The organism is Nostoc sp. NMS9, from assembly GCF_017114995.1.
GTDB lineage: Bacteria > Cyanobacteriota > Cyanobacteriia > Cyanobacteriales > Nostocaceae > Nostoc.
Genome location: NZ_JABXKL010000047.1, coordinates 1 through 49435, shown reverse-complemented (window position 1 = coordinate 49435; position 49435 = coordinate 1). Strand labels below are relative to the sequence as shown.

The window sequence follows — 49435 nt, the reverse complement described above, 5'->3', positions numbered from 1 at the left end:
GCTGCTGGTGATTCTGCTCCTGTAGCTCTTACCGCTCCTGCTATCAACGGTTAATTCTGAAGTTTAGCTAAATAAGAGAGCGCCCTCTGGTAATGGAGGGCGCTTTCTTATTTGTATAGATAAAAGATAGGCTATACGTCAAACATTCCGAGTGGCAAAGCATATAAATTAACTTTTGCACAAACTCTAGGTAAAATACATAAGCCTCATCCTTTTTCTTTAAGATCATGGGCAACACTTTTGGTCATCTATTTCGTATAACTACTTTTGGTGAATCTCACGGCGGCGGTGTGGGGGTTGTGATTGATGGTTGTCCTCCACAACTAGAAATTTCGGCAGAAGAAATTCAATTAGAATTAGATAGAAGGCGTCCGGGACAAAGTAAAATTACGACCCCTCGCAAAGAAGCGGATACCTGCGAGATTTTATCAGGTGTATTTGAAGGCAAAACCTTGGGAACGCCTATAGGGATTTTGGTACGGAACAAAGACACTCGGTCACAAGACTACGACGAAATGGCCGAGAAGTATCGCCCTTCTCATGCGGATGCAACTTATGATGCAAAATATGGCATTCGTAATTGGCAAGGCGGGGGTAGATCGTCAGCGCGTGAGACAATTGGCAGAGTAGCAGCAGGTGCGATCGCTAAAAAAATTCTCCGTCAAGTTGCCAATATTGAAGTTATCGGTTATGTCAAGCGCATCAAGGATTTGGAAGGTGTAGTCGATCCAAATACTGTCACCTTAGAACAAGTGGAAAGCAACATCGTCCGCTGTCCCGATGCCGAATGTAGCGATCGCATGATTGAATTAATTGAGCAAGTTGGTAGACAAGGTGATTCTATCGGCGGTGTCGTAGAATGTGTGGCGCGTAATGTCCCGAAAGGTTTGGGCGAACCAGTATTTGATAAATTGGAAGCTGATATCGCTAAGGGTGTAATGTCTCTCCCTGCTAGCAAAGGCTTTGAAATCGGTTCTGGTTTTGGCGGGACATTGTTAAGCGGAATTGAGCATAATGACGAATATTATATTGATGAAAATGGTGAAATTCGCACTGTAACTAACCGTTCTGGTGGTATTCAGGGGGGAATTTCCAACGGGGAAAATATCATTTTACGAGTTGCATTTAAGCCGACGGCGACAATTAGAAAAGAGCAAAAGACAGTAACTCGTGAAGGTGAAGAAACCCTATTAGCAGCAAAAGGACGACACGATCCTTGTGTGTTACCGCGTGCAGTTCCAATGGTTGAGGCGATGGTGGCGCTGGTGTTATGTGACCATTTATTACGCCATCATGGACAGTGTAAGGTCTTGTAATTAATAGAGCGATTGCTTTTAAAAGATAGTCTCACATTCCTGACTTATTAAATAAGTCGGGAATATTTTTGTTACTAGCTGTAGCGATCGCACAACGATCGCCGAACGGTGTAAGATGTTTAGTACAGCGTTGCATTAAGCAGAGAAGGGCGATCGTTGATGAGTAAGGCAACGAGCTACGACCAAGATTTTCTGTTGTGGACACAACAACAAGCCGAGTACTTGAAGAAAGGATATTGGGCTGAGTTGGACATTGAACACTTGGTAGAGGAACTAGAGGCTTTGGGTCGCAGTGAACACAAAGAACTAGGTAGCTATTTGCAGGTGCTGTTAATGCACTTACTCAAATGCCAGTATCAGCCTGAGCGAAGAACCAAAAGCTGGGATAATACACTGTCAAACTGCCGAGATCAAATTCAAGATTGTTTGGAAGATACTCCTAGTTTGCAGCGTTTTCTTCAAGACCCAGTATGGATACAAAAATATTATCGACGCACTTGTCGTGATGCAGCTAAAGAAAGTCAAAAATCTGTTGAAACTTTTCCTACTGAATGTCCATTTATAATTGATCAGATTCTTGATCCAAGCTTCTTAGCTTAAAATACATTTGAAAATTTGATTTTTCAGGCATCCTATTACAAATTTTTATGCTGTCCTAGTTGACGGCACCAATCTCTGAAAGAAATAAACACTCTTTGGAAATCAATCATCTTCAGATGGTAAAATTCCATGATGAGCGACAATATTTCGCAAATCCTCTAGTTGTGTAAATCTATTCTCAATAAAATTAATGTCTCCAATGTAAGGTAGGAATAATTCTTTATTATTTTTAATTAATCTCGCCAAATCACCCCAATCAATGCAATAAAGAGGTGAACTACCTGCTCTTGGGGAAACTTACTTGTTTTTTATTTCTTTATTTTTAACTCTTTCTACTTTCTCTAACATTTCTGAGTTTGCAACTTGTTCCCACCAATTATCTCCAAGTTCCTTTGAAAATATTTTTTCAATAAAGCAACGAACCGAATTTTCGTAACAGTGGAGAATTACATATAAACTAGACATTCTATCGGCACTTAATACATTCTCATGATTAAGATAGGGTGTATTAAATATTTCAGTAGTTTCTAGTTTATTAAGAATTCCTATAAGCGTAGCTTTTGCGATTTAGATGGCTACCCTTTTGGTGATTTGTTCATTTAAACAAGTAATTTTTAAAACTCAGTTAGAATTGCTATATATTATGGCATTGCAACTTAATATAAATAATTAAACATGGATTTTATAACAATTTTAGGATTAGCTGCCGCCACAATAACCACAATCTCTTTTTTGCCACAAATGTTTAAGACTTGGCAAACAAAATCAGCCAAAGATGTTTCTTTGGTTACGCTGATTACATTCATAAGTGGTGTTTTTTTGTGGCTAATCTATGGAATTTATTTACAATCCTTGCCAATTATTCTTGCTAACGCCGTAACATTGATTTTTAACTTAATTATTCTATGGCTTAAAATTAAATATAGATAAACTTGCTTCTAACAAACACCTGTGACATCATCTGTATTTGACTCTGAACGCCTTCTCTTTACACCCATCACCCCAGACACCAACGCTATCCCCATAATCTTCGCCTTTCCCAACGAGTACAGCGTGGGTATCACTAGCCTCGGCTATCAGGTAGTGTGGGCAACCTTGACAATGCGTGATGATGTGCAGGTGAGTCGCCTGTTTACCGATACTCACGAACAACTCCCTAGAACACCGGAAATTGTGGGATTTTCTATTTCGTGGGAACTGGATTATGTGAATATTCTAAATTTGCTGAAATCTTTAGAAATTCCTATTCGAGGAACCTCTCGTGATGATTCTCATCCGATAATTTTTGGTGGTGGCCCCGTTCTCACTGCTAACCCCGAACCTTTTGCAGATTTTTTTGATGTCATTTTGCTTGGGGATGGCGAAACCCTGTTAGGGAATTTTATTGAGGCTTACAAAGAAGTAAGAAATGCCTCAAGACAAACTCAACTGAAAAGACTTGCACAAATACCAGGAATTTATGTACCAAGTTTGTATGAGGTGGAATATCACACAAAAGATGGTGAAATAAAGTCTATTAAACCAATTTCTCCCGAAATTCCCGCAGTAGTGCAAAAGCAAACTTACAGAGGAAATACACTATCAGCATCGACTGTAGTCACCGAAAAAGCGGCATGGGAAAATATTTACATGGTGGAAGTGGTGAGAAGTTGTCCAGAAATGTGCCGCTTTTGTTTGGCGAGTTATCTCACACTACCTTTTAGAACAGCCAGTCTGGAAGATTCATTAATTCCAGCCATTGAAAGAGGTTTAGAAGTCACAAATCGGCTAGGATTATTAGGGGCTTCAGTAACTCAACATCCAGAATTTGAGGCGTTGCTAGATTATATTAGTCAGCCAAAGTATGATGATGTCCGTCTCAGTATTGCCTCAGTCCGAACTAATACTGTAACAGTCCAGTTAGCAGAAACTTTGACGAAACGAGACACGCGATCGCTTACTATTGCAGTAGAAAGTGGTTCCGAGAAAATTCGGCAAATCGTCAACAAAAAGCTGCATAACGATGAAATTATTCAAGCAGCCATAAATGCCAAAGCTGGCGGATTAAAAAGCTTGAAACTCTACGGAATGGCAGGAATTCCTGGTGAAGAAGCAGAAGATTTAGAGCAAACCGTGGCGATGATGCGTAATATCAAAAAAGCTGCACCAAGATTGCGTTTAACATACGGATGTAGCACCTTTGTACCCAAAGCACACACACCGTTTCAATGGTTTGGGGTAAATCGCCAAGCAGAAAAGCGGTTGCAGTTTTTGCAAAAACAGCTAAAACCGCAGGGGATAGAATTTCGCCCAGAAAGCTATAATTGGTCGATTATACAGGCTTTGTTATCGAGAGGCGATCGCAGACTCTCCCAACTTCTTGAACTTACTCGTGACTTTGGCGATTCCTTGGGTAGCTACAAACGTGCTTTCAAGCAACTCAAAGGACAAATCCCCGACTTAGATTTCTACGTCCACGCCGAATGGTCAACAGAACAAGTATTACCCTGGAGCCACTTGCAAGGGCCTCTGCCACAGTCTACACTACTAAAGCATTTGGCAGATGCTAAAAGTTATATCAATCCATCCCCCAAAGGACTACAGCCAGTACTGGGGACTAGGAACTAAGGAGTAGGGGAGTCGGGACAGATGAAGGAGTAAGGGAAAAATAAATAACCAATGCCCAATGCCCAATGCCCCATACCATTGAATTCATAGCTGAAAACTTGATGCAAAACACAGCTGAATATTACTGCGCCTATTGCGGCGAACCGAACTTAACTTTTATTGATTTGAGTGCTGGAGGACAGCAATCTTACGTTGAAGATTGTCAGGTTTGTTGTAACCCAAATATTTTGTATGTGCGGGTTGATGAAGATACCCTAGATATCGAGATTGATACCGAATCTGAAAGCTGAATTTTAGGTTTTTCTTTTCATGCTGCACTTTAAACATTCCTCAGTAATTAATGCCTCACCAGAAGTAGTTTGGAAATTTCACGAAAGGCCAGATATTTTGCAACTCTTGAATCCACCTTGGCAGCCAGTCCAAGTGGTTCGTCGTGAAGGAGGGCTAAACGTGGGTGCTATTACCGAATTTCGCTTGTTTCTCGGCCCATTACCCTTAACTTGGTTAGCGCGTCATACTGAATGTGAAAAATATCGTCTGTTTACTGACGAACAGATATCTGGTCCCTTTGAATCTTGGGTACATCGACATGAATTTGAACCGGAAAATGGCAAAACCAGATTAACTGACGCTATTTCCTTCTCTATGCCTGGTGGAGGAGCAGTTGAATTTGTCAGTGGTTGGCTAGTGCAAGCGCAATTAGAAGCAATGTTTCGCTACCGCCACTATGTGACTAAACGAGAATGCGAGTAATTATGAGCATTCTCTTGTAGTAAGTGGCTCCAGATTTTTAGCTTACTAGGAGCCATGTTTATTATTTTATCTTTATTAGTTTGGATAAGAAAAACCAATAAATTTTCTAATTTACATTAGATTTTTTTGACAATATAAATACTATTTCGCTAATTTCAAAGTGTTTCCTGAAAAGCTTGAAAATCTCATCCTTAGAGTTGAGGTTTAATCCTCAGTCTGAACTTTGGAGCGATCATTGCCAAGTGATCGCTTTCTAGCCTACATTAGTTTGGGATCTCAACAGCTACAGCATCATACACGAATTACTCCACTTCATTCCCTACTCTTGCAGCTAATTATGTTACCGCCTTTTTCCCAGACTTCGGCTGTTTAAAAAGCCCCATATTAAAAACACTAGTTTTTATAATTACTAAAGCTATCAGTACTATAACTTATATAATCCAACCGCTATACCAAAAACAGTTGTTGGTATGGCGGTTATATGTGTAATAATAGTTCAAGTATCTTAATAGTTCTAAACATCTTCCAGTGTTGGCACTATCCAATGCAAAACACTCACCACTAATAAAGTTTTCTGGCTGGTGGTTAGTGCTTTTTGTGGTGACTATATTTTAGGAATTTTCACCTGAATACTAGGCGGAGTAAAAGCGTGATTCAATTAGAACAACCACCCAGTTATCAAACAAAACTGACTCCAGTTGTGAAAAGTAAATCTCAGTTTCAAGGAATTTTCATTGCTATTGTCATTGTTAGTGCATGGGTCATTAGCTTAAGTTTATTACTTGCCGTTGACATCTCAAAATTACAATTTTGGATACTATTGCCTAGCATAGCTTGGCAAACATTTTTATATACGGGATTATTTATTACATCTCATGATGCTATGCATGGGGTAGTGTTTCCCCAAAACAGTAAAATTAATCATCTTGTTGGGACATTAACTCTATCTCTTTATGGTCTTTTACCATATAAAAAATTATTGAAAAAGCATTGGTTACACCACCAAAATCCAGCAACTCAAATAGACCCAGATTTTCATAATGGTAAACACAAAAACTTCTTTGCTTGGTATTTCCATTTTATGAAAGGTTACTGGAGTTGGGGACAAATTATTGCTCTAACTCTTATATATCAATTTGCTAATTGCATCCTTCATATACCCCATGCTAATCTAATAAGTTTTTGGGTATTTCCTTCGCTTTTAAGTTCATTCCAATTATTTTATTTTGGTACTTTCCTTCCACATAGCGAACCAATCGCAGGGTATATTCAGCCTCATTGTGCCCAAACGATTAGCCGTCCAATTTGGTGGTCATTTATCACGTGCTATCATTTCGGCTACCACGAGGAACATCACGAGTATCCCCATGTTTCTTGGTGGCAGTTACCAGAAATTTACAAAGCAAAATAGTTCTTGTTTATCTAATAAATAAGTGGGCGTGAATAATTAAAGGTTTGTAGTCAGCGTCTCCAGCCATTAGAGGATGTTTCAAAAGTCATAATTGATGTATCAAATATTTTTTACCCCACCCTAACCCTCCCCTTATAAAGGGGAGGAGACTAAATTTTCCAGTTTTCCCCCTTTACAAGGGGGGATTAAGGGGGGTAAAAATTCTATTCAAATCACAGCTAACTACTTTTCAAACAACCTCTTAACTCGACTTTATCCAAAATTAAGAACTCGGTTTTATTGATACCGCAAAAACCCTAGTCTTTTGGCAAATACTTTTTCGACATCACAGATTATAGATAAAGTTAAAAAGTAAAACTACCATCCTACAAAGGTTTCAGCTTAAGCATTCAGGTTGCGACAAAAATGGATAAAGTCGAGCTTAAAATAAGTCTGGGGCTGCTTACTAAGATCAAATTTATTCTGCTTATGCCAATTAATAATTCTCGTCTTGTAACTTATAGCCCTGCTTATACAATCGTTCCCACTTACGAGTGCTTTAATCGGTGTAGTTACTGCAACTTTCGCAGCGAACCGGGTAAAAGTCCCTGGATGAGTCTTTCAGATGCAGACAGTATTTTAAAACCACTTCAAAGCGAAAAAGTCTGTGAAATTCTCATACTTAGCGGTGAAGTACATCCTCATTCCCCAAAGCGTCAAGCGTGGTTTGAGCGGATTTATGATTTGTGTGAATTAGCGCTTTCAATGGGGTTTTTACCTCATACAAACGCGGGGCCACTGAGTTTTGAAGAAATGCAAAAGCTCAAGCGTGTGAATGTTTCGATGGGGCTGATGTTGGAACAGTTAACGCCAACATTGTTAAATAGTGTACATCGGCACGCACCGAGTAAATTACCAGAAGTTCGTTTACAACAATTGCAATGGGCGGGAGAGTTGCAGATTCCTTTTACAACTGGGTTACTGTTGGGAATTGGGGAAACAGTTGATGATTGGTGGGAAACATTAACAGCTATATCTCAACTGCATCAACGTTATCACCACATTCAAGAAGTTATCTTGCAACCTCATAGTCCAGGATATCAGCAAACCTTTGATGCACCACCTTTTAACCCTCATCAGTTACCAGAAGTAATTGCTAAAGCACGTCAGATTTTACCGCCAGATATTACTATTCAAATTCCGCCGAATTTAGTTAAAGATGACCGATGGTTACTCGCTTGTATCGAAGCTGGTGCGCGAGATTTGGGTGGAATAGGGCCAAAAGATGAGGTAAATCCCGATTATCCTCATATACAGGAACAGGCATTAAGAGAAATTTTACAGCCTGCGGGGTGGGAATTGGTAGCCCGTTTGCCAGTTTATCCGCAGTTTGATAGCTGGTTGTTGGGAGAATTACAAACAACAGTGAAACGCTGGCGCAAGACTTTAACCCCAGTTTATCTCTTGTAAGAATAGGAAAGTAGAGATTTATCCCATCTCGTAGTAGTTTTTTGCTAACGAGTATTTGAGGTGGGTTTATCCACCTTTGAACTCCGTTAACGAGTATTTGAACTGGATGAATCCACCTCTGAACTCCGTTGACGAGTATTTGAACTGGATGAATTCACCTCTGAACTCCGTTGACGAGTATTTGAACTGGATGAATCCACCTCTGAACTCCGTTGACGAGTGTTTGAACTGGATGAATCCACCTCTGAACTCCGTTGACGAGTATTTGAACTGGATGAATCCACCTCTGAACTTCGTTGACGAGTCTTTGAATTGGATTCATCTACCTCAATTCTGTATGATCTCGATTATTATGAGCATCATTGCTATATTTTTTACCTATGGTTAATAGTACTGACTTACTCGCAAACCTCTACAACGCATTTAACCCCTTTGAACCCTTATCCGCAGGCGATCCAAAATATGTAGATTGTCAGGATGTGCGGGGAGATGCCAATATTTTGCAAGAGTTGGGAAATCGGATGCAATTGGCAAATACAAATACTTGCCAATTGTATTCTGGTCATCGAGGTGCGGGGAAGTCTACAGAATTACTCAGGTTAAAGAACTATTTAGAAAATCGGAAATTTTATGTTGTCTATTTTGCGGCTGATGAAGAGGATATCGATTCTGAAGATGCCCAATATACAGATATTCTCCTCGCCTGTACCCGCCGTTTGCTCAAAGATTTAAAAGAAATTGCTAGTCCTCGGCCGATACTCGACTGGTTAAAAAGCCGTTGGGAAGATTTAAAAGATTTGGCGCAGACTCCCATAGAGTTTGAGAGTCTGGGAGTAGAAGCCAAACTTGCTCAATTTGCCAAGTTGACCGCGAATTTAAGGGCTGTTCCTGAATTACGCCACAAGATTCGCCAAAAAATTGATCCTTACACCGTCACTTTAATTCAGGTGTTAAATGAATTTCTGGTGGATGCAAAAAAGAACTTACCTACGGGTAAAACTCAACTGGCGGTAATTGTCGATAATTTAGACCGGATGGTGTTAGTCAAAGAAGGAGAACGCACCAACTATAAATTAAACCTGATTTCCACCTAGCTTGGTACGATCAGGGCAATGTGCTAGGCAATTTAGGACGCTTTAAAGAAGCGATCGCATCCTACGACCAAGCATTAAAAATTAAACCTGATTTCCACCTAGCTTGGAACAATCGGGGCTATACGCTAGGCAATTTAGGACGCTTTGAAGAAGCGATCACATCCTACGACCAAGCACTGAAAATTAAACCTGATTTCCACCTAGCTTGGAACAATCGGGGCTATACGCTAGGCAATTTAGGACGCTTTGAAGAAGCGATCGCATCCTACGACCAAGCACTGAAAATTAAACCTGATTTCCACCTAGCTTGGAACAATCGGGGCTATACGCTAGGCAATTTAGGACGCTTTGAAGAAGCGATCACATCCTACGACCAAGCACTGAAAATTAAACTAGATTATCACGAAGCTTGGAACAATCGGGGCTATGCACTACTCAATTTAGAACGCAATGAAGAAGCCATCGCATCCTGTGACCAAGCACTAAAATTTCAAGCAGATTACCACGAAGCTTGGTACAATCGGGGCGTTGCGCTAAATAATTTAGGACGAAATGAAGAAGCAATCACATCCTGCGACCAAGCACTGAAAATCAAACCTGATTATCACCTAGCTTGGTACATTCGGGGCTGTGCGCTAATGAATTTAGAACGCAATGAAGAAGCGATCGCATCCTACGACCAAGCACTAAAATTTAAACAAGATTATCACGAAGCTTGGAACAATCGGGGCTATGCACTGGATGAATTGGGACGCAATGAAGAAGCGATCGCATCCTACGACCAAGCACTGAAATTTAAACTAGATTATCACGAAGCTTGGAACAATCGGGGCTATACGCTAGGCAATTTAGGACGCTTTGAAGAAGCGATCGCATCCTACGATCAAGCACTGAAATTTAAACTAGATTATCACGAAGCTTGGTGCAACCGAGGCATTGCACTAGTAGGTTATTTAGGACGCAATGAAGAGGCAATATTATCCTTTGATCAAGCACTGAAATTTAAACCTGATGACCACCTAATTTGGAACAACCGAGGCATCGTTGCGCTATTTAATTTAGGACGCAATGAAGAGGCAATATTATCCTTCGACCAAGCACTGAAATTTAAACCTAATGACCACCTAGCTTGGAACAGTCGAGGCATTGCGCTATTTAATTTAGGACGCAATGAAGAAGCGATCACATCCTACAACCAAGCACTGAAATTTAAACTAGATTATCATGAAGCTTGGAATAATCGGGGCATTCTGCTAATGAATTTGGGACGCAATGAAGAAGCGATCACATCCTATGACCAAGCACTGAAAATTAACCCAGATTACCACGAAGCTTGGTACAACAAAGCTTGCTGTTATGCTCTCCAAGGTAATATTGAGCAGGCAATAAAAAACCTACAAAAAGCAATTAATCTAAGTCCTGATAAATGGCGTGAATGGGCAAAAACCGACTCTGATTTTGATGGTATCCGGGAAGATGAACGCTTTCAAGTATTGATTCAATAACCGCTATAAAGACTAAACTGATGTAGCGATGAATTTAGCGATCGCCTTCACACTTCAACTGAAAATTAAATGCGATCGTCCCTAAATAGAATTATACTAATATTATGAAAATCCTAACTAACACTTATGCAAAATGAATTGACTACTCTGACTTATGAAATTGAACTAAAACCAGGGGATAAATTGAATCTCCCAGAATCAATACTGGAAAATATAACTACAGGACGCTGGGTAATCACCATCCAACAAAAAGCGGAAGAACCCAAAAGTACCCGCAACCATGATGCTTTTTTGAACGGCTACGCACCAGAAGACGAAGGACTTTATGACGACTATCCAAGCAGGTGAGTTTTGGGTAGCAGATATTCCATTCACTAGCGGTGGCGGTTCCAAAAAGCGCCCCGTGCTTGTATTGTGGATAGATGGAAATGATGTTGTAGTAGCAGTAGTCACATCTGCAAAACCACGCACACAAACTGATGTACCTCTAAATGATTGGGCTGCAAGTGGCTTGCGTGTTGCTTCAACTGTGCGCCTGTCTCGATTAAATTGCCTAGAACAGTTTTTGTTGCTGGCTAAAATAGGGCAAATTTCTGAATCAGATGCAAAGCATTTAAAAGAAGTATGGGATTTGCATATCAAGCCTCAATTTTAAACAACTTAAATTAAAAGCGATCGCTACAAATTTATCTTTATTCGGAGACAGTGTGAATAGAAACCATTGCTCGACGGGGTACATAGCACTACCACCAAAATCGCTTCAAATAAATACCCACCGTGAACTAATTACTAACGCATCCCTCAAAGGAGAGAGATAGGAGCCGAAACCCTGTTGTAAAATAGATATATAAGGATTCGGGGGACCATTTAACTGGTCATAAACGCCTATAGAAACTATTTTTGGAAATCTCCAAGGTCTGAAGTCCAGCCAGTTGAAGCAACTACAGCGGCTGTATCACCAGCGCATACCAGGCGATCGCATCACCACGCCTGAGTTTTCCCAGCGTCTGGCAGCAATTAGCACAGAAGTCAATCAGCCTGTGTGTGCCTACATCAACCGTCGCGGACAAGTGATTCGCGTCGGGGTAGGCACACCACGTCAAACACAAATACCACCGATGGAATTGCCCCGTTACGGTGCAGAACGACTCAGTGGTATTCGTTGTATCGCCACCCATCTCAAGCCAGAACCGCCCAACGAAGCGGCGCTCACGGCTATGGCACTACAACGCTTAGATGCCCTAGTTGTCCTAAATATTACCGGAACCGGATTTACACGGCGGGGAGGCGGTGCGACTGGGTATGTCAAAGAAGCTTATCTAGCTCATCTGACACCCCAAGAGTCTCGCACCCTGATTACTAGTCCTGCGGCTCTCAAGGTAGGGGAAAGCCAAATCCAAACCCCAAGTTGGAATATATCGCCACCTCTGGACTTGGACGATCTGGCAGACCAGGATTTAGTAGACTTGGTGGAAAATCTGGAAGCGGAATTCCAGCGCGAATTTATCGCCCAGGAAGTAGATGCTGACCATGATCGCGTGCTGATTGTGGGGCTGATGACCAGTGAGATGACTCCCCTACAATTCCAAGATACCCTACTAGAATTGGCACGGTTAGTTGATACTGCTGGGGGAGATGTATTACAGACAATACAACAAAAGCGATCGCGCGTTCATCCCCAGACGGTAGTTGGCGAAGGTAAGGTGCAAGAAATTGCCCTAACTGCCCAAACACTAGGAGTTAATCTCGTCGTCTTCGACCGCGACCTCTCACCCTCCCAAGTCCGCAACTTAGAAATGCAGATTGGTATCCGGGTGGTTGACCGTACCGAAGTGATTTTGGATATCTTTGCCCAACGCGCTCAATCTCGTGCCGGTAAGTTGCAAGTAGAACTAGCACAGTTAGAATACATGCAGCCGCGACTGGCTGGTAGAGGTCGCACCATGTCCCGATTGGGTGGTGGTATTGGGACTCGTGGTCCTGGTGAAACCAAACTGGAAACTGAACGCCGTGCCATTGGGCAGCGGATTTCCCGACTGCAAAAAGAAGTAAACCAGTTGCAGGCCCATCGTTCGCGGTTACGGCAACGAAGACAGCATCGAGAAGTTCCTTCAGTGGCTTTAGTTGGATATACCAACGCTGGTAAGTCTACTTTGTTGAATGCTCTCACTAATGCAGAAGTTTATACAGCCGACCAGTTATTTGCCACTCTCGATCCGACTACCCGCCGCCTGGCGATTCCTTATGGCGAAACAAATGAACATCAGGAAATTCTGATTACAGATACGGTAGGGTTTATACACGAACTGCCTGCATCGTTAATGGATGCTTTCCGCGCCACTTTGGAGGAAGTCACAGAAGCCGATGCTCTACTACATTTAGTGGATTTGTCTCATCCGGCTTGGTTGCGTCATATTCGCTCAGTCAGAGAAATTTTGGCACAAATGCCAATAACTCCTGGCCCGGCGCTAGTTGTTTTTAACAAGATCGATCAAGCCAATAGTGAGACACTAGCTCTAGCTAGAGAAGAATTCCCCCTTGCGGTATTTATTTCTGCGAGTCAGCGCTTGGGATTAGAAACCCTACGTCAGCGCCTTGCCAAGCTGATTGAATATGCCGTTGATTCTCAGTAAATACTGAAATAAATTTTTAACTTCTAGTTGAAAATGCCGTAGTTAATAGTAACTATGGCATTTTTTATTGAAAATAATAGAGATTTCTACTTTACTAAAGCTTTATCGTGTTATATGGAATTTGCTGAATGACAATATTATAAAAGACGTGCTAGAACAATTGATTAATGGTATTTTTCTGTTTATAGCTGAGACATTAATTGAATTTATTCACAAAATAAATTCTAATGACGTATAAAGATTTAAACATTTAACTTGTTCTTAATTAATTTTATACAGCAGAATTCATAATTCAGGAGTAAAACACGCTTTATATCTGGGTAACAGACTTAGCTTGTGTACCTCACAACTTGAAATCTGCTGTAAGTACTGTATTAACCTTTCAGAATGACCTTTAGGAGAACTAACATACGTTTATTACTTTTATCAAGAACCAAAATCATTTTATGGTGGCAAGTTACTGATATACGACAGCAAAATTGAAAATAACGTATATGTAAATGCTGAGACATTCAAAACAGTCAAACCTCGCAACAACAGCATTGTATTCTTCCTCAGCCGTTATATGCACGAAGTAGCACCAGCACCTTCAGCACCGCCTTACTATCACCCCCCTGCACCTCAACCGAAAAAAGTACCTGAACCCAGTACAACCGCAGCGTTAGGATTATTTGCCTTGGGTGTTTTCGGACTCAAGAAGAAAAACGAAAAAATATTTCCCAAAATTAAACCACACTCCTGAGTTTTAGTAGGAGGGAGCTTAAATATGGGTTTAGAAAAGCATAAGTACTTCTAAACCCATTTTTGTTAGAGGTAAGAAACGCTAAACTAGAACTCACCCCAATAATTCCTGCTTTTTAACTAGCGCTTAGTAGCGAAAAAATTTGAGCGATAGAAACAATCTCAATATAATTACTGCTATTGCTAGCATTTAAACTGAAATATTATTAGCTTATTAGGTCGGATGCAAAATAAAAATAATCTACATATTTGGCTAGCTTAACTTTGGAGTCTAAATAAAGCTGCGTAAATAATTAAAAGTTTGTAGAGACGCTACGCGTAGCTTGCCTCCCCAAATGGGTACACTATAAACTAATATCGATATTTTTTACATTACTTAACACTACTTTTATTTATTTTTGCCTAATTACATCAACGGCTTCTGTAGATTAGGTTTATGAAGGGATAAAGCAGCCACAGTCAGTGGCAAAGCTCTAAAATTAAAAAGTATTAAATCAAGTTGAGGACATCATGGCTGCAAAAGTAGAAATTTACACTTGGAGGACTTGCCCGTTTTGCATTCGTGCCAAAAGTTTGCTGAAAAGCAAGGGTGTTGAATTTATCGAATACAGTATTGATGGAGATGAAGTAGCCAGAAATAAAATGGCTCAAAGAGCAAATGGACGCCGTTCTTTACCGCAAATTTTCATCAATGATAATCATGTAGGTGGTTGTGATGATATCCACGCTTTAGACAGTCAAGGCAAGCTGGATGAGCTACTAACTTCTAGCAATAGCCTGTAAGTTTAGAAGATATTGCGCTAGCGACAAGGCGCTGCAAATATACACGGCAGTCGTTACAACTTTAGAAAAACAACGCCCTGCCTTGTCTACGGGCTTTTCCTCACAAAACTGATATCTGTCCACAAGACTTTACCCTCTAGGTTCTACTCAGCAGTACACATGTACATCAATTGGTGAGAGCATCAAGAGATAATAATTGAATAACCATTTAATTTCTTGGTGATTGAGGTATAAAGGGTGAAACTGGCTTTTATCATTGATCCCATCCATCTACTTGACCCATGTCATGATACCAGTGTTGCCCTAATAGAAGCAGCCCAAATCCTGGGACATGAAGTTTGGGTGACTCAGGCAAATCTGCTGAGTGTGGTGGAGGGCAAAGCTTGGGCTGTCCTACAGCGAGTCGAACTTTTACCAGTACAGTTAGTCGAGGGACGCTGGGTAGCGGCGAATCTTTGGTATAAGTTGAGCGATTCCTCCTTAACTTCTTTAGAGACAATGGACGCCGTATTTATGCGGACAGATCCACCTGTCAATGATTCCTACCTCTATGCCACCTACATTCTGGATTATATTGACCAAAATAAAACCTTGGTGATTAACAGTCCCAGTGGCATCCGAGGGGCAAATGAAAAAATGTACGCCCTCCAGTTTACCAAAGCGATTCCAGAAACGATTGTCAGTGCTGATAAGCAGTTTATCCGGCAATTTGTGGAAGCAAAGGGAGCAGGGGTTCTCAAACCGCTGGGTAACAAAGCTGGCGAAGGAATTTTGTTTTTGCAATCAAGCGATCGCAATTTTAACTCCATTGTTGAACTCAGTACCCTCCAAGGTAAAGTGCCAGTAATGGTGCAAACCTATTTACCACAGGCAAAAGCGGGAGATAAGCGAATTATCCTGCTCAATGGCGAACCAATTGGTGCGCTCAATCGCCTCTCTAGCGGAACTGATTTCCGCAATAATATGGCAACTGGTGGTACAGTCGCTAAAACCAAAATTACCCCAAGAGAGTATGAAATTTGTACCCAAGTAGCCGAACGCTTACGCCAAGACGGCTTAATTTTTGTGGGTATTGACGTTATCGGTGGCTACCTAACTGAGGTTAACGTCACTAGTCCTACCGGCATTCGTGAGATTGACCGCCTAGATGGTACTCACCTTGGTCATCAGGTTATTCAATGGATTGAACAGACACTAAAAATCCAAAAATAATTTACATTTATTTATTTTTTGTTTGTTTGATGTTCTATTTCTCAGTAAACAGACCTCTTTCGGACACTTGCATGGGCTGGTTGCCTACGCTACTTGTTTTAAGTAAATATAATTTACTACTTATACGGAATATGAGTTTAGTGGATCGTGGGATCGCCAGAGGTAGATGTATTGATGACTATGACCAGCTATGACGCTCGTGAGGCTCGATGACTCGCTCTAAGCGAACGCGAGTGCGTCTCGCAGAGAAGCCATGCCGTTGGCGAACGTGAGTGCGTGTCGCAGACAAGCCTCTCGTTCGCGTTAGCGTCTCTGAAAGAGAAGAGAAAACTTTACGCTGCGCTATCGGTGATGCATCCATAGTTGGGCAGGTATTTCTATTGTTTTGTTCTGAAAGCATAGCTGGACATGCAAGCCAGTAGACTCCTGCCCAAATTCATTCTATAAAGTAGCGTTGACAAGTTTTTTTACCAATTAGCAAAATTGGGTATGGCAAAAGATTGCTTATCCCTGCCCTTGGTAAAACCCTGGTGGAAGTAGCAGATTTTATACAGCGTTCAGCCTGACCTGATACTGCTAATTTAATCTAAAATCTCAAATCCCAAATCTTTTAATTCCTTGGTGTACGTCGGTTTCTCAGAAAATCAGGTATATCTAATCCAGGTTTTTCTTTTGGTTCTGGAATTGGAGTTGGAGTTGAATTTGGAGTTGGAGTTGAGGTTGGGGGATTAACTGCGGGTTGCTGTGTTGTTGGACGCTTTGAGGTATTAGGTGCTACTCGAACGTTAGCCACGCTTTGTTGTGGCACAGCTTGCAGTTCACCTGTAAATCCGGTGGCAATTACAGTAATTCTTACCTCACCTTGGAGCCTGTCATCAATTACAGCCCCAAAAATAATATTGGCGTTGGGATCAACTACCTCATAGATTGCTTCTGCGGCTGCATTCACTTCATGCAAAGTCAGGTCAGTACCACCTGTGATATTAAATACAACTCCTCTAGCGCCTTCAATAGAACATTCTAGTAACGGTGAAGAAATAGCTGCGATCGCAGCTTCTCTGGCTCTAGATTTTCCAGAGCTAACGCCAATTCCCATCAATGCCGATCCCGCATCTGCCATCACAGCTCGCACATCTGCAAAGTCAACGTTTACCAAACCGGGGATTGTAATGATATCAGAAATACCTTGCACCCCTTGACGCAGCACATCATCTGCATAACGAAAAGCTTCTTGCACAGGCGTTTGTTCGGGGATCACTTCCAGCAGTTTGTTGTTGGGGATAATGATCAGTGTATCTACTCTACTTTTTAGCCCTTGAATACCTTCTTCTGCTTGGCTGGTGCGGCGGCGTCCCTCAAAAACAAATGGACGTGTGACTACACCAACAGTGAGAGCGCCCATTTCTTTGGCCACTTCTGCCACGATTGGTGCTGCACCCGTCCCAGTACCACCCCCCATACCGGCAGTGATAAATACTAAATCTGCACCCTCTAAAGCCGTAGCTATTTCGTCCCGCGATTCTTCAGCTGCCTTTTGACCGATGGCAGGATTACCACCTGCTCCTAAACCCCGTGTTAGCTTCTGCCCAATTTGCAATCGACTTGGAGCGCCAGCTAAGGTAAGAGCTTGGGCATCAGTGTTAATTGACCAAAACTCTACCCCAGAGACATCAGACTCGATCATGCGGTTAACAGCATTGCCACCACCACCACCGACACCAATCACTTTGATGTTGGCGACCCGACCAGGAACAATCTCGCCAATTCGGCTATTTTCTGGAGAAATTTTCTTATTATCGTGATTTTGCCCGAAGTTCAGCCCAGAGTTATTAAAGGGATTGGTCGAGTTAACTGCCAGAGAAAACCCCGGCTGTCCCGTAGATTGGGAATTCTTATAGTTAAGTCCTTGGTTATTATCAAGTGTCATTGGATTTGTGAAAGGGTAGATAAACGACTTTTTCAGGTGTTATTCACCTAAGAGTCAACTTTAGTTTGACAATGCCACAATACTATGGCGTTGTTCTTTATTGTTTTCACTACTGCCAAGCCTAACAGAATTGGCAGTGCGAAAATTTGCTATAGGATAAGCTTTTAACACAGCCGATCGCACAGCCAATTCTAGAGAAGTATACCTATATTTATCTAAAACTGACCTGTATAACTTCAACCAGATATTAATCTCTTCATTATTCTCAGCAGAGGGCATAACTTGTAAAGACACACTACAGCGTATCTTCTCTGCCTCAATAATAATATTGTTAATAGGTTTCACCATTGGGGATGATTGGAACTTTAGACACAAAATTTACCTTCTACTTACTTATTCTTAAGGTTAAACTAAGCAAGAATTTACTTGTCAGACTATACCTGATTAATTTGTTGTTTGGGTGGTCTCAATGGACACTTTGTTGGAGCAATAGTCTATCCTACAAGAACCCTGACTAGTGCGGCCAACAAATCAAGATTTCCTAAGAGATTTCGTCACCTAATAGGAATTACAGCACAGAGCAGTCCAAACTTATTGGCCAAAAGTAATGCTTACACAACTTTGGGTGGCATTTTTCGTTACAGATTGAAACTTCGGTAAACTGTCTTTGGAAGTGTCCTCAACAGACCAAAGTCAGAGCCTTTTTGCCTCTGCACTTGGATGGCGGCATAAACCGTTCTCATCAGTGCTCTCTGCTCACGAGTCTGAATCTGAATGAAAAGCTCAAGCAATTTTCTCTTTTTTGCACTGGGTTTAGTCAAAGAATGTATGGGCAGAAGGCGTTTTGTACGCTATAGACCATCATTAGACTGTTTGACATCTTGCACCCTACTATTAGATGTTAGGGTAACAATTGAGAGTCTGTTACTCGCAATAGAGATTTTATGATTGATCTTCTCATTTTAATTAGAAGTTAATGCCGATTTTCGGGCAATTTGCTGGAAAACTGAAAATAATAAATATATTTATCAGCATAAAGCTTCTTAATTTACTATGAGCTATCAAAATAATAAACACGCTAGATGTTTTTAGGGATTTGGGGAGTTAATTTTTGGTCTTTTTGGTTCATTTGTACTAATGGGAATTCGGGATTTTTCAGATCAATATACTCTATTTGACTAGAATTAAATTTTGTTGCTAAATGGCGCATTTGGGCGAGTAACTTAATTTGTTCAGATAATTGGGGGCCTGGAACACCAAGATGCACATTTCCTAATTCGGTTTTCAAAATTAAATTTGTTGGATTTCGGCAATCAATTTCCATCACTTTCACGGGACTTTGGCTCACAGCTTCATGGAGTTGAGTCCAGTAAAGGCAGTATTGATTTGGCGAACCAATTACTCTGAGATTGGGTAATTTTCTAGTAGGATTCAGTAATGTATATTTTTCTAAAGGCATCCAGGCCCCACTTGCATCTAGCAAGCCGATTGTTACTTTTTTGTTGCCACGTGTTTGAGTTACCGCTACAGGTACTCGTTCTTGGATTTCAATGATTAATCCAGGAGGAAATAGGCGGCGTCTGACGATCGCTTGGGCAATAGTTGGTTGTTTCTTCAAAGATTTAGCGATCGCTGACGGTTCAATCCGCCACAAAGACTGAGGGTAAGACAGCACCAACAATGACTGAGTTGTTTGATCTGACAGCAATTTATTGCCTGATTTCATCACTATTTGTTTGGGAGCCTTTAGCATCCACAGCGGTTGAACTGCCACCCACAACAATCCACTCGCCAAACCAGTAATGGCAAAGGTTCGCCAAATAGCTTGAATAATTTTCATCTGCCGCTGCCGACGCAATTTCTGACGACGCTGGGCTAGATGCGTGCGGGAAACTGATATTATGCCAGCCATTCACACCCCTTTTTGATTGCAATCTAAATTCATTATTAATTTCAGTAAACACTGTTGGCATCTTTTAGCCGCTCTCTTCAAAACTTTTTTTATTTTTAGTAATACTTTACAGTAACTACACAATGATTATGGTGCTAGTCATTATTCCTATTAAAGTTTCCGGTGTCCATTTTTAACTGACTGTAGTCTTTTTGACAAGTTATTTTTGAAGATTTTTCCTTAAAGATTACAAAATATTAATTGAGATGTGTGGGATTTTGCTTTCTTGACAAATAGAATGTTAAATGATATACAAGTATTCCTATATCTCTGTATACCTTGCTATAATTCATACCAGTCAGACCCATCAGCTATCCAAACTGAGAACCATGAAAATTTGTAGCTTTTTTTACTTACTCCCTAAGCCATATAATTTTGTGGCAGGTCAAACAGAAGGGAGAGATTGTCAAAACCTCAATAGCAGGTGTAAAAAGGACAGATATGCTTAAGACCTGACGGGTTGAATGGTACGAATAAAAGATGAAATCCTTGCCAGGTAAGGGTATAGGGGGTAGGGTGTAGATTCGGAAAAAATCAAGAAAAGTAAAAATAAGTGCGAACACAAATAAATTTCTTTGCTACGCAATGCTGGCACAAACGTCACTATACCCCACATCCTACACCCCACACCCAAAATCTTTGCAGATAATTGGTTTGCATTATCTTAGTGCCATTCGCTATTAGGGTCAATTAAATCTCTACCATACTACTGACAGTAATCTGGCAACAAGTGCTGTCTTTTGCAAGACACTACCACCTTGCAAGTAAATCCTGTGTCTACATCTAGATAGGGATTATTTGTATAAAAAATCCAAACTAAACTGCATCTACATAAACCTGTACATACATGAAAACGACATTAAATTTGTCACGTTTTTATAAAGCATGTAACCCTAGCTACACGCTAAATATAAGTAACGTACTAGATCGGCAGTATTACATAGATTTTGCTGATGTACGTGGTTGCAAGATTGTCGAAGAATTGCAACGAACTATCATTCGTATTTCTCCTGACGAGCCAACCTGTCAGTTATTTACGGGTCATATCGGCTGCGGTAAGTCAACGGAATTGCAGCGCCTCAAGACAGAACTAGAATTGGCAGGATTTCATGTGGTTTATTTTGAGTCCAGTCAAGACTTAGACATGGCAGATATTGATATCAGCGATATTTTGCTGAGTGTAGCCCGTCAAGTCAGTGCCAGTTTAGAAGGGATTAGCATCAAACTCAAACCTGGTTACTTTACCAATTTGTTTAAAGAAGTAGGCGATTTTTTGCAAAGCCCCATAGAGCTTTCTGGACAAGCAGAGTTGTCCTTGGGTATTGCCAAAATTACCGCGAAAACTAAAGATAGCACCCAGATGCGGAATCAACTGAGGCAATATCTGGAACCACGTACCAATAGTATTTTGCAGGCGATTAACGAAGAGATTTTAGAAAAGGCTGTTGAACAGCTAAAGCTAAGGGGTCAAAAAGGACTGGTAGTAATTGTAGATAATTTGGATCGAGTGGATATGCGTCCCTTAGCATCCGGGCGATCGCAACCAGAATATCTCTTCATTGACCGAGGCGAACAGTTACGCCGACTTAAATGCCACCTAGTTTACACAATTCCCCTAACGTTAATTTTCTCCAATGAGTATGAGACACTAAAAAATCGTCTGGGGGGAGGGATTGCACCAAAAGTACTACCGATGGTATTAGTGCGGCAAAGAGATGGCAGTGACTACGAACCAGGAATGTCACTAGTGCGCCAGTTAGTTCTAGCTAGAGCTTTTCCAGAAGTTCCTTTGAATAGCAGACTGTTATTAATTACAGAATTATTCGATCACTCCCAAACCTTGGATCGTCTATGTCGTGTTAGCGGTGGTCACATTCGTAACTTATTGGGCTTACTTTATAGCTGCCTGCAACGACAAGATCCGCCTTTTTCTAGGGATTGCTTGGAAGCAGTGATTAAGGATTATCGCGACGATCTGCTATTAGCTATTGATGAATCCCAGTGGGAATTACTGTTTGAAGTAGTACAGCAGCAGAGAGTTAAAGGTGAGTCTGACTATCAGAGCTTACTAAGAAGTATGTATTTGTTTGAATATCGTGATCCTGTGGGGCGCTGGTTTGGCATCAGTCCAGCCTTGGCAGAAACAGAAAAAGTTTTGGCTTGGCAACAAAACAAGTAACATTCAATTGTCATTTGTCATTGGTCATTTGTTAGTGAACTAATGACCAATGCCCCATATCCAATGCCTAATACCCCATATCCAATGCCTAATACCCCATATCCAATGACTAATGACAAACAGCTACGCGTCTACACCAAAGAAAATCAGCATACTTTACAAAGATTGATTAGAGCGATCGCACTTTCTGAAGGTCAATTTGCTCTGATTTTAGTTCGATGCAACTATGGGCGATTACGTGAGCAAATGTTAGAGAATATTCGCTCTAACACCAAAGAAATTAATATCAGAGAAATCGTTCTCAATCCATCAACTACTTCTTTACACAGCACAATAATCTCAGAACTATCTTTAGATAATCCTGCCGTCCTTACAGACTCTTTACCGTCTGCTGTAATGATTTTCGGTATTGAGTCAACTACCGACCTAGAAAACTTACTTACAGGTGTCAACCAAGCACGAGATATCTATGCTGCTACTTTTCCATTTCCAGTGGTGTTGTGGCTACAGGATGAAGTAGCATCATTGCTTTCAAGATTAGCGCCTGATTTCAAAAGCTGGGCTGCAACCACTATTAAATTTGAAATGGCCAAAGCAGATTTAATTGCTTTGATATCTCAAGAGGAAGAATCTCTATTTGCCAAAGTTTTAGAAGCAGGTGCTGAAACGTTCTTATCTAATGCCTTCCTAGATTTAGATCCTAAGTCGCAACACCGCCATGAAATAGAATCAGCCCGTAATGATTTGCTGCGCCTGTATGGCGTTAAATTAACACCAGGATTAGAAGCTAGTTTAGAATTTGTGTTGGGGCGAGATAAATACGCCAACGATCAAATTAATGGTGCTTTAGCCAATTATCAAAGAAGCCTAGCATTATGGCAGCAGGAAGCGAGGAGAGTAGCAGAGTGGGAGAGTAATTCTTCTTTGCCCCTCTCATCCCCTCACCCTATGCCCCCCTCATCTTTACTCAAGCAAGCAATAGTACTATTCCACCTAGGGCTTTGTTATCACCGAATGGCAGATTTATACCAGAATACTAGTAGCTATTGTGAACATGCTCTGTCGTGGTTTAAACAATGCTTGGAGCTATTGGAGGAGGTACAAAGAGAAGACTTAGTTGCTAAATTCATTTTGCCTGCTTGTGAAATGCTGCAACGTTTACAAGCCTGGGATGACTTAAAAGAATTAGCTCAAAAGTCATTATACTTACATAAAACTTATGGAACTCCCGCACAAGTTGCTCAAAATTATGGTTTTTTGGCAAATGTGGCGGCTTCAGAATCGAATTGGGTACTGGCTCATGAATTAGCAAATACAGCGCTTTCTATATCCGAAGAAGTAACACAAGTTTCTCTGCGAGACGCTTTGCGAAGACGACGACAAGAAAGTTGGTATCTTCTCTTGCTAGCACGCACACAACGGCATTTGGGTGAGTGCGAGGAAGCTATCAATAACTTGGAATGGGCGAGGGTAGTTTGTGAGCTACAACATCAGCCATTACTTTACTTAGAGATTTTAGAGGAACTGCGATCGCTTTACTTTTTTGAGTGTCATAACTATACAGAAGCCTTTAAGCTGAAGCAAGAAAAAATTAAAATAGAACATCAGTATGGCTTTCGTGCCTTTATTGGAGCAAGTCAATTACAGCCACAACGCCCCAGGATTAACCCAGTACTAGAACCTCACAAAATACCGTTTATTCCTGAAGAAATTGCTCAAGAAATATCTGCTTCTGGACGGCAACAAGATGTCAATCGCTTAATTGAAAGAATTGCCCGGGCTGACTACAAACTCACAGTTATTTATGGGCCATCAGGTGTAGGTAAAAGTTCAATTCTCAAAGCTGGTTTAGTCCCAGCACTCAAGGGAAAAGTTATCGGTGAACGCATTCCTATACCGATTGTTTTGTCTGTTTATACTGATTGGATAACAATCTTGAGCAGCAGTATCAACCAAGCGCTAGCATACACAGGAATATCGGTTAATATTGACTCTACACCCACCATAATACTAGAAAGAATTCGGTTAGCATGTGAGCGCAATTATACAATAGTTATCATATTAGACCAGTTTGAAGAATTTTTCTTTGTTAGTAATCCTCCTACACAAAGAATAGAATTTTATAAATTTTTTAGTGAATGTTTAAACATTTCTTATGTAAAAATTATTCTTTCATTACGAGAAGATTACTTGCATCATTTATTAGAGTTTGAACGTTTGAGTCAGAAAAATAGTACTGGAGTATATGATTTAGGAGTAATTAATAAAAATATTCTTGATAAGGACATTCGCTACTATTTAGGAAAATTCTCTAGCCAAGATGCCAAAGCCATAATTCACAGTCTGACTCAACGTTCACATTATGAACTAAGTGAGGAATTAATTAACCGATTAGTCCAGGATTTGACAGGAGAACTAGACGAAGTACATCCAATTGAATTACAAATAGTCGGTGCTCAACTACAAATAGAAAACATTACGACACTTGCAGAATATAAGCTTTGTGGTGGCTCGGCAAAATTGGTGGAACGCTGGTTAGGGGAAGTTATCAAAGACTGCGGTCAAGAGAACGAAGAGTTAAGTTGGAAATTATTATTTGAGTTAACAGATGAAAAGGGGACGCGACCTTTAAAAACTAAAGCTGATTTAGCGGCTGCATTAGTTAATAATTATGATATAGATACGATATCAAGCTTTGACAAAGTTGGAGAACTGATTTTAGAAATATTGGTGGGTTCAGGCTTGGTATTGCGAGTTAGAGAAGAGTTAGGCGATCGCTACCAGTTGGTTCACGATTATTTAGTTGAACCAATTCGCCAAAAGAACAACTATGGTATGCTCGCCGAATTAGAAAAAATTAAACTTGAAAAAACTAGAGCCGAAGCAGCCCAACAACTTAGTCAAAAGCAACTAAATTTGGTATTGCAACGACGACTGCGGGAAGCACGGATAGCAGGTGCAATCCTAGCAATTATGGGGGGAACAATAGCAGCATTATGGTGGCAAGCCGATTTACAAAAAAGAGCAGCAGTCCGCCAAACTCTACGAGCTGAACGCAGTGAAACCAACTTGAAAATTAGTGGAATCGCTGCTGCTAGTCAAGCTTTGTTTGCCTCTAATAAAGAATTTGATGCCCTATTAGAAGGTTTGCGGGCTTGGAGAGGACTTAAACAGGCAGAGATCGTGCAGCCAGATACCCGAATGCGGGTAGTGACAGCCTTGCAACAAGCAGTTTATGGGGTAACTGAGGTTAACCGCCTGGAAGGGCACACCGATGTTGTCTGGGGAGTAACTTTCAGCCCGGATGGTCAGTTGCTAGCATCAGGTAGCCTAGATCAGACGGTGAAACTTTGGCGTCCTGATGGAACCTTACTCCAAACCCTTAAAGGTCACACTGATGCTGTTAATTGTGTAAGTTTCAGCCCGGATGGTCAAACCCTAGCGTCGGCCAGCCTTGATAAAACAGTGCAAATCTGGCACAAAAACTCGGTTACAGGTGAATTTGACCCCAAGCCATATAAAACCTTGAAAGGTTACGGTGATTGGGTTTATAGCGTTAATTTCAGTCCTGATGGCGAATTGTTAGCTACTGGCAGTAAGGATACAACCGTAAAACTCTGGCGCAAAGACGGTAGCTTAGTAAAAATACTGAGAGGACATCAAGGGTCAGTTAACTGGGTAAACTTCAGTCCTGATGGTCAATTCATTGCCTCGTCCAGCGACGACAAGACAGTGAAAATCTGGCGACGGGACGGTAGCCTTGTTACAACTTTGCTGGGACATCAAAAAGGTGTGACTGTAGCTGTTTTCAGCCCAGACGGTAAATTGTTGGCATCAGCAGGTCAAGATAAAACAGTGAAACTTTGGCAGAGGGAGAGTAACAGTACCAAAGACGGTTTTGACTTTCGTCCTTACAAAACTTTACGGCAGCATAGCAAAACAGTGTGGAGTTTGAGCTTTAGTTCCGATAGTAAAAAGTTAGCTTCCGCAGGTGAAGACAAAACCATAAACCTCTGGAGTATTACTGGTACTTTACTCAAAACCTTCAAAGGACACAGCAATTATGTTGTCAGTTTAGCTTTCAGTCCAAATAACAAATTGCTAGCCTCAGGAAGTTACGACAAAAGCGTGAAACTATGGAGTTTAGATGCGCCAACACCGTCTATTCTTCAAGGGCATCGGAACCGAGTTTTGAGCGTTGCTTGGAGTCCCGACGGCCGGATGCTAGCTTCTGGTAGTCGCGATCGCACTGTAAAACTTTGGCAACGATACACCAGTAGTGGCGAGGTCAAAACCCGACTTTACAAAACTTTAGTGGGGCATACAAATGAAGTTACCAGTGTCAGTTTTGACCCCAAAGGTGAAATGCTGGCTTCAGGAAGTTTTGACAAAACAGTAAAACTTTGGCGGTTGGATGGTACTTTAATTATGACTCTCCACGGGCATAGCAATAGTGTGATGAGCGTGAATTTCAGTCCTAATGGTCAGTTTTTGGCATCAGCTAGCAAAGATAAAACAGTGAAACTTTGGAACCGTGAGGGCAAGTTGCTCAAAACCTTAGTGGGGCATCAGGATTCGGTAAATAGCGTCAACTTCAGCCATGATAGTCAGGTTTTAGCCTCTGCCAGTGATGACCAAACTGTTAAACTTTGGCAACGGGATGGTACATTGTTAAAAACTTTCTCGCCCCATGACAGCTGGGTGACAGGTGTCAGTTTTAGTCCCACTGACGAGTTACTGGCTTCTGCCAGCTGGGATAACACCGTAAAACTGTGGCGACGCGATGGTACATTGTTAAAAACCTTATTAAAAGGGTACAGTGATAGCGTCAATGCGGTGACTTTTAGCCCCAATGGTGAATTACTCGCCGCCGCCAGTTGGGACAGTACAGTGAAACTCTGGAGTCCTGAAGGCAAGTTAATTAAAAGTCTTAATGGGCATCGCGCTGGGGTATTAAGTGTCAGTTTTAGCCCGGATGGTCAAACACTAGCATCAGCAAGTACTGACAACACGATAATTCTGTGGAATTTACATCTTGACGATCTGCTTGTTCGTGGTTGCGATTGGGTAGGTGATTACCTTAAGCACAATCACAATCTTGAAGAGCGCGATCGCCTTCTTTGTGATGGGATAACCCGTACAAACCCTTTTTAATTACGAATTACGAATTAGGTTGAAGCCTCAATGAGCAACCGCTCTTGGTTTAGCGGTTGATGAGGCGATCAGAGTTATTAATTCACAGCTAGAAATAAATTTCGAGCTAATCAGCCAAAAGAGCGATCGCTCTCCAAAACTTCATGGCTATTTTCTTCGGGAGCCTCTTGTGGCAAATTTGCTAAAAAGGCTTGTAGCCTCATGCGCTCAATATAGGGCCAGCCTCCCTCAGACTCAATATCTTTCAGCAGTGAGTAAAGTTGGCGACGGTTAACAGGTAAACTCTCTTGAAAAACCCCATCCCGGATCTCTCGGTGTAACTGCTCTAATTGCCGCAGCAAAGCCAAAAGAGCTACAGTATCGCCTTCACAAGCTGTAGCAGCATCATACACCACAGTCGCGATCGCTTGCAGTTTACCAGACAACTTCTCTGATTCAATATTTTTGTGATCGTTCATGCCACCCTTTGCGTATAAATGAGGTCAACTCAAATTTACCGGAGATTTTTAATTTTCCCTAGTTTGTCAGTTGTCTCCCTGTTACCGTATTTCCTCACTTGCCCTAGTTAGGGGTGAATATAACTAGATTTGTATCTTTATCAAAAGCAATTGCGATCGCTCCAAAAAGAGCGTAGTAACCTTTAGCATAGGCTCTACAGAAGCTAGATGCGATCGGGAGGAGACTTTCTTGGATTTTGAGAACTTTGATTTTGAGTTAAAAAAAATCGTATGATCTGGCTGATTTACCCATCCAACAATGGGCTGTATGTAGTGGCGTCACATACATGATACAAAAAGACTTGGGCGACGCCGCTTTTGCCATCAGCAAAAGCAAGTGCGAAGCAGACACCCCTGTTCGCACTCTTCGAGGCAAGCATTTATGCTGCTCTGTGTGAGGCTTACTCATCCACTTGCCCAACTTTAACAAATGCCACCAACAGTAAAACTGCTGGTTTTTTGCTCCCCTAGTGACACACATCCAAAATGGATGCAGTGTGCTACTTAGTCTGGTGTTTACACCCCAAGCTCAAGAGAGCGACACGTTTAACTACGTTTAGCAACAGAAAAGTTTGAGCAACGGCTGACAACCTAGACACCCGAACACTTGCTTCAACTCTCTCAATCAGAGCAAAGCCGTGTCCGATCAAAGGTAGCTTTTCGCAGAGTAGCGGCTTCTCATCAGAGATCAAAGCTTCGATGCAGTTTTACAACTTAGATATTAATTTTTGAGATTGAGGTTGACCATGAGGTATCGCGCTTTAATTGTTGCATTCTTGGCTTTGTGCCTGGGGCTAATAACTGCTTGTAGTGATGCTCCTGCTAGTAGTAGTAGTAGAGATGTACTCACTTACGATCAAATTCGCGGGACTGGCTTGGCTAACAAATGCCCCCAACTAGCAGAAACACGCCGTGGCTCCATTCCCATTGATTCTAGCCAGTCATACACCATCAAAGAACTTTGCTTAGAACCAACTAGCTTCTTCATCAAAGAAGAACCTGCTAATAAACGCCAAGAAGCAGAATTTGTTGCTGGCAAATTGTTGACCAGATACACTTCCACCATTGACCAGGTGCAAGGCAACCTAAAAATCAACTCAGATAATAGCCTGACCTTTGTGGAAACTGATGGTCTTGACTTCCAAGCCATCACTGTGCAACTTCCTGGTGGTGAGCGAGTACCTTTCTTGTTCACCATCAAGAACTTGGTTGCTCAAAGCCAACCTAGTTTGACCAGTATTAACACCTCCACGGACTTTGAAGGCACTTTCAAAGTTCCTTCCTATCGTGGTGCTGCCTTCCTAGATCCCAAAGGCCGTGGTGTCGTCAGTGGCTACGATAATGCCGTGGCTCTCCCCGCCCAAGCAGATGATGAAGAACTTACCCGCACTAACGTCAAGCGTGCTGAAAATCTTAATGGCAAGATTTCTCTGCAAATCGCTAAAATAGATGGCTCTAGTGGTGAAATTGCTGGTACTTTCGAGAGCGAACAGCCATCTGATACAGATTTAGGTGCTGGCGAACCTAAAGAAGTCAAGATTCGCGGTCTATTTTATGGACGGGTTGAACCGACACGTGGCTAAATCCTCGCAAGTAAAGCAACTGACTGGCACTCAGAACGACAATTCTGTAAGTATCAGACTTGATCGCAAAAGTTAATCTACCTACCCTCTTTTTTAAAGAGGGTAGATAGATTTTTTACAAAAATCGGGAAAAGTTAAATCTGAGCAAAATAGCCCTGGCAATTGGAAAAATTTTTATCCCTCAGTCTTAGGGAACTCCAAAAAATAAATTATCCCAATTTCTAGACTTAACACGACTGTTCCTCGCCCCTGCCCCCTGCCCCCTGCCCCCTGCCCCCTGCCCCCTGCCCCCTGCCCCCCTGCCTAAATGCGATGGGATATTTTTTTAGTTGGAAGTCCCTTATGGGTCACTTGATTCACCCCTTTAACCTTTTCCCTTTCATTAAAACACTATAGACTTAAGTACAAAAAAGGGTGAGATGCCCTTTTTTTATTGGCATTGCGTAAATATACATAAGATTTTTTTTAAATTATTAGTAATTTTTAATTATTGGATAAATTTTCGTGGAAAGAGTACGTAATTTCACTGAAAATCTAACTTTTGCTTATCAAACAAAAGCTCAACTACTGTTGTTTTGTTTCTCTAAATTAACTTCATCATTAATTAGTTCAAGTTAAGTACAATCTCGGTTTGATATTTAGTGATTAATTTTATATTTTATTCCTATGTGGTTCTAAAAAAGCTACAGACCATACCAAAGATAAATAACCAACTAAATAGCGATTTCGCCCATTTAAATTTTGCTCGATTGTCAAGTAACCTATGGAGTTTTGATAGAAAATCTTTATTATCTACCATAGCAAATGCTTAGGAAATATAGTGCAATATTTCCTTTAATATCGTGCGATCGCAGCTGAATTTAAAAGCGAATAATTGATTCTTTATTTGCTCAATAAACCCGGTGCTATGCCTACCACAGTCACCACTGAACTAAAGCACGAAATTTGGCAGTTGTTGCGAGAATATCAGCAATCTCCGTCAGAAAATATCCGCAATCAACTGGTAAAACTCAATTTTGGACTTGTGAGAAAAGAAGCTCACTATTGGACAAATCAATGTCATGAAACCTACGATGATTTGCTCCAAGTTGGATGTTTGGGTTTAATCAGAGCTATTGAAAGATTTGAAATTTCCAAGGGACATGCCTTCAGCTCCTATGCTCTTCCCTATATTCGGGGTGAAATTCAACACTATCTCCGAGATAAAGGTGTCACCGTGCGAATTCCTCGGAGATGGTTAGCGCTCCAACAGCAAGCAATAGGAGTATCACGTTCTTGGCGTGAAAAACACAATCGTCAACCAACCGACTCGGAATTAGCAGCAGCACTGGAAATTTCTCCAAATGAATGGCAAGAAATTAAATTAGCATGGGTCAATCGCGCTCCTTTGAGTCTTGATGTGCCAATCCAAGATGGAGAAGAAGGTTCTACCTGCTTGGGAGAATTGGTTCCAGATCCTCACTATCGCAGCTTTCAACTGGCACAAGAAGACCAACTTCGCTTACAACAAGCGTTGGTTCAGCTAGAAAAACGCACCCGCGATGTGTTGGAATGTGTGTTTTTGCAAGATTTGACCCAAAAACAAGTTGCAGAACATCTGGGCATCAGTGTAGTAACGGTTTCCCGTAGAGTCAAGAAAGGACTGGATTTGATGAAAGAGCTTATGGGTGTGGCAGAAGATTGACTGCAAACAAATACAAAACCGCAGTTATACTGCGTGGGCAGTGCTAAAAATCACCCTTGAAATTTAAAAAATTAGGTTATAAAGGGAACATACTTTGCCTTTGATCCAAATTTTAGGCATGTTGATTTCCACTTTTCAATTTTCCAATGGCTTTTGAGAAAGGCTCATGGGCATAACTTCAAAAATTACAATTGCAGCTATTCTAACTTTGGCGATCGCCGGATGTGCTTCTGAAGATACACAACAAGCCATCAATCCTGTGCCAATTCCCAAAATAGCAAAAAAGTCGCCACCAGCGGCTCAATCCTTTAAGAATCCAGTGATAGCGCCTAAACAGGTCTCACAAGTTAATCTTGCATCTGTTAACTTGATTCAATCCACTAATGCTACAGAGCGGGCACGAGAACTTGTGGTATCAAAAGACCGAAGCGATCCTTTTGCACAAATTTTCGGGCAGACTCTTCCCGGAATGGCTAAAGCATCTGGAAGACCAGTTCCCGTGTTGCCTAAGCTACCTACTGCATCAATAGCAGTACGAAAACTTCCAACACGCAGCATCGCTTTAAATCCAAAAAAGAAAAATAACGTTTCTTCTCTCCCAAAAAAAGTCAATCCTACCTTGACTTCAGTGTTGCCTAAAGTTTTGCCTCAAGTTGTCCCCAACCCCACTTTAGTCTCTGTATTGCCACCGCCAGCACAGCCTGAGTTAGCAAGGGCAGTAGTTGTGACTGGTGTAGTTCTAATTAGTAAAGAACCACAGGCAATTATCAAAGTACCCGATGAGCCGACAAGTCGGTATGTACAGGCGGGACAGCGATTAGCAAATGGCGTACTGATTAAACGTATTGAAATGAATCAGGGCTACAACCCCATCGTGATTTTGGAACAATATGGTATTGAAGTTGCCAAAATGGTAGGGGAAGGGGCTGTCAAATCAACGTCGTCAGCTGCATCTGCTAGCGGCAATGCTATTTCAGTGACAACGCCCCCCCAAAATACCTTTAATGTGGGAGCTTCATAAAGATGGAGACTAAGGAAAAAGTTGAATTCGCTGGTTTGCCTTTAGCTGTTTATAGAGAAATAGCAGCTCATTTATGTCAAGTCGAAGCGGTGGAAGTGGATTTAATTCCTCAATCATCTCAACAGTTTGATTATAATCAAAGTCAAATTGCTGGCTTAAGCGTCTCGTGGACAGCAAACTCTAGCTTAGAAAATCGGCAACGAGTTAACCAGATTTTGGCTTACTATCAAAATCGCTATATGAATCCTATTTGATTTTTTGATTTGTGAGAATTGCAACCCGCAGAACCCCGACTTCTTTAATAAGTCGGGGTTCTTGTTGTTCACTCTACAGAGCAGCGATCGCAGTAAGCATTATTTAACATAGGTTCATAAAGAATACTGTCTAACGACCTCACAACACGCAGCAAGGTGAGGATTTCAAAAAGCAACGTTATGATAATTAATGCATTAATCGAGCTTGGGTCTAATAATAAATAAGTTGGCACAAATAAACCTCCAGAGTACGGAGACGATTAATCGCCTCTGTACAGCAGTCAAAAACCATTGCTCTTGACTGTATATCTAGGTGATGCGTCCAACCAAAATCAGCCGTTGTACAAATTTCCATAAGGATAATTCAAGTGACTAGGACTAATTCAGACTTTCTTTCTTCCAGCGATCCGGCGATTGCAGGGTTAATCAACGACGAACTACAGCGTCAGCAAGACCATTTGGAGTTGATTGCTAGTGAAAACTTTACCTCTGCTGCTGTACTGGCGGCTCAAGGTTCGGTACTGACAAATAAATATGCTGAGGGTTTACCTGGTAAACGCTACTATGGCGGTTGTGAGTTTATCGACAAAATTGAGCAACTAGCGATCAACCGTGCTAAACAGATATTTGGGGCTGCTCATGCCAATGTCCAACCCCATTCTGGCGCACAAGCCAATTTTGCTGTGTTCCTGTCACTCCTAGAACCAGGGGACAAAATTATGGGGATGGATTTGTCTCATGGAGGACATCTTACCCACGGTTCCCCTGTAAATTTTTCAGGTAAGTGGTTCCAAGTTAGTCACTACGGTGTCAGTCAACAAACAGAACAACTTGACTACGATCAAATTCGTGAGCTGGCGCTGAGGGAGCGTCCTAAGCTCTTGATTTGTGGTTATTCGGCTTATCCTCGTATAATTGACTTTGAAAAGTTCCGTAATATTGCTGATGAAATCGGCGCTTACTTACTTGCCGATATTGCTCACATTGCTGGTTTAGTTGCCAGTGGTCTTCATCCTGATCCCATTCCTCACTGTCACGTAGTAACAACAACTACCCATAAGACTTTACGCGGCCCTAGAGGTGGTTTAATCTTGACTGGCGACGCAGAACTAGGTAAAAAGCTAGATAAATCTGTTTTTCCTGGCAGCCAAGGCGGGCCATTAGAACACGTTATTGCTGCCAAGGCAGTAGCTTTTGGAGAAGCCCTCAAGCCTGAATTTAAAACTTATTCTGCCCAAGTGATTGAAAATGCTCGTGCTTTGGCCGAACAACTGCAAAATCGTGGTTTAAAGTTAGTATCTAACGGCACTGACAATCATTTAATCTTGGTAGATTTACGCTCTGTAAGTCTAACTGGTAAGCAGGCAGATCAGTTAGTCAGTACTGTGAATATTACTGCTAACAAGAATACTATTCCCTTTGATCCGCAGTCGCCATTTGTTACCAGCGGTCTGAGGTTAGGTTCGCCTGCAATGACTACGCGAGGTTTAGGAGTAGCAGAATTTACCGAAATTGCAAATATTATTAGCGATCGCTTACTTTCTCCAGATTCGGACATAGTAACCCAAGATTGTCGGCAACGGGTAGCGGCATTGTGCGATCGCTTCCCCTTATATCCTCACCTGGAAATTCCTGTACCAGCACTAGCATAATTGGGCATGGGGTATTGGGTATGGGGCATTGGTCAATAGTTATTCTTCCCCATTCCCCACTCCCCATTGCCCATTCCCTACTCCTATTCCCTACTCCCAATCCAATGAGTGCAGAAATTATTTGTGTTGGTACTGAACTGCTGCTAGGAGATATCCTCAACGGCAATGCTCAATTTTTGGCGCAACAATTAGCGCAACTAGGTATTCCCCATTACTATCAAACAGTGGTTGGGGATAATCCAGAACGGTTGAAGCAAGTTATAGAAATTGCTATTTCCAGAGCGCAAATTCTCATTTTCACTGGTGGACTTGGCCCTACACCAGATGATCTTACCTGCGAAACGATCGCCGATTTTTTTAAGGTCCCCTTGGTAGAACGCTCTAACATCATCGAAGACATAACCCAGAAATTCGTGCAACGTGGTCGGGTTATGTCACCAAGTAACCGCAAGCAGGCTTTGATTCCCCAAGGTGCAGAAATTTTACCCAACCCCACTGGAACAGCACCCGGTATCATTTGGCAACCTCGTCCTGAAATCACGATTTTTACCTTTCCCGGTGTTCCCAGTGAAATGCACGCGATGTGGGAAGAAACAGCTGTGCCATTTCTCAAAAGTCAAGGTTGGGGTAAAGAAATTATTTACAGCCGGAGTTTAAAGTTTTGGGGTATTGGTGAATCTGCTTTAGCGGAAAAGGTTGCTTCCTATTTAAAGTTGCCAAATCCCACAGTTGCCCCTTATGCAGGTAAGGGGGAAGTAAGATTGCGAGTTTCTGCAAAAGCAAATTCAGAAGCAGCCGCAGAAGCCCTAATTACGCCCATTGAAAAACAACTTAAAGAAATTGCCGGACTAGATTTTTATGGCGTTAATAATGATACTCTTGCTTCCGTAGTTGGTCAGTTGTTGCGGGGATCAAAAGAAACGCTTTCAGTTGCAGAATCTTGCACTGGTGGCGGTTTAGGGCAAATGTTGACCGAGATTTCTGGGAGTTCTGATTATTTTTGGGGTGGAGTAATTTCTTATGACAATTCGGTGAAGGTTAAGCTGCTGGGGGTTAACCCAGAAGATTTAGATAAATTTGGGGCGGTAAGTGCTACCGTTGCAGAGCAAATGGCTGTTGGAGTCAAAACCCGCCTTGCAACAACTTGGGGATTGAGTATTACTGGTATTGCTGGCCCAACTGGAGGGACAGATACTAAGCCGGTGGGTTTAGTTTACGTTGGTTTAGCTGGGCCAAAGGATGAAGTGGCAAGTTTTGAGTATCAGTTTGGTACAGCGCGAGGTCGAGCTTTAATTCGTCATGTCAGTGCGAATGCAGCGTTGGATAATTTGCGGCGGAAGTTGTTGATGAGGTAAGTAACTTAAGAGCGCGGTATCCGCGTTTCTATCCTCCTAAACATGACCTCATCAAATTTTGCCACAATCCTGATTCATTTACTACACCAGAAGCGTATCAAATATTTTAAAAGCGATCGCACTTGTTTAAAAGGCAAGTTAAATCAGAGCGATCGCCTTTGCTAAAAAATCTTAACACCAATATTCAGGTTATTTGATTGCAGCTAAATCACAGTTTAACTTTTTGTTAATCGTTTCTAACACTTTAGCTTCTTCTGGCGTAATGACCCCGTCTAGATGAGCAATTTTTTGGCATTGTGCTAATAAAGGTACAGCAAAGTCACTATTAATTTGTTCAAGTAAGGTTTCTAAAGATGGTGGAGATTTGATATTAGCTGCGATCGCATCGATTGACTCAGGACTAAGGTTGGCAACTTGTAATTCTGGCAAAATATCTTCCCAAGATTTATCTGGATTACCTGCTAAGACAATGTGAACCAAAATCTGATCCATAATCTTTTCTTGAGAAATAGCGGCTTCGATAAATTTTCCGCTCTCTAGTTGAGCATCGACTAATGTTGCTTCTAAAGTTAATGGATTCTGCTTTGCTTCATAAAACTGACAAGCTGCATAACCTAATGCGTAGATCATGACTGCATTTGAACTAGCACCAATGACGGCTCCCGCTACTGGTACAATTCGTAGTAAACCCAAACCTGCTTTGATTGCTGTTTTTCCACCTACCCCTAAACCAAAAATTGCTACCGCTTCTCCTCTGCGCTCAGAATCATTTAAATCCATTCCATAGGCAGCAGCAATTTGATAGACTAACTCCACCGATAATGCAGATGTAGCGGCCCAATCCACTACAAACATTGCGGCTGCTTGTCCTGGTGTAAGGCTACTAGCAAGCCCTGTTCCTCCTGCTAAAACAGCTTTTTCCAGCATAAGATGATGGGCAATTTGTGCTGGTTGTTTATTTGGGTGTTCTTGCTGTAACTTTCTGACAGCAGCCTCGGCTTTAACTAAATCAACCTGTTGAATTAAAGGATTTAACCAATCTTGATTTAGAGATTTTATTGCTACTTGCAATTGGGGATTATTACCAACAATTGCTAATGCCTGCCCTGCTATTTGTGTTGCCTGAAAAGCAGCACCTCCAATAGTCCCACTCATGCTTACAGCCGCTCCTGCAACAGCTTGCCCTGCTTGAACGGCAGCACCTCCAACGACTCCGACTGTTCCTGCTACTGTTCCAAACAATGATCCCAAAAAAGATGGTTTTTTTACAGTTAATTTATTATCTGTTTTTGTTTTAGTAATGGCAATTGAAGATTCCACTTCAATATTTGTTTGAGGCGTTAATATAGTTGAATTTACTAGTGCTTCTAACTCAATTTCTTGTTGCCAATCGGGAAAATCTTCACCTGTTACTCTACCGTATATTTTGACATTATTAAAAGATTGGATACCTAAATTAATTAATCCATCACAAATAACTGGGACTACTAACTGTTGTGCTGGAACTTCAATTGATTCCAGCATTATCTGTAGACAATTTTGTTTGAAACTAGTTTTTGACGTAATTCTAGGTGAATTTAACCACTGACTTACCAGAGTGTTAATCGCATTTGTATCACCCTGCTTGGCAAGTTCTAGAATATTTAGCTGTATCATACTTACTACTGGTGAGAGTCTTAGCAATAACTTAGTTCAATTATTCCCACTCACTAGAACAAAAGTAACATTTGACACAGTGGACTTATAACCATCAGCTATCCAACTCCTACCCATCAGCACAATTAATCACGGGATCGCTTGCTGTATTCTTCACGATTTGTTACAAAAGTACAAAGAACTTCTAGAGACCCAAAACCACATGTTCGGCGGACTTACTGGTTTACAAGATCCTAAAGGCACAGATTGGGGAGAGCGGATGCTCAACACAGTCGCCAGCCAAACGATTCGCCACCTGTTTACCCAAAGCGAGTCAGTAGAAGTCTTTGTGCGCTGCTACCCCTCCAGCAAGCTCTTGCAAGGCAGCATTGATAGCTTCAAAATGAGCGGTCGTGGCTTGGTAATTCGGAGAGATTTCGCGGTAGAGGAGATGTCGTTTGAAACCGATGCGGTTGCCATTGACTTCGGCTCGGTTTTAAGTGGCAAACTCAGCCTTAAGCAACCCACTCAAGCGATCGCTCAAGTAATTTTATCAGAAGCAGGCATAAACCAAGCCTTTAATGCGGAACTGGTGAAAAAGCGCCTGCTTAACCTCACCGTACCATCACTGACAGAATTATCTGGGGGTGAACCAGTCTCCTTTACAGATGTTCAGGTACAGCTATTGCCAGAAAATCGCTTACAGCTTGTAGCAAAAGCTGATTTAAATAATGGCGGACTCGTACCCCTAAGCATGATTTTAACTGTAGGTATTGAAAGACGGCGGCGAGTTTCTTTCAAAGATCCGAAAATTCAACTTGACCAAGTGCCAGAAGCACAACGGGAAATCTCGCAAACCTTGAGCGTAGCGCTGGTAGAAATTTTAGATAATATGGTCGATTTGGATCGTTTTGACCTCGATGGAGTGAAAATGCGGCTCAACCGATTAGAAACTGAAGGGCAAAAAATTATTTTCAGTGGATATGCTGAAATTGAACGTATTCCACATAGCGCCTGATGCAAGATTACACGCAAACAAATTCAAGTAAAATGAAGCTTTAAACAAATTAAATACCGCCTAGATGATTCTAGGCGGTAGTTTAAATCTTTAGGTTTTGAAAGGAGTTAGGAGTTGTTAATTATAGATTGTAATTAATTTTTATTTATCACTCCTAACTCCTAACTTTCTATCTTCCCACGCCTACATATTGGAATCCTGCGCGTATCATTGCTTCGGGGTCGAGGAAGTTACGACCATCGATAATAACGGGGTGGGCCATCAATTTTGCCATCTTCACATAGTCGAGAGTGCTGAACTGCTGCCATTCGGTGACGAGTACTAAAGCATCACAGCCATCAGCTAGTCTTTCGGCATCGGTTTCTACTAACACCCCAGAAAGACCATGACGCATACCTGTTTGGGAAATAATCGGGTCGTAGGCTTTGACTTTGGCTCCCAGTCGGTTTAGCTGCTCAATTAGGATGAGTGCTGGAGCGTCTCGCAAATCGTCGGTATCGGGCTTGAAGGTCAGTCCGAGTAGTCCGACTGTTTTGCCTTTGAGAATTTTTAGAACTTGTTGGAGTTTCTCTAAAGCAATCAACCGCTGACGTTCGTTGACACTGACAGCAGATTTCAGTAGCTGGGCTTCATAACCATAATCATCAGCAGTGTGAATCAGAGCGGAGACATCTTTGGGAAAACAAGAACCACCCCAACCAATACCAGCTTGTAAAAACTTGTTACCAATGCGGGAATCTAGACCGATACCTTTGGCTACTTGGGTGACATCAGCACCGACGCGATCGCAAATATTAGCAACTTCGTTAATAAAACTAATCTTAGTAGCTAAGAAGGCATTAGCGGCGTATTTAATCATCTCCGCCGAACTCAGGTCTGTTGCCAGAATTGGCACAGGGGGTAAAGATTGATCAAGAGCGTACTTGCGTTCCACAATTGGGGCATACAATTGTTGCATTAAGGCTACTGCTCTTTGACTATTGCCTCCGAGTACAATGCGATCGGGATTGAAGGTGTCGTGAACTGCCGAACCTTCACGCAAAAACTCTGGATTGCTGACTACATCAAACTCGGCTGCAAACTCAGATAATTTCTCATCACTCGGTACTCCACCTGCGGGTATCAGTGTTTTCTGCCGCTCTGCAACACCATCCAGAATAAGCATCCGCACCCAGTCACCTGAACCAATGGGTACTGTAGATTTATTCACTATGACTTTATAACCACCGTTGAGATTTTCCCCAATCCCACGGGCTACAGCTTCGACGTAACGAGTATCACTTTCACCTGTAGGTAAAGGTGGCGTTCCCACAGCAATAAACAGAATTTCCCCGTGGGAAACTCCAGCCGCAAGATCGCTAGTAAAATGAATCTTTTCTGTTTGAATGGCAGACTGCATAATTTCTGACAGTCCCGGCTCAAAAATTGGAGACTGCCCAGACTTCATTAACTTAACTTTTTCTTCGTTGTTGTCTACGCAAATTACATCATGCCCAATATGAGCCAAGCAAGCACCTGTAACTAAACCGACATAACCAGTACCAATAACGCAAACACGCATTTATTTAACTCCTCACTTATTTGGGCTTAATTTTCAAAAAGAAGTTCTCAACTTTACACTTACACACTTAAGAAAACTCAGCAACTAATATAGACTAGCTACCAATCAGGTTAGCCTGCATGAAAATCTAGAGTAACGCTAGACGCCACTCAGGTAGTTGAATTATTGACATCGCTTTGAATACGATCGCGAAAATCTTCTATTGTCAGTTTTAAACCCTCTTGCAGAGGAATGGTAGGTTCCCAATTTAACCAAGTTTTTGCCTTTGTGATATCAGGCTGGCGACGTCGGGGATCGTCCGAAGGTAGTGCCTCGAACTTAATCTGCGCGTCTGGATTGATCATATTTTGCACAGTTTGTGCCAATTGTAAAATCGTGTATTCACCAGGATTGCCCAGGTTGACTGGCCCAATGTAGTCGCTATTCATTAAGCGGATGAATCCTTCTACCAAATCAGAAACGTAGCAGAAACTACGAGTTTGTGAACCATCACCGTACACAGTTAAAGGATTACCCCGCAAGGCTTGAACTATAAAGTTGCTCACCACCCGACCATCGTTTTCTAACATTCTCGGCCCATAGGTGTTGAATATCCGAACAACTCGAATATCAACTTTATTTTGCCTGTAGTAATCAAATGCTAGAGTTTCAGCAATTCTTTTACCTTCGTCATAGCATGAACGTATCCCAATGGGATTGACGCTACCTCTATACTCTTCAGTTTGAGGATGAACTTCTGGATCTCCGTATACTTCGCTAGTGGAAGCTAAGAAAAACCTCGCTTTCACACGTTTAGCTAGCCCCAACATATTCAGTGTTCCCATCACGTTAGTTTTAACGGTTTTAACTGGGTTGTACTGGTAATGTACTGGTGAAGCAGGACAAGCTAAATGATAAATTTGATCCACTTCTAACCGAATTGGTTCGGTAATATCGTGGCGGATCAATTCAAAGTACGGATGGCCTAACCATTTCAGAATGTTCCGTTTATGACCAGTGTAAAAATTATCCAAGCATATTAATTCATGCCCAGCATTCATTAGTCGGTCGATGAGATGGGAACCAATAAACCCAGCACCGCCCGTCACCAAAATTCTCATAGTTTCCCAGTTACTTACAAATATTTTCAGTAGCTATTGCACTTACTTTTAGATTACCCACCTTGGGTACAAAAATACAAAACAAAAAAAAAGAACAAGGCTCAATCAAAAAGTGTTGTTGAACTTACCTATTTTTTCACAGTTGTAGTTTTGTTACATTTTTACCTGTTTTTGTAAGAATTTAATTAGCAAAATAACAAAAATTGTTTAAAAATTGTTTGTTGTTTAGCCGAACTTTATTAAATCTTCAAAAATATAAAGTATTTTTACGGTTATTAAGGTTTTATTAGGATACAACAAATTAGTCGAGATCAGGGTGACACTCGTGCTAGAAATACATGCCAATAATACAGATGTACATTCCTACAGCCGATTCATTTATTGCCAAGATTTTTGGAAATTTGATGCCTCCAGCGGACTACGCTAACGCAGCCCAAGTCTACTTACTTCAACTGTATTCTGCCTTACATCATACAGCAGATGTAATGCTGCTAACCGTGGTAGACATAATTAAATTTGTGGTTTGAGTGCGTTGCGGTTCTCCAAGCATGATAATTGAGCAGGTGAGTTGTCTGGCTAACTGGGTTGTGACATCGCTAATGGCTAACCCTCCAGGACTGGTACGATTACGTATAAAAGGTAAAACTACTAAATCATATAATCTTGCTGCCTGCAAAATTGCTTGGGCAACATTTTCGTGAGCGATGATTTGAATTTCTGGGGCATTGGCCAAAGCCAATTTAGATACCAATAGGGAGAGATGCGATCGCCTCCAAGCAATTTTACTAGAACTAGTGCGGCGATCGCACACATTCAACACAGTAATGTGGCTCTGATTTGCCTCTGCGAGCATCTGGGCAAATTGTACAGGTTGTAATGTCGGTGCTGTTAAATTTTCTATTGGTACTAAGATCCGCTGAATTTTTTTCGGTGATTCTACTAGACGTGTCACTGCTACTGGACAATGGGATGTCCAAAGCACACCATCAATCACATTCCCAAATAAACGCGCTCGTAACCCAGTCCGTTTACCCCAACCCATAACAATTAAATTAGCCTTTTGTTCGCGAGCCGCTCTGCTAATTCCTTGAGCAAAGGCATCATCGATTCGCAGCATTGGTTCTGCGGCTACGCCCAAGGCTCGACTTTGTGTCGTGGCTTTATTCAACAACCACTCACTCCGTTGTAAAGACGCTTCTAAGTGGGGCGCATCCATCTGAGCAGCAGCAGTAACGATCGCCAAGGGTATAATTTTGCCCTGAGACTGACGCGCTAATAACGCCGCCATTTCAATCAAATACTGCTGGGTCTGAGGATTATATATAGGCACGACTATAGTAAAAGCACTGTCTGTTTCTGATGCATTCTCCTCAGCTAGGGGTGGTGCTGGATCTTCATCTGGTGGGGAATTCAAACCAACAGCTATTCGACTGGTTATCAACGGCCCCAAGGTTGATGTGACGAGCATTAAGACAATCACACTGTGTAATACTTCTAGTGGTAGCAACCCAGACCGATATCCCACTAACGTTGCTGCTAACGTTGTACCAACTTGGGGAAGTGACAGCGACCACATCGTTAGCATTTCTTGCCATTTATAGTGGTAAACCAGTTTTGTCAACAAAGCTGCAATCAATTTACTGACAATCAAACCAACTACGATCGACAGCGTTAACTTGAGCGTGTTCAGATTGTTCACAAAGGCGGGTAAATCTATCAGTAAGCCAAGGTCTACAAAGAAAATGGGAATGAACAGCACACTGCCAATAAATACCACCTTTTCTTTGACTGGGCCTTCACCCACAGCTTCATTTACTGCCAAACCCGCTAAAAAAGCACCAACAATTTTTTCTACCCCAATCAATTGAGCGCCCATAGCTGCCAGAAACACAGAAAGCAACACAAACAAAAATTTGTTTCCTTCATCGTCTCCAGACCGCTTGAAAAATTCTTTACCTGCCCAATCAAATCCTGTAACAACAGCCACAGAGTAAATAGTTAACCAACCTGACAAGGTGAGTAGTTTCGCAAAGCTGAATGCTTCAGTATGAGAGACAGCTACACAAATGGCTAATATTAGTACTGCACCAATGTTTGTAAAAATCGTAGCTCCAATGGTGATAGTAACAGCTTCGTTGTTTATCACTCCCAAACGGCTGATTATGGGGTATGCCAAAAGGGTATAGGAAGCGAATAAAGAGCCAATTAAAATTGAAGTATTCCAGCCATAGCCTAAAATCAGCCCTACTAAGGTTCCCATGACTAGGGGTACACTGAAAGTCAAGCTAGCAAACCCAAAGGCACGACTTTTTTTCCGGCGAAACTGTTCTAGATCAATTTCTAGCCCAGCGACAAACAGTAAATAAATTAACCCAATGTTTGATAGTAGGTTAATTATCGGTGAGTCAGACTGAAAAAGATTCCAACCTGAAGGTCCAAGTACTAGCCCTGAGAAAACCAAACCCACTAATCCTGGTAATCTTAGCCGCTCAAACATGATGGGTATAACTAAGATGACCACCAGCAAAATAGCAAAGGGAACAATTGGTTCTTTGCCAAGAACTTGGGAAGTTGGTTCCAGAACAAGAACTTGTGATATTAGTTCCATATATAGGAATTGAAGGGGCTATGGTAAAACAGCGATTACCTTGGGGGCGATCGCCCGATCAATATGAATAAATAGAAAAGCCACCTGCCGAAAAATAAAAAATCTTAATTTACACTAACTAGGCAATTATTTAAGAATTAACTATCTACGGGTGGATTTGACTCAAAATGAACCGTAAGCGATCGTAGTCATCTTTAAGTAAAACACTTAAGCTACGTCCAGCTTTAATTAGCCATTCTCGGTCAGCTTTGCGTAACTGGTATACATCTCGAATCGCAGCTGCGGTTAAAGACTCTATTGGCGCACCATTTATACAAAGGAGTGTCCGTAAAAAATCTAGTTCTTCAGTAAATTTAATGATAGCTTCTGGTTCACATCGATAAACAGCTTGATGAATTTGCGGGGGACGAGGTGGAAGATACTGATATACTCTTTGGTTATAACTTTGATTTTGCGAAGATAGTTCAAATCCGACGATCGCAGCCCGGAATTCTGTACGGAGCATAGCAAATATTTGGGGTTGTTCCTCCCGTAAGTCTTGCAAGGACAACCCTAACGCTCTCGCCCTGTGTACGGAATCTATGGGCATAGTTGTGGCATAATACACTACAGCATAAATTTTATTGCCAGATTCTTCATCTACAGAACAGACCCAGCTACCAAAGGGTGGCATCGAGGGAAAGCTTAAATCTTCCGGCTCTAAACACTGAGCTAAAAATTCGGTACTGGTAGTTTCAATCACCTCCGCAATGTGGTTCGGATGGCGATCGCCAGTGGCAAACTGTGGTAGGGGGAGGCGCATGGGAGTGCTGAGTGCTAAGTGCTGAGTTAGGAGTTATGTTAGCGGTAGCGGGGCGTTTAGCCCCTGATGAGTTGAGGAATCATAACTCCTAACTCCTAACTTCTCACTCCTAACTAATCTTATTTGGCTTTTTTACGTCCGGCAGTGGTCTCGACGAGTTCCAATTCGCTTAGGCGGAAGGTAACTAATTTATCCCAGTTACCACCCTCAAATAATACAGCTACTTTGCCGTCACTCACCCGTTGCACGAGTCCTTCATAGCGATAATAGGTATCTGCGGGATTCTTGACGCGAACAGTTGCTCCAGGCAGAATCATTTTTTTAGCCTCGCTTGTTTCCTTTTAATAGCTTAATACTTGTTAATAGTCATTTGTCATTAGTAAAAGACAAAGGACAAATGACTAATGACGAATCAATAATACTTCTGTCTTTGCCGAAAATTTGCTACCGATTCTACTATTCCCAAGGAAATGAAGTTGGTCAGCATTGCAGAACGCCCATAACTCATCCAAGGTAGGGGAATTCCTGCCACAGGTGCTAAACCAACAGTCATACCAACGTTTACAATCACCTGAAATACGATCATGGACAAAACGCCAATAGCCAACAAAGAACCAAAGTTATCTTTGGCGGTTTGGGCAACATGCAGTAGACGGAAGCAAATTAGACAGAAAACAAATAGCACTAACAAACAACCAACAAAACCAAATTCTTCTCCCACTGCGGAGAAAATAAAGTCTGTATGCTGTTCCGGTACAAAATTCAGTTGCGTCATGGGCCCCTTGAACAGACCCCATCCCCAAATTTCACCAGCACCAATAGCAATACGAGATTGGATTAAGTGATATCCTGCACCGAGTGGATCGTGATCGGGATTCATGAATACAGTTAGTCGGTCTTTTTGATACTCTTTCAAAACATGGTTCCAGGCGAAGACTCCTAATTCGCCACCCAGTATATTAAGAGTCCAGGCACCGATAGCACCTAAACCAAATCGACGCCAGGGAAGAGTTTGCCAGCCCACAATAGCCATTGCAACTGACCAAATTAGTCCTAATGGACCAAAAGATAGTTCTTTGAATAAAACTATCGGCTCTGTTAAAGGCCAAGATATACTAAACAAAATGGCGGCAACCACCGGAGAAATCATCAGAATTAACCAGCCTGGGTTAGCATTTGCCCAGTAAAGCATTCCTAAGACGATCGCACCAAATACCAGTGATGTTGCTAAATCTGGCTGTAAAAATACTAATCCCCAAGGTACAGCGGTGATTGCCAAAACGCGGAAAACACCTTCGAGGCTAGAAGCAGTCCGCCTGTGTAACAAAGCTGCTAAAGTAACAATCATGCCGACTTTGGCAAATTCTGAGGGTTGCACGTTAAAGCCGGCGATACTAATCCACCGCTGCGCCCCTTTGGCACTAGTACCAGCAATCATCACGGCGATTAAGCTGAAGTTCGTTAATGAATAAGTTACCCAGTGCCACTGCATCAAAAGTTCGTAACGGGTACGAGATAAAAGCAGGGCTATAAGCACGCCGATACCCGCTACCATCCAGTGCCACCACCAGTCAGTTACTGGCTGCTTCAGTTCCGTACTAAGAATCATCAGGCCGCCAAAGATACTGACAGCAATCGGCAAACAAAAAAGTAGCCAATCTACCTGCTGCCAGGGCTTAACCCAAGACTTCCAGCGAATTTTGGGGAGCGATCGTTTTAACAACATTGTGCCAGTTTAAACTTTAGCTTTAATTGTTGAGAATTGGGCATTGGGCATTGGGCATTGGGCATTGGGCATTGGTTATTAGTTATTCTCCCTTGCTCCTCTGCTCCCCTACTTCCCCACTCCCTAATACCCAGTCCCTAGTATTCCCAAGCTATAGCCCAGGAAGTAGATAGCAATTAAAATTTATAATTATGTTAGAGCAGCAACTGATACTTTACCTGCAATGGTAAGAGCGATCGCTGTTAATGCTTTTGCTGAAGCTGAATCTGGGTCGCCAACAACTATTGGCACACCGCTGTCACCACCAACTCGTGTGGAAATCTCTAGCGGTACACACCCCAACAGTGGCACTCCCAATTCAGCAGCTGTTTTGGAGCCACCACCGGAACCAAAGATGTCATATTGCTTATCTGGTTGATCAGGGGGGATAAAATAGCTCATATTTTCCACGATTCCCAATACCGGAACATTCATCTGCTGGAACATCCGCAATCCCTTGCGAGAATCTAACAGAGCTACGTTTTGCGGCGTGGTGACAATTACTGCCCCTGCCATCGGCACTGCTTGGGTTAAAGTTAACTGAGCATCTCCCGTTCCCGGTGGCATATCTACAATCAGATAATCCAGTTCTCCCCATTCAACTTGATAGAGAAACTGGCGAATTACACCATTGAGCATAGGCCCCCGCCAAATTACTGGTTGATCTCGGTCAATCAAAAAGCCCATTGAAACTAATTTGACGCCGTGATTAAAAGCCGGTTCCAGGATGTCACCTGTTTCAGTAGAACGCACAGTAATTTGAGCATCAGACAAACCCAGCATGGTAGGGTCATTGGGGCCATAAATATCAGCATCTAGCAAGCCGACTTTCGCCCCAGTTTGGGCTAAAGCCACTGCGACATTTACCGCCACCGTACTTTTACCAACGCCACCTTTACCGCTGGAAACAGCAATGATATTTTTCACTCCAGAAATGCCAGTGCGGTCAGGTAAACTTTTTTGTTGCGGTGTTTCTGCCGTCACTTCTATGCTGACATCGGTAACGCCTGGGAGTTTTTTGACAGCTTTCTGACAGTCTTCGACAATAAATTCACGTAAAGGACAGGCAGGAGTGGTTAACACTAAAGTGAAACTAACCTTACCACCGTCAATTTTTACGTTGCGAATCATATTCAGTTCTACCAGACTTTTACGCAGTTCTGGGTCTTCCACTGGTCGCAAAACTTCTAGGACAGAGCGGGAATCGAGGACATCGTACATAAAAGTTCAAAATTCAAAATGAATAAATACACTTGTGGGGAACATCTTAGCTATTAACTGGATGCCTTCTTAAGTAAGGTCAGCTTAGTGTTATCACTGTCACTGCCGTGATAAAACTTAACAAATTGCATTATTACCTAATAGAATCTTAACTTTCTTTGAGCATTGGGCATTGGGCATTGGGCATTGGGCATTGGGCATTAGTCAAAAATTCTCCCTCATCTCCCTCATCCCCCTCATCGTCCTCATCCCCCTCATCGTCCTTATCCCCAATCCCAATACCTAAAAATCAAAACAACTGTCATTAAGAGATTTTTTCTTACCAGATACCGCTGGTAATGCTGTCTTTTCTACTGCCTCGACTAAAGATCGTGCAACGCGGTCTGCATAAGGACGGGATAAAGACCAAACCAGGGGCGATAACCAACCCCGTAGAGTTACAGAATAAGACAAACAAGTACCACAAACCGTTGACTCTACTTGGTAAGTTACCCGTTCCTCTATTCCGGGAATCGCCATCACTCGGATACTCAGCATCTCTCTGGGATTGACGCGTTCCACAAAAATTCTGATGGGTATCGGCGAAAAGCGTGTTACAGCTTGAAAAATTAATCCTGGTTTGGGTACTAATCCGTGGGGGACATTAGTACTCTTAAGTTGTGGATGCCAGGAAACATCTGTTAAGTCAACCACTTTTTGCCACAGTTCATCTACAGAAGCAGAACTAATCTCTCGATATGTCCACACCAGAGAAGCGCAAAACCGACGACGTTTACGGTGGATGAATTTGGATAACCAACCTTGCATTTTCCTAATCCTCCTCCCTAGATATTTTCTGGTAACTCTGGTATGGTGTGCAACTACAATCAACTGCTAAATTAAAACTTTCTCAAAAAGGCCCTAAACATAGCAAGCCTCGATTCGGTACAGACCCTAACAGCCGACATCAGCAATATGGCAAAAAAGTTCTGAGTAGACCAGTCAAATCCTTGATACCTCAAGCTTAAGACTAAAATTTAGTCTTTATACCAGAATATTCCAATTAAGAATTTCAAAAAAAAATAATTCAATATACAAGCCTATACGCATTTGAGGGAAAATAACTCTAGTGATGCCCATCAATCGGATAAATGCTTAACCCAGTAAGAAAAAAGCGGGTTGGGCAAATAGAGCTAGATTGTTGGTGCGTGTTTTCCCCAAATTTTAAAATGAAAAATTTGTGGCTTTCTGGAAATTGTAATTTAGGTTCGGGAATCTATGTTGACCAACTCGCAAATACCAACTGTAGAAGCAGAATCATCCAAGTCTTTGCCAGCAGCTGACGCCCAGACTAGGGTCAGTCAGTTTATGAAACAACTGCAAGACGAAATTACCGAATCATTGGCAAAACTAGATGGTGTGGCTAAGTTTCATGAAGATAGTTGGGAACGCCCAGAAGGAGGTGGAGGGCGATCGCGCGTGCTGCGAGATGGTGCAATATTTGAACAAGCAGGTGTAAACTTTTCTGAAGTTCAGGGTTCCCATTTGCCACCCTCAATTTTAACCCAACGCCCGGAAGCCGCAGGGCATGGCTTTTATGCCACAGGCACTTCAATGGTATTACATCCTCGCAATCCTTATGTGCCCACAGTTCATCTCAATTATCGCTACTTTGAAGCGGGGCCAGTGTGGTGGTTTGGTGGTGGTATTGACTTGACACCTTATTACCCCTTTGCAGAAGATGCGGCACATTTACACAAAACATTAAAACAGGCTTGTGACCAACACCACCCAGAGTATTATCCAGTGTTTAAGCAGTGGTGTGATGAATATTTCTACCTCAAGCATCGTGACGAGACACGGGGTGTAGGTGGTCTATTTTTTGATTACCAAGATGGTCAGGGTGCTTTATATCGCGGGCCAAATCCCAATGGGGAAGCGGCTATTTATAGCAACCAGGTGGGAACACCAGCAACTCGCAATTGGGAAGATTTGTTTGGCTTTGTACAAGGCTGTGGCAAAGCATTTTTACCAGCTTACGTACCGATTGTAGAACGGCGACATGGGATAGAGTATGGCGATCGCCAACGGAATTTTCAACTCTACCGCCGGGGACGGTATGTAGAATTTAACTTGGTTTATGACCGAGGCACCATTTTTGGCTTGCAAACCAACGGACGCACAGAATCAATTCTCATGTCCTTACCACCTTTAGTACGCTGGGAATACGGCTATCAACCGGAACCCAATTCCCCCGAAGCCGAGTTGTATGAAACCTTCCTTAAACCTCAAGATTGGATCAACTGGGCACCAAAATAGTGGTGAGTGCTGAGTTAGGAGTTAGGAGTTAGGAGTTAGGAGTTAGGAGTTAGGAGTTAGGAGTTA

The 49435-nt window shown here is 42.0% G+C and carries 39 protein-coding genes and 3 pseudogenes; 28 read left to right on the top strand and 14 right to left on the bottom strand.

The window, feature by feature from the left end:
- Positions 1–227 precede the first annotated feature (227 nt).
- The 18 genes and pseudogenes from aroC (at position 228) to gshB (ending at position 16104) form a co-directional block, all read left to right on the top strand.
- A complete protein-coding gene (aroC, locus tag HWQ40_RS14970; protein ID WP_292779002.1) occupies positions 228–1316 on the top strand; it encodes a chorismate synthase in 1089 nt (362 codons plus the stop codon).
- Positions 1317–1475: 159 nt separating this feature from the next.
- Positions 1476–1916, top strand: a complete 441-nt coding sequence (locus tag HWQ40_RS14965) for a DUF29 domain-containing protein (RefSeq protein WP_292779000.1) — start codon at positions 1476–1478, stop codon at positions 1914–1916.
- 675 nt (positions 1917–2591) lie between these two features.
- The gene (locus HWQ40_RS14960) at positions 2592–2846 is read left to right on the top strand and encodes a SemiSWEET transporter (RefSeq protein ID WP_292778998.1); all 255 of its coding nucleotides are present in this window, start codon (positions 2592–2594) and stop codon (positions 2844–2846) included.
- 21 nt (positions 2847–2867) lie between these two features.
- Positions 2868–4523 carry a radical SAM protein gene (locus HWQ40_RS14955; protein ID WP_292778995.1) on the top strand — a complete coding sequence of 552 codons (1656 nt, stop codon included), beginning with the start codon at positions 2868–2870 and terminating at the stop codon, positions 4521–4523.
- Between the two features lie 101 nt (positions 4524–4624).
- Entirely contained in the window at positions 4625–4813 is a 189-nt protein-coding gene (locus tag HWQ40_RS14950; RefSeq protein WP_012411100.1) for a CPXCG motif-containing cysteine-rich protein, read from the top strand.
- A 19-nt stretch (positions 4814–4832) separates the two neighbouring features.
- Complete coding sequence (locus HWQ40_RS14945) at positions 4833–5276, top strand: SRPBCC family protein (RefSeq protein ID WP_292778993.1); 444 nt, start codon at positions 4833–4835, stop codon at positions 5274–5276.
- A 649-nt stretch (positions 5277–5925) separates the two neighbouring features.
- On the top strand, positions 5926–6687 hold the full coding sequence (gene crtW / locus HWQ40_RS14940) for a beta-carotene ketolase CrtW (protein ID WP_292778990.1): 762 nt from the start codon (positions 5926–5928) through the stop codon (positions 6685–6687).
- 468 nt (positions 6688–7155) lie between these two features.
- Positions 7156–8136 (top strand): 7,8-didemethyl-8-hydroxy-5-deazariboflavin synthase subunit CofG, encoded by a 981-nt coding sequence (cofG, locus tag HWQ40_RS14935; protein WP_292778987.1) that lies wholly within the window; start codon positions 7156–7158, stop codon positions 8134–8136.
- Between the two features lie 106 nt (positions 8137–8242).
- Positions 8243–8524 (top strand): hypothetical protein, encoded by a 282-nt coding sequence (locus HWQ40_RS14930; RefSeq protein ID WP_292778984.1) that lies wholly within the window; start codon positions 8243–8245, stop codon positions 8522–8524.
- Positions 8517–9209: pseudogene (locus tag HWQ40_RS14925) on the top strand (ATP-binding protein); the annotation flags it as partial. The gene HWQ40_RS14930 and the pseudogene HWQ40_RS14925, both read left to right, overlap by 8 nt.
- Positions 9209–10735: a tetratricopeptide repeat protein gene (locus tag HWQ40_RS14920; RefSeq protein WP_292779011.1), complete on the top strand. Its 1527-nt coding sequence runs from the start codon at positions 9209–9211 to the stop codon at positions 10733–10735. The pseudogene HWQ40_RS14925 and the gene HWQ40_RS14920, both read left to right, overlap by 1 nt.
- A gap of 126 nt (positions 10736–10861) precedes the next feature.
- Positions 10862–11083 (top strand): hypothetical protein, encoded by a 222-nt coding sequence (locus HWQ40_RS14915; protein ID WP_292778981.1) that lies wholly within the window; start codon positions 10862–10864, stop codon positions 11081–11083.
- A complete protein-coding gene (locus tag HWQ40_RS14910) occupies positions 11061–11390 on the top strand; it encodes a type II toxin-antitoxin system PemK/MazF family toxin (protein ID WP_292778978.1) in 330 nt (109 codons plus the stop codon). Before HWQ40_RS14915 ends, HWQ40_RS14910 begins: the two co-directional genes overlap by 23 nt.
- Positions 11391–11622: 232 nt before the next feature.
- A complete protein-coding gene (gene hflX, locus HWQ40_RS14905) occupies positions 11623–13368 on the top strand; it encodes a GTPase HflX (RefSeq protein ID WP_292779009.1) in 1746 nt (581 codons plus the stop codon).
- 415 nt (positions 13369–13783) lie between these two features.
- A pseudogene (locus tag HWQ40_RS14900) lies at positions 13784–13942 on the top strand (proline hydroxylase); the annotation flags it as partial.
- Positions 13943–13969: 27 nt separating this feature from the next.
- Positions 13970–14110, top strand: a pseudogene (locus HWQ40_RS14895) (PEP-CTERM sorting domain-containing protein); the annotation flags it as partial.
- Positions 14111–14619: 509 nt separating this feature from the next.
- The gene (gene grxC, locus HWQ40_RS14890) at positions 14620–14892 is read left to right on the top strand and encodes a glutaredoxin 3 (protein ID WP_292778974.1); all 273 of its coding nucleotides are present in this window, start codon (positions 14620–14622) and stop codon (positions 14890–14892) included.
- Positions 14893–15129: 237 nt separating this feature from the next.
- The gene (gene gshB / locus HWQ40_RS14885) at positions 15130–16104 is read left to right on the top strand and encodes a glutathione synthase (RefSeq protein WP_292778973.1); all 975 of its coding nucleotides are present in this window, start codon (positions 15130–15132) and stop codon (positions 16102–16104) included.
- 178 nt (positions 16105–16282) lie between these two features.
- Here gshB and HWQ40_RS14880 read toward each other — a convergent pair whose 3' ends face one another.
- The 4 genes from HWQ40_RS14880 to HWQ40_RS14865 all read right to left on the bottom strand — a co-directional run bounded on the left by HWQ40_RS14880 (position 16283) and on the right by HWQ40_RS14865 (position 19943).
- Positions 16283–16465, bottom strand: coding sequence for a hypothetical protein (locus tag HWQ40_RS14880; RefSeq protein WP_292778972.1), 183 nt, complete (start codon positions 16463–16465; stop codon positions 16283–16285).
- Between the two features lie 249 nt (positions 16466–16714).
- Entirely contained in the window at positions 16715–18031 is a 1317-nt protein-coding gene (gene ftsZ / locus HWQ40_RS14875; RefSeq protein WP_292778969.1) for a cell division protein FtsZ, read from the bottom strand.
- A 60-nt stretch (positions 18032–18091) separates the two neighbouring features.
- On the bottom strand, positions 18092–18379 hold the full coding sequence (locus HWQ40_RS14870; protein WP_292778966.1) for a hypothetical protein: 288 nt from the start codon (positions 18377–18379) through the stop codon (positions 18092–18094).
- Between the two features lie 730 nt (positions 18380–19109).
- Positions 19110–19943, bottom strand: coding sequence for an FtsQ-type POTRA domain-containing protein (locus HWQ40_RS14865; RefSeq protein ID WP_292778963.1), 834 nt, complete (start codon positions 19941–19943; stop codon positions 19110–19112).
- An 886-nt stretch (positions 19944–20829) separates the two neighbouring features.
- On the opposite strand from HWQ40_RS14865, the gene HWQ40_RS14860 reads away from it, so the two are divergent.
- Together HWQ40_RS14860 and HWQ40_RS14855 are read left to right on the top strand one after the other, a co-directional pair.
- On the top strand, positions 20830–22161 hold the full coding sequence (locus HWQ40_RS14860) for a P-loop NTPase fold protein (RefSeq protein WP_292778960.1): 1332 nt from the start codon (positions 20830–20832) through the stop codon (positions 22159–22161).
- A gap of 105 nt (positions 22162–22266) precedes the next feature.
- Complete coding sequence (locus tag HWQ40_RS14855) at positions 22267–27315, top strand: hypothetical protein (RefSeq protein ID WP_292779007.1); 5049 nt, start codon at positions 22267–22269, stop codon at positions 27313–27315.
- 110 nt (positions 27316–27425) lie between these two features.
- On the opposite strand, the gene HWQ40_RS14850 is transcribed toward HWQ40_RS14855, so the two are convergent.
- The gene (locus tag HWQ40_RS14850; RefSeq protein ID WP_292778958.1) at positions 27426–27773 is read right to left on the bottom strand and encodes a hypothetical protein; all 348 of its coding nucleotides are present in this window, start codon (positions 27771–27773) and stop codon (positions 27426–27428) included.
- 785 nt (positions 27774–28558) lie between these two features.
- Between HWQ40_RS14850 and HWQ40_RS14845 the strand changes: the two genes are divergently transcribed.
- The 6 genes from HWQ40_RS14845 to HWQ40_RS14820 all read left to right on the top strand — a co-directional run bounded on the left by HWQ40_RS14845 (position 28559) and on the right by HWQ40_RS14820 (position 35361).
- On the top strand, positions 28559–29395 hold the full coding sequence (locus HWQ40_RS14845; protein WP_292778955.1) for a photosystem II manganese-stabilizing polypeptide: 837 nt from the start codon (positions 28559–28561) through the stop codon (positions 29393–29395).
- Between the two features lie 907 nt (positions 29396–30302).
- Positions 30303–31079, top strand: coding sequence for an RNA polymerase sigma factor SigF (locus tag HWQ40_RS14840; RefSeq protein ID WP_104905652.1), 777 nt, complete (start codon positions 30303–30305; stop codon positions 31077–31079).
- 166 nt (positions 31080–31245) lie between these two features.
- Positions 31246–32100: a hypothetical protein gene (locus tag HWQ40_RS14835; RefSeq protein ID WP_292778951.1), complete on the top strand. Its 855-nt coding sequence runs from the start codon at positions 31246–31248 to the stop codon at positions 32098–32100.
- Positions 32101–32102: 2 nt separating this feature from the next.
- Positions 32103–32354 (top strand): hypothetical protein, encoded by a 252-nt coding sequence (locus HWQ40_RS14830; RefSeq protein WP_292778948.1) that lies wholly within the window; start codon positions 32103–32105, stop codon positions 32352–32354.
- A gap of 368 nt (positions 32355–32722) precedes the next feature.
- Positions 32723–34006, top strand: a complete 1284-nt coding sequence (gene glyA / locus HWQ40_RS14825) for a serine hydroxymethyltransferase (protein WP_292778945.1) — start codon at positions 32723–32725, stop codon at positions 34004–34006.
- 104 nt (positions 34007–34110) lie between these two features.
- Positions 34111–35361, top strand: a complete 1251-nt coding sequence (locus tag HWQ40_RS14820) for a competence/damage-inducible protein A (protein ID WP_292779005.1) — start codon at positions 34111–34113, stop codon at positions 35359–35361.
- 189 nt (positions 35362–35550) lie between these two features.
- Here the strand turns inward: HWQ40_RS14820 and HWQ40_RS14815 are convergent, their stop codons facing one another.
- Positions 35551–37017 carry a hypothetical protein gene (locus tag HWQ40_RS14815; RefSeq protein ID WP_292778942.1) on the bottom strand — a complete coding sequence of 489 codons (1467 nt, stop codon included), beginning with the start codon at positions 37015–37017 and terminating at the stop codon, positions 35551–35553.
- Positions 37018–37219: 202 nt separating this feature from the next.
- On the opposite strand from HWQ40_RS14815, the gene HWQ40_RS14810 reads away from it, so the two are divergent.
- A complete protein-coding gene (locus HWQ40_RS14810; protein WP_292778939.1) occupies positions 37220–38014 on the top strand; it encodes a DUF2993 domain-containing protein in 795 nt (264 codons plus the stop codon).
- A 169-nt stretch (positions 38015–38183) separates the two neighbouring features.
- On the opposite strand, the gene HWQ40_RS14805 is transcribed toward HWQ40_RS14810, so the two are convergent.
- From HWQ40_RS14805 to HWQ40_RS14770, 8 genes are all read right to left on the bottom strand, one after another.
- Positions 38184–39575, bottom strand: a complete 1392-nt coding sequence (locus HWQ40_RS14805; protein WP_292778937.1) for a UDP-glucose/GDP-mannose dehydrogenase family protein — start codon at positions 39573–39575, stop codon at positions 38184–38186.
- Positions 39576–39724: 149 nt separating this feature from the next.
- Positions 39725–40675, bottom strand: a complete 951-nt coding sequence (locus HWQ40_RS14800) for a UDP-glucuronic acid decarboxylase family protein (protein WP_292778935.1) — start codon at positions 40673–40675, stop codon at positions 39725–39727.
- A 469-nt stretch (positions 40676–41144) separates the two neighbouring features.
- Positions 41145–43283 (bottom strand): cation:proton antiporter, encoded by a 2139-nt coding sequence (locus tag HWQ40_RS14795; protein ID WP_292778933.1) that lies wholly within the window; start codon positions 43281–43283, stop codon positions 41145–41147.
- 145 nt (positions 43284–43428) lie between these two features.
- Positions 43429–44085: an HAS-barrel domain-containing protein gene (locus HWQ40_RS14790; RefSeq protein WP_292778930.1), complete on the bottom strand. Its 657-nt coding sequence runs from the start codon at positions 44083–44085 to the stop codon at positions 43429–43431.
- Between the two features lie 119 nt (positions 44086–44204).
- Positions 44205–44402: an NAD(P)H dehydrogenase subunit NdhS gene (locus HWQ40_RS14785; RefSeq protein WP_094351697.1), complete on the bottom strand. Its 198-nt coding sequence runs from the start codon at positions 44400–44402 to the stop codon at positions 44205–44207.
- A gap of 95 nt (positions 44403–44497) precedes the next feature.
- Entirely contained in the window at positions 44498–45811 is a 1314-nt protein-coding gene (gene rodA / locus HWQ40_RS14780; RefSeq protein WP_292778927.1) for a rod shape-determining protein RodA, read from the bottom strand.
- A gap of 189 nt (positions 45812–46000) precedes the next feature.
- A complete protein-coding gene (locus HWQ40_RS14775) occupies positions 46001–47071 on the bottom strand; it encodes an Mrp/NBP35 family ATP-binding protein (protein ID WP_292778924.1) in 1071 nt (356 codons plus the stop codon).
- Between the two features lie 282 nt (positions 47072–47353).
- Positions 47354–47878, bottom strand: a complete 525-nt coding sequence (locus tag HWQ40_RS14770) for an SRPBCC family protein (RefSeq protein WP_292778922.1) — start codon at positions 47876–47878, stop codon at positions 47354–47356.
- A gap of 450 nt (positions 47879–48328) precedes the next feature.
- Here HWQ40_RS14770 and hemF point away from each other — a divergent pair, with 450 nt between their 5' ends.
- Positions 48329–49369 carry an oxygen-dependent coproporphyrinogen oxidase gene (gene hemF, locus HWQ40_RS14765; protein ID WP_292778919.1) on the top strand — a complete coding sequence of 347 codons (1041 nt, stop codon included), beginning with the start codon at positions 48329–48331 and terminating at the stop codon, positions 49367–49369.
- The last annotated feature ends 66 nt before the right edge of the window (positions 49370–49435 follow it).

Excerpts from the sequence above, each read along its gene's own strand:
- aroC (WP_292779002.1), top strand. The coding sequence starts at position 228 with ATGGGCAACACTTTTGGTCATCTATTTCGTATAACTACTTTTGGTGAA.
- HWQ40_RS14965 (WP_292779000.1), top strand. The coding sequence starts at position 1,476 with ATGAGTAAGGCAACGAGCTACGACCAAGATTTTCTGTTGTGGACACAA.
- HWQ40_RS14960 (WP_292778998.1), top strand. The coding sequence starts at position 2,592 with ATGGATTTTATAACAATTTTAGGATTAGCTGCCGCCACAATAACCACA.
- HWQ40_RS14950 (WP_012411100.1), top strand. The coding sequence starts at position 4,625 with ATGCAAAACACAGCTGAATATTACTGCGCCTATTGCGGCGAACCGAAC.
- HWQ40_RS14945 (WP_292778993.1), top strand. The coding sequence starts at position 4,833 with ATGCTGCACTTTAAACATTCCTCAGTAATTAATGCCTCACCAGAAGTA.
- cofG (WP_292778987.1), top strand. The coding sequence starts at position 7,156 with ATGCCAATTAATAATTCTCGTCTTGTAACTTATAGCCCTGCTTATACA.
- HWQ40_RS14930 (WP_292778984.1), top strand. The coding sequence starts at position 8,243 with ATGAATCCACCTCTGAACTCCGTTGACGAGTATTTGAACTGGATGAAT.
- HWQ40_RS14915 (WP_292778981.1), top strand. The coding sequence starts at position 10,862 with ATGCAAAATGAATTGACTACTCTGACTTATGAAATTGAACTAAAACCA.
- HWQ40_RS14910 (WP_292778978.1), top strand. The coding sequence starts at position 11,061 with ATGACGACTATCCAAGCAGGTGAGTTTTGGGTAGCAGATATTCCATTC.
- grxC (WP_292778974.1), top strand. The coding sequence starts at position 14,620 with ATGGCTGCAAAAGTAGAAATTTACACTTGGAGGACTTGCCCGTTTTGC.
- HWQ40_RS14880 (WP_292778972.1), bottom strand. The coding sequence starts at position 16,465 with ATGGATGCATCACCGATAGCGCAGCGTAAAGTTTTCTCTTCTCTTTCA.
- ftsZ (WP_292778969.1), bottom strand. The coding sequence starts at position 18,031 with ATGACACTTGATAATAACCAAGGACTTAACTATAAGAATTCCCAATCT.
- HWQ40_RS14870 (WP_292778966.1), bottom strand. The coding sequence starts at position 18,379 with ATGGTGAAACCTATTAACAATATTATTATTGAGGCAGAGAAGATACGC.
- HWQ40_RS14865 (WP_292778963.1), bottom strand. The coding sequence starts at position 19,943 with ATGGCTGGCATAATATCAGTTTCCCGCACGCATCTAGCCCAGCGTCGT.
- HWQ40_RS14860 (WP_292778960.1), top strand. The coding sequence starts at position 20,830 with ATGAAAACGACATTAAATTTGTCACGTTTTTATAAAGCATGTAACCCT.
- HWQ40_RS14855 (WP_292779007.1), top strand. The coding sequence starts at position 22,267 with ATGACTAATGACAAACAGCTACGCGTCTACACCAAAGAAAATCAGCAT.
- HWQ40_RS14850 (WP_292778958.1), bottom strand. The coding sequence starts at position 27,773 with ATGAACGATCACAAAAATATTGAATCAGAGAAGTTGTCTGGTAAACTG.
- HWQ40_RS14845 (WP_292778955.1), top strand. The coding sequence starts at position 28,559 with ATGAGGTATCGCGCTTTAATTGTTGCATTCTTGGCTTTGTGCCTGGGG.
- HWQ40_RS14840 (WP_104905652.1), top strand. The coding sequence starts at position 30,303 with ATGCCTACCACAGTCACCACTGAACTAAAGCACGAAATTTGGCAGTTG.
- HWQ40_RS14835 (WP_292778951.1), top strand. The coding sequence starts at position 31,246 with ATGGGCATAACTTCAAAAATTACAATTGCAGCTATTCTAACTTTGGCG.
- HWQ40_RS14830 (WP_292778948.1), top strand. The coding sequence starts at position 32,103 with ATGGAGACTAAGGAAAAAGTTGAATTCGCTGGTTTGCCTTTAGCTGTT.
- HWQ40_RS14820 (WP_292779005.1), top strand. The coding sequence starts at position 34,111 with ATGAGTGCAGAAATTATTTGTGTTGGTACTGAACTGCTGCTAGGAGAT.
- HWQ40_RS14815 (WP_292778942.1), bottom strand. The coding sequence starts at position 37,017 with ATGATACAGCTAAATATTCTAGAACTTGCCAAGCAGGGTGATACAAAT.
- HWQ40_RS14810 (WP_292778939.1), top strand. The coding sequence starts at position 37,220 with ATGTTCGGCGGACTTACTGGTTTACAAGATCCTAAAGGCACAGATTGG.
- HWQ40_RS14805 (WP_292778937.1), bottom strand. The coding sequence starts at position 39,575 with ATGCGTGTTTGCGTTATTGGTACTGGTTATGTCGGTTTAGTTACAGGT.
- HWQ40_RS14800 (WP_292778935.1), bottom strand. The coding sequence starts at position 40,675 with ATGAGAATTTTGGTGACGGGCGGTGCTGGGTTTATTGGTTCCCATCTC.
- HWQ40_RS14795 (WP_292778933.1), bottom strand. The coding sequence starts at position 43,283 with ATGGAACTAATATCACAAGTTCTTGTTCTGGAACCAACTTCCCAAGTT.
- HWQ40_RS14790 (WP_292778930.1), bottom strand. The coding sequence starts at position 44,085 with ATGCGCCTCCCCCTACCACAGTTTGCCACTGGCGATCGCCATCCGAAC.
- HWQ40_RS14785 (WP_094351697.1), bottom strand. The coding sequence starts at position 44,402 with ATGATTCTGCCTGGAGCAACTGTTCGCGTCAAGAATCCCGCAGATACC.
- rodA (WP_292778927.1), bottom strand. The coding sequence starts at position 45,811 with ATGTTGTTAAAACGATCGCTCCCCAAAATTCGCTGGAAGTCTTGGGTT.
- HWQ40_RS14775 (WP_292778924.1), bottom strand. The coding sequence starts at position 47,071 with ATGTACGATGTCCTCGATTCCCGCTCTGTCCTAGAAGTTTTGCGACCA.
- HWQ40_RS14770 (WP_292778922.1), bottom strand. The coding sequence starts at position 47,878 with ATGCAAGGTTGGTTATCCAAATTCATCCACCGTAAACGTCGTCGGTTT.
- hemF (WP_292778919.1), top strand. The coding sequence starts at position 48,329 with ATGTTGACCAACTCGCAAATACCAACTGTAGAAGCAGAATCATCCAAG.